The organism is Paraburkholderia bannensis NBRC 103871 (assembly GCF_000685015.1).
In the GTDB taxonomy this organism is placed as follows: domain Bacteria; phylum Pseudomonadota; class Gammaproteobacteria; order Burkholderiales; family Burkholderiaceae; genus Paraburkholderia; species Paraburkholderia bannensis.
In genome coordinates, this window is the sequence record NZ_BAYA01000011.1 from 1 (window position 1) to 53735 (window position 53735).

Below are 53735 nucleotides of genomic sequence, written 5' to 3' on the forward strand. Positions count from 1 at the left end.
GGCGGCGGCGGTGGCGGCGGCGGCGGCGGATCAAGCGGCGGCGGATCAAGCGGCGGCGGATCGAGCGGTTGCGGTTGCGGCGGCGGCGGATCGAGCGGCAGCGGCGCCGGCAGCAGCGGCGGTCACGGCGGCGGCTTCGGTGGAGGTTTCGGAGGCGGCTTCGGTAGTGGTGGTTTCGGAGGCGGCTTCGGCGGTGGTGGATTCGGCAAGGGTGGTCCGTCGGGCCCGGGCGGCGGGAGCGGTGGCGGCCACGGTGGCGGCAATGGCGGCAGTCATTGAACGCGCACGGCGGTGCGTAAGCGCCGCTGCTGCCACCCCGAATTGGCGTGACGACCGGTCACGCCACTCCAGGCAGCAACGGCGGCGGTTTTCCGGTCCCCCGGCCGGAAGCCGCCGCCGGTGGCCGGAGTCCGGTCAGCTTTAACCGGTTCGATACGATGACGACATGGCGCGCACTGGCGAATCCGCTCCGCTCTTCTTCCCTCGCCTCCCCTCGTGCGCGCTCCCCCCTTCCCCTACAGCATCTCCAGCGCCCGCTTGGCGCGCGGCGGCTTGAAATAAGCGTCGAGCGCCGCGTGATCCTGCGTGCTCAGCACGAGATCGAGCGCGGCGCGGTTGTCGCGCACATGCTCGATGCGCCCCGCCTTCGGAATCGCGCACACGCCTGCTTCGCGCAGCACCCACGCGAGCGCAACCTGATACACCGACACCCCATGCGCCGCCGCGATATCGTCAAGCGGCGAGCGCCTGGGCAGCCGCGCATGATCGACGGGGCTATAGGCCATCACCGGGACGCCCTGCTGCGCGCTCCACGGCAGCAGGTCGAACTCCGGCCCGCGCCGCGCCACGTTGTAGAGCACCTGGTTCATCGCGCAGGCGTCGCCGCCGGGAATCGCGAAGAGTTCTTCCATGTCCTCGGTGTCGAAGTTGCTGACGCCCCAGTAGCGGATCTTGCCCGCGCGCACGAGGGCCTCGAAACCCGCGACGGTCTCCTCCAGCGGCACGCCCCCGCGCCAGTGCAGCAAATACAGATCGAGCCGGTCGGTGCCCAGGCGCTTCAGGCTCGCTTCGCACGCGCGCTCGACGCCCCGCCGGCTCGCGTTGTGCGGATAAACCTTGCTGACGAGAAACACCTCCTCGCGCAAGCCGGCAAGCGCTTCACCCACGAGCGACTCGGTCGCGCCGTCGCCATACATTTCGGCGGTATCGATGAGCGTCATGCCGAGCGCTACGCCCTCGCGCAGCGCGGCGATTTCATCGGCGCGTCGAGCGGCGCGCTCGCCCATTTCCCACGTGCCCTGCCCGAGCTTCGCGATGCGCTCGCCGCCGGGCAATGCGATGCTGGCGATATCGGTCGTCATGGTGTCGTCCTTTGCGTGCATTGCCGCGCCTGTGTAAATGGCGAGTGTAGCGCCTCGGGCAACACGGCTTCATGCGCCGGACGATAAGCCGGTCATTCCCGCAGCGCCGCGCCTATGTCATAAAATTGCCGTTCGCCTCTCATGCCTGCCTCCCATGAACGAACCCACGGAAGACCGCTGGCACGGCCTGCGCCCCGACCCGGACAACGACACGCCGCTGTATCTGCAACTCGCGCGCAAGCTCAGCGATGCGATCCACGATAACCGCTGGGCCGCCGGCGAAGCGCTGCCCTCGGAACGCGTGCTCGCCGATGCGCTAGGCGTGTCGCGCATCACCGCGCGCAAGGCCATCGCGCTGCTGGTCGAGCAAGGCCTGATCCGCCGCACGCAAGGAGCCGGCAGCTTCATCACGCCGCGCTACGAAGACCCGCTCTCGCGTCTCACGAGCTTTTCGGAGATGCTGCGCCAGCGCGGCTTCACCCCCGCCTCGCGCTGGCTCTCGCGCGAAATCCAGCCCGCGAGCCGCGACGAGGTAATCCAGCTAGGCCTCTCGCCCGCCGCCGCCGTCACGCGCCTGAAGCGCCTGCGCCTCGCGGACGGCATCGTCATGGCCGTCGAGAATTCGACCTTCCCCGCCGCGCTGATCCCCGATCCGAACGCCATCGGCGATTCGCTTTACAGCTTCCTGGAGCAGCGCGGGCTGTCGATCGTGCGCGCGTTGCAGCACTTCCGCGCCGTGAACGCGAGCGAGGAAATCGCGAAGCAGATGAGCATCGCCCCCAACGAGGCGCTTCTGCTCATCACGCGCGTGGGCTATACCGCCGATCAACGCGCCATCGAGCTGACCGACACGTACTGCCGCAACGACTACTACGACTTCGTCGCGGAATTGCGCAAGTAAGCCACCGCGAGGTGGGCGCGCTTGCGATTACGCTTACGCGCCCCACTGCGGCCGATCCGTGCCGATCGGCACGCACCCACGCGCATAGAACGCGGGCGTGCGTTCCATCTGCTCGGCAGGCTTCACGGCGCGCACGCGGCCAAACGGCGTGAGCGTGTCTTCGAGACAATCAGCCACGTCCTGCGCCGTGACTTCGGCTCGCTGCTGGCCGTTCTCGATCATCCCCATCGTCTGCAACCAGCGGCCCGTTTGCGCGAGCGACACCCGCACGTGCCAGCTGCCGCCTTCGCGCGCACGCCGCGCCAACGCCACCATCGCACCGAACGCCGCGAGATAGCCCGTCGCATGATCGAGCGCCTGGCAAGGCAGCGGACGCGGCGCATCGAAACCCGGCTGCGTCCCCGCCGCCGTGCTTTCGCTCCACACGATGCCGCTTGCCGACTGCACGAGGCTGTCGAAACCGCGCCGCGCATGCCAGGGCCCGCGATGCGAATACGCGCAGATCGACACGCAGACGATGCCGGGACGCTCGCGCGCCAGCACTTCGGGCGCGAAGCCGTGCGCCGCGAGCGCGCCGGGACGGTAGCCTTGCAGGAATACATCGGCGTCGCGAATGAGCGCGTGCAGTTGCTCGCGGGCCGCCGCCTCGCGCAGGTCGAGCGTCGCCGAGCGCTTGCCGCGCCCGTTGTCGATCACGAGCGGCGCGATGTTCGGCAGATGCGGGCCGTTGATGAGCAGCACGTCGGCGCCATGATGCGCGAGGGTGCGCCCCGCCACCGGCCCCGCGATGATGCGCGTGAGATCGACCACGCGCACGCCTTCGAGCGGGCGCTCGCCGGGCTTGAGCGTGGGGGCGTCAGCGTCCCCGGTTCCGTCGATGCGCTCGATCTCGAAGAGCGGCAGGCTCGCCACCGCGTGCGCCTGTTCGTGCGCGGCCCATTCGCGCGGCGAGCGCACGAGCGCGGCGCACAGCCCGGCTTCAGCCAGCGCGGCGTCGAGCGCCGCGCCGTCCCAGTTCGAGCGGATCGCACGCGCGACGTCGTCATGGCTTTCGCCGCAGCCGAGCACGCGCAGAATGCCGTGCAGATGATGCGCAAAGTTGGCGTGCAGTTGAATCCACCGGCCATCGCGCGTCTGGAAGTAGCCCGTCACCGGATGACGCAGGTCGAACGGCGCACCGCCATCGACGCCCAGATAGCGCTCGCTGCGAAATGCCGCCAGCGCGCGGCGCACGTCGATCGACACGCGCTGATCGGGGCCGCCGCGAAGCGCATGAAAGCGCGCGGCCGCCAGCCCCGCCGCGCCAATCGACGCGGCCGCGAGTGTGCCGACGCGAAACACCGACGGCAAACCGGGATCGTCGCCCTGCACGTCGATCAGGTCGAGCGCAGCGCTTGCGGAAGTAACATCGTGGCCATCGCCGGGATGGGCCAGCATCCAGAGGTGTTCGAGTGCGTCGCGGGGCGTCATGGCAGCGTCCTGTAGTCCTGTGGGCCTGGGGAAAGTCCAGTCAGGTTACGGGCAGCGCCCTGCCGCGATCAATCTTGACGGGGATAATCAACCTCCCCGCCAACCGGCCCGTCGATGCGTCCGTCGATGCGTCCACCAATGCGTCCGTCACCCCGCCGCGGGCGTATCCCACGCGCCGCGACCCGAGCGCGAACGAAGCGCCAGCGCGACGCGGGCTGCGAAACCCAGCGCGCCGTGATGACGATGCAGCCCCGCCGCCGCGCGCGCCGTCGCACCACCGAGCGCCAGCACGAAACGCGCGCCGTCGTTGCCCGCGCTCACGCAGACCCGCGCGCCCGCCAGCAGGTCGATGGATTCGCCCGCGCGCAGCCAGTAGTCGTTCGCGTCGCCGCCGATCGTGAGCCAAAGTTCGCCCTCGCTGACGTGCAACTGCATCGCCTGGGCAAGCCGCCAGGTCTCGGCCGGTTCGCCGTGTTCCAGTTCGAAAATTCGGATTTCGCGCATTGCGGTGCTCCTCGCCATAGCGCTTCGACAGCGGCTGAAAATGCGCCTTGAAGCGTGTTCCGGATGGGAGCATTATTGCCGTCAGTGTCAGGCAACCCCATGCACAGTTCCGAACAGTTAACCCGGAACTGTCCAGTCAAAAAGCCGGACACTTTTGATCGACCCGCTTTCGAACCCTTGGCCGGCCATCGCGCCAGATCCGCATGAAACTCGAACTCGACCGCGCCAGCAGCGTCCCGCTCACCGAACAGATCGTCGCCGGCGTGCAGACGTGGATCCGCTCGCGCGCTGCGCATCCCGGCGCGCGCCTGCCGTCGATCCGCCAGTTCGCCGCCGATTACAGCATCAGCCGCTTCCCGGTGATCGAGGCTTACGACCGTCTGGTGTCGCTCGGCTGGCTCGACTCGCGCCAGGGGTCGGGCTTCTACGTGAGCGAGTACGCGCGCGCGGGCATGGCGGGCATGGGCACCTGCGACATCTCGAATGCCGCCGACGAATCGGGCCATCTGCTCGCACACCTGAACCGCCCCGGCGAGACCCTGCAACTGGACAGCGGGTCGGTGCCGCAGGCGTGGCGCGACGTCGACGCGATCGGCCAGGCGATCCGCCACGTCTCGCGCACCGATCCGTCGAGCCTGATCGATTACGGCTCGCCGCTGGGCGACGCGACGCTGCGCGAGCATCTGCGCAACCGTCTCGCGCCGCTTGGCATCGCCGCCGAGGCCTCGCAGATCCTCGTGACCGAAGGCGCGAGCGAAGGCCTCGACCTGCTGATCCGCTACATGCTCAAGCCGGGGGACACGGTGTTCGTCGAAGATCCCGGCTATTACAACCTCTACGGACTCCTGAAGCTGCACGGCCTGCGCCTCGTGGGCGTGCGGCGCACCGCGAGCGGCCCCGACATCGACCACCTGCACACGCTGCTCGCGCAGCATCGTCCGCGCGCGATGTTCGTCAACACGGTGTTCCACAACCCGACCGGCACGACGATCTCGCCGCCCGTGGCGTTCCGCCTGCTGCAGCTCGCGCGCGAGCACGGCTTCACCATCGTCGAGGACGATATCTACGCCGATTTCCAGACCGATCCGACCGACCGGCTGGCCGCGCTCGACCAGTTCGAACACGTGATCTACGTGAGCGGACTGTCGAAGACGCTGTCGTCGTCGCTGCGGGTGGGCTATGTGGTCGCGAGCCCCGCGATCGTGCGCGACCTCGCCGCGATCAAGGCGCTCACCACCATCAGCGGCTCGCGCTTCACGCAGGCCGTGGCGGCGACGCTGCTGGAGCGCGGCGCGTACCGCAAGTATCTGGATCGATTGCGCAGACGGATCACTGAGGCGCTCGGCACCGCCACGCGCACGCTCGAAGAACACGGCTGGGAGCTGTTCGGCGGCCCGGCCAGCTCAACGGGTCTGCACGGACTGAGCGGGCTGAGCGGCAGTGGCCGCGCCCATCAGCAGATGGGCGGCAAGTTCGTCTGGGCGCGCGTGCCGCACATCGAGGATTCGACGCAGCTCGTGGCCTGTGGCGAGCCGTTCGGCGTGAGCGCGTCGCCGGGCAGCCACTTCCGCCCGCACGGCGAGCCCAGCCCGTGGCTGCGCATCAACGCGGCGTTCGCGCTCGATCCGCGCGCGCAGGCGTTCTTCGCGGCGGCGGCGCGCTTGCCGGGCTGAACGCCAGGCTGAACCCCGGGCTTAACTCTGGGCTTAACCCCGGGCTTAACTCCGGGCTCAATGCAGCGGCCCAGCCTCTTGAGCACGCGGGCGCGCAGGGTTCTCTACAATGACGACTGCCCGCCCAGCTTGCCTTGCCCGCCGCCTGCCTGCCCTTATGTCCGATCCCAGCACCACGTCCAGCGTCTCGTCCAGCACCACACCCTCGCCCCGATCGCTTTCGGTGATGCTGTGGATCGTCGCGACGGGCTTCTTCATGCAGACGCTCGATTCGACCATCGTCAACACGGCCCTGCCTGCGATGGCGACGAGTCTCGGCGAATTGCCGTTGCGCATGCAATCAGTCGTGATCGCCTACTCGCTGACGATGGCGGTCATGATCCCCGTGTCGGGCTGGCTCGCCGACAAGCTCGGCACCCGGCGCGTATTTTTCGGCGCGATCCTCGTTTTCACGATCGGCTCGCTGCTGTGCGCCAGCGCCCATACGCTGAACCAGCTCGTGCTTTCGCGCATCGCGCAGGGCGTGGGCGGCGCGATGCTGCTACCGGTCGGGCGCCTGGCCGTGCTGCGCACCTTCCCCGCCGAACGCTACCTGCCCGCGCTTTCGTTCGTCGCGATACCGGGCCTGATCGGCCCGCTGATCGGCCCGACGCTCGGCGGCTGGCTCGTGCAGATCGCGTCGTGGCACTGGATCTTTCTGATCAACGTGCCGGTGGGGATCATCGGCTGCATCTTCACCTTCATCTTCATGCCCGACAGCCGCAATCCCGACACGGCGAAATTCGACGTGCCAGGCTACCTGCTGCTCGTGACCGGCATGGTGACGATCTCGTTCGCCCTCGATGGGCACTCGGAACTGGGTATTCCGCAGGCAGTCGTGCTGGTGCTGCTGGTGGTGTCGCTGGCCGCGTTCGTCGCCTACGGGCTGCACGCACAGCGCTCGCCCACGCCGATCTTCTCGCTCGAACTCTTCAAGATCCACACCTTCAGCGTGGGGCTGCTCGGCAACCTGTTCGCGCGTATCGGCAGCGGTGCGATGCCTTACCTGATTCCGCTGCTGCTGCAGGTGGCGCTGGGCTACACGCCATTCGAGGCCGGTCTCATGATGCTGCCGGTCGCGGCGGCGGGCATGGGATCCAAGCGCCTCGTCACGCACCTGATCACGCGCGTGGGTTACCGGCGCGTGCTGGTCGTCAACACGGTGCTGGTCGGCCTGATGATGGCGAGCTTCGCGCTCTCCACGCCCAACGAGCCGCTGTGGCTGCGCATTGTGCAGCTGGCCGTGTTCGGCGGCGTCAACTCGATGCAGTTCACGGCGATGAACACGCTCACGCTCAAGGATCTCGGCATGGGCGGCGCGAGCAGCGGCAACAGCCTGTTCTCGCTCGTGCAGATGCTGTCGATGAGCCTGGGCGTCACGGTCGCGGGCGCGATGCTGACCGCCTTCACCGGGTTCATCGGCCATATGACGGCGTCGAACGTGATCCCGGCGTTCCACGCGACCTTCGTGTGCGTGGGCGTCATCACGGCGGCCTCGTCGTGGATCTTCGCCCAGCTCTCCGACGACGTGCGGCGCGCAGCGAAGCGAACCGATCCTTCCGAGCGAACCTGAAGCTCGCCTGTACCCGCCTCTGCACGCACCGCGACGGTGCATGCAGCGCGCCGCGCGAGTGCCTTGCGGGCCGCGGCGAAGCACCGCACACTCTCTCGAAATCCTTTCTATCCAAGGCGGATCATCCGATCCGCCTTGTGCCTAAGCGCGCATACTTTTTGCACGCTTATCCAGTAATGTAAACTTGAGGATCGCGCGCACCGCGTGGGACGCCCTGGGACTGCCCGTCCAGGATCGCTCCCGCATCGCCCACAGCGCGCGCCATTCAGGCCTATGAACACCATGATCGACCTCGATCCCCCCGGCTACCAGTCGCGCCCCATCGCGGGCGAAGAAGGCGCCCGGCGCACCGTGCTCTACGGCGGATACACCGTTTTCAGCGTGTTCCAGCCGGTGTTTTCGGTCGCCCATCGCCGCGCGATCGGCTATCACGCGTCGCTGCGCGCGCACGACGAACAAGGCCAGCAGGTGCCGTCGCAGGAGGTCTTCACCCAGGCGGCGCGGCGCGGCGACCTGCTCGAACTCGGGCGGCTGGCCGAATCGCTGCATCTGGGCAATTTCAACGCCTTCGATTCGCACGACGAATGGCTGTTCCTGAGCCTGCATCCCGCCGCGCTGATGGACACGAGCTACGGCGACGCCCTGCTCGCCGGCATCAAGGCGCTCGGCCTGCCGCCGCAGCGTGTGGTGCTGGAAGTCTCCGAACAGGCGGGCGGCGAGAATTCGCGTTTCGCCGAGATCATCGATTCGCTGCGCAAGGCCGGTTTCGTGATCGCGCTGGACGGCTTCGGCGCGAAGCATTCGAATATCGACCGCGTGTGGCAGTTGCGTCCCGATATCGTCACGCTCGACCGCAGCCTGCTCGCGCAGGCCAGCCGCCACGCGCATATCGAGCGCGTGTTGCCCGGTCTCGTGTCGATGCTGCACGAGTCTGGCCAGTTGGTGCTGGTGGGCGGCCTGTCGACCGAGCGCGATGCGCTGATCGCACTGGAAAGCGGCGCCGATTTCGTGCAGGGCGCGCACTTCGCGCGTCCCGACGTGCAGCCGGTGCCGCCCGCTGTCGCGGCGCGTTTGATGGACGATCTGTCGGCACGTCTGCGCGAGCGCGTGAGCGAGCGTGAACGCGTCCAGTGTGCGCGCCTCGCGCCGTATGTGAGCGCGCTCGAAGCGGCGGCGGCACAACTGGCCGCCGGTGCGAGCATGACCGACGCCACCCTGCCGCTGCTCGGCCTCGCGGAGACGGCGCGCAGCTTCCTGCTGGACGCCTCGGGCCGCCAGATCGGCGACAACGTGCTGCCGGACGGCCGCACATCGCAGCGCGCCAAGCGCTTTCGCCCGCTGCTGCATTCGGAAGGCGCGAGCTGGGAGCGTCGCCCGTATTTCATCGGCGCGATGAAGGCGCCCGGCAGCGTGCAGTTCACGCCGCCTTATCTCTCGATCAACGAGGCGCACCTTTGCGTGACCGCTTCGATCGCCTCCCAGACGGCGCACGGCCTGCAGGTGCTGTGCGTCGACATCAACTGGGAAGCCGCTGCGCTGCGCGGCTAGGCGCAGACCGCAAAGGCGGTGCTGTTTTGTGCTGAATATTGCATCAGCAGCTCACGCACCGCCGCTTCACCGAATTGGCGATTCGCGTCTCGTGCGACGCCTGTTGCGGCCACGCAGACCACGGGCGTCGCGTTTTCGCCGTTGTCACCCTCGCAGTCTTCGCCCGTAATCGGCCACGCGACACGCTCGCCATCCTCTGCGATCGGCGCGACGCCCGGTTTGCCGTCGAGCGCCAGCATTGCGGCGCGCAGCGTACGCGGCAGACCTGTCGCCGAAGCCAGCGCCGTCGCCCTCACGCCCAATAGATCCAACAAGCCGCTCCGGTCTTGCGCATGCAGCACGTCGCGCAGGCGTTCGACCGTGCGCGCGTGCTGCGCCGCATCGGCGGGCGCGGCTTGCGGCGAGGGCTCGCGCGCGAGCCGCAGGCGCGCGCGATGCACGATCTGGCGGCAATGCGCGAGCGTGCAGCCGGTGAGCGCGGCGATTTCGGCGTAATCGCACTCGAAGGCCTCGCGCAGCACGAAAACCGCCTGCTCCAGCGGCCCGAGCCGATCCAGCAGCATCATCAGCGCCTGCGAAAGATGCGCGGCGCGCAGGCCCGTTTCCTCAGCCGATGGCACGCTGCCGTCGAGCCACGAAAGATCGCCCGCGAGGCCGGCTTCGGCGGCGCTGTCGCGGCGCAGCTTGCGCAGCCGGTCGATGGCGAGGCGCACAGTGACCGTCGCGAGCCACGCTTGCGGCGTATGAACCGCTGCCGCATCGGCGTCGCGCCAGCGAAACCAGGCGTCCTGCACGATGTCCTCGGCCTCGGCGCGGCTGCCTAGCACGCGCGCGGCCAGCGACAGCAGGCGCGAGCGCTCCTTGCCGAAAATAGCCGCGCGGCGCGTCTCGTCCCACGCACACGCTTGCTGCGCGTTCACTTCGTCGCGTATTTCGTCGCGCATTTCGTCGATCACCGTCATTCGCGTCGCTCCTTCGCCGGGTGCGCGCAACCGCGCCCTGTTTTTGCGGACAGCCCACGCCGTCCCTTGCCTCAAGACGTCCGCCGCGCCGCCGATGTGACAGCCTCGCGCAAAAATATTTCCGTCACGCGCGGGGGGCGCCAGGCGTCTTGGCATCAGTGGCGCAGACATCACGCGCCGCGGCATCGTCCAGTCATCTCCAGTCATCGACACCCACGCAGCGGAGACGCCTCAAATGCACGCCAACGTCCAGCATCATGCAGCAATCGCGCCGCAAGCGCTCAACCTCGTGCCGACCGTCATCGAGACCTCGGGGCGCGGCGAGCGCGCCTATGACATCTACTCGCGCCTGCTGCGCGAACGCATCGTGTTCCTGGTCGGCCCGGTAACGGAGCAGACGGCGAGCGTCGTGGTCGCGCAACTGCTGTTTCTCGAAGCCGAGAATCCCGAGAAAGACATCAGCCTCTACATCAACTCGCCGGGCGGATCGGTGTACGACGGCATGGCGATTCACGACACGATGCAGTTCGTGAAGCCCGATGTCTCGACGCTATGCACGGGCTTTGCCGCGAGCATGGGCTCGTTCCTGCTGGCGGCCGGCACGCGCGGCAAACGCTTCGCACTGCCGAACGCCCGCATCATGATCCACCAGCCTTCGGGCGGCAGCCAGGGCACGGCCGCCGATGTCGAAGTGCAGGCGCGCGAGGTGCTGTACCAGCGCGAGCGGCTGAACGCGATGCTCGCCGCACACACGGGCCGCGACATCGCGGACATCGTGCGCGACACCGATCGCGACCACTTCATGTCGTCCGAAGCGGCGGCGGAATACGGCCTGATCGACCGCGTGCTGCACACACGCGACGAGCCGTTGCCGCGCTAGTTCAGTGCGTCAGACGAGCCGCACCGCCAGCCATGCCGCCAGCACGCCCTTGTATTCAGCGACCAGCAGCTTGCGCTCCCTCGGTTTCGCGGCGGCATAGAGCGGGTTCAGGCTCTTGACGACCTGCAGCATGACTTCGGCGATACGGTAGGCGTCTTCGGCAGACAGCGCTTCGTTATAGCGGCGGAACAAGGTCGAGAAGCGCTGGCGCAGTTTGTTGCGCGCGGCGGCGTCGCGCCGGAAGTCGAGCGACGCGGACAGCAGCGGCAAGTACGCCGGATACGTGTCCATGAGATCGACCATCAGGTCGAACAGGCGCTCGGCGAGTTGCGCGGGCGGTATGGCGGGCTCGTCGGCTTGCGCCTCGATGAAGGTGCTCCAGCGCGCGTCCATGTCGTTGCCGTACTGCTGGCGCAATGCCAGCGCAAGCTCGTCCTTGTTGCGGAAATACTGATACGCCGCACCAATCGACACGCCCGCCTGCTGCGCGATCTGCGTCATGGTCGCGCCCTCGAAGCCGCGTTCGGCAAAGTCCTGCGCCGCGGCTTCGAGCAACGCCTCGACGGTGCGCGCGGCACGCTCCTGGCGCGGCACGCGGCGTCCGGCTTCCTTGCGAACCTCGTTCGCCGCTTCCTTCCCGGCACTGGACGCAGCGCCTGTGCGCAGCGGTGTTGCCGCCATATCTGAGTCCTCCCTCATATTCATGTATTATATGTGAGGCTATCCTCACATAATGGTGCACCATGACGCAAGCTCTCTCTTCCCTCTCGCTCGATCCGCGCAAGACCGCGCTCGTGATGATCGATCTGCAACACGGTATCGTGAGCCGTCCCATCGCGCCCCATAGCGGCGCGCAGGTCGTCGAAAAAGGTAAGGCACTCGCCGATGCGCTGCGCGCCAAGGGCGGCACCGTCGTCTGGGTGCACGTGCTGCTCAACGAGATTCTCGCGCTGCCCGCCGACGCGCCGACGCGCACGCCCGACGCGCCGCTCGCGCCCGCCATCGCTTCCGAGCTCGTGCCCGAAATCGGCGCGCAGGACGGCGACGTGATCGTCGCCAAGCGTCAATGGGGCGCGTTCTACGGCACGAATCTCGAACAGCAACTGCGCCGCCGCGGCATCGACACGATCGTGCTGGGCGGCATCGCCACGAACTTCGGCGTCGAATCGACCGCGCGCGCGGCCTTCGACTTCGGCTTCAAGCTCGTGTTCGTCGAAGACGCGACTTCCGCGCTCAACGAAGAGATGCACCACTTCACGTTCGAAAAGCTGTTCCGCCACATGGGCCACGTGCGCTCGACGGATGAGACGATCGCCGCGCTGGCGTAACTGGCGCCTGCGCGCGTAGCAAACGCCCGTAGCTAATCCTTGTAGCAAACAAAAAAGCCCTCGATGTTGAATCGAGGGCTTTTTTTCATGGCGCCGTGCATTGAGCACGGCGCGCGAACCGGCTGCGCTTAAGCGAAGTTCTTCGCTGCGAAGTCCCAGTTCACGATGTTCCAGAACGCTTCGACGAACTTCGGACGAGCGTTGCGGTAGTCGATGTAGTAAGCGTGTTCCCACACGTCGATCGTGATCAGCGCGGTTGCGTCGGTCGTGAGCGGCGTTGCGGCGTTGCTGGTCGACACGATGTCGAGCGAGCCGTCAGCCTTCTTCACGAGCCACGTCCAGCCCGAACCGAAGTTGCCGACTGCAGCCTTCGTGAAGGCTTCCTTGAATGCGTCGTAGGAGCCCCACTTCGCGTTGATCGCGTCGCCCAGCGCGCCCGTCGGTGCGCCGCCGCCTTGCGGGGAGAGGCTGTTCCAGAAGAACGTGTGGTTCCAGATCTGGGCTGCGTTGTTGAACACGCCACCCGACGACTTCTTGACGATCTCTTCGAGCGAGAGCTTTTCGAACTCGGTGCCCGGAATGAGGTTGTTCAGGTTCGTGACGTAAGCCTGGTGATGCTTGCCGTAGTGGTAATCAAGCGTCTCTTCCGACATGGTCGGTGCGAGGGCGTTCTTCGCGAACGGCAGCGGCGGGAGCGTAAATGACATGATGCGGTTCCTTCGTCGTGTTATGGGGAGTTCTGCGTGAAGTTCTACAAATTCGCCGGCATGGAGCACCCGATTGTAGGCGAGTTGGAATAACCCCGCAAACGCGCGGACATTATGCCGAACATCGGCTGGACAAGGCTTTCAAGCCTGTTTTCAGCGTCTTTCGCGTGCTGCGGGTGCCGCTTGCGAACACCGGCGCGCACAGGCGGCATTCGCGCTGTCCGGTTGGCGCGTGGCAATGTCCGGACGGCGCAAATGCTGTCGGTGCGTCATGTCATGCGCATGCAGCGCGCCTGCCGCTTTGCGCCCGGTGGTGCACTCGTGGTGCACGTCGAGCATCGCCTGCAAAGATTGCAAAGACATTGCAATCCGGCGTCGAGCCCGCTTTAGAAACCTTCGGAAAGACGCGGCTGCACATCGGCGAGCGCAACATCGGCGCTGCCTTGCGCGAGGTGCACGGTCAGACGTTTGCCGGGCTTGAGCGCACCGGGCGCGCGTACGGCCGCGCCGCTCTGCGCGTCGAGCAGCGCGGCGTAGCCACGCTCCAGGGTGCGCTGCGGACTGAGCACTTCAAGCCGCGCCGAAAGCTGCGACACACGCGCGGCGGCGCGCTCGCGTTCGCGCGAAAAAGCGGCGTCCAGACGCCGTCCCAGCGCTTCGACCTGCCCGCGCTGCGCCGCCGCGTCCGGGCGCGTGCGCTGCCAGCGCATCTGCACGATGTTGAAACTCGCGCGCGCCTGCGCCGTCGAGCGCGAGCCCGCCGACGCCAGCCGGATCGCCAGTTGACGCAGATGCGAGCGCTGCTGCGCAAGGCGCTCGGCGGGCGAGACCAGACGGCGCGCGAGCCAGTCGAGTTGCTGCGCGCGCCGCTCCATCGAGCGACCGAACCCCCGCGCGAGCGCCGCGTGACGCTGATCCAGTTCGCGCAGCAGCAGCACGCGCTGCGGGCTCACCAGTTCGGCGGCCCCGGTGGGCGTGGGCGCGCGCACGTCGGCGGCAAAATCGGCGATGGTGAAATCGGTTTCGTGGCCCACGCCGCTCACCACGGGAATCTCGCTCGCCGCAATCGCGCGCGCCAACGCCTCGTCGTTGAACGACCAGAGATCCTCGATCGAACCGCCGCCGCGGCACAGCACGATCACGTCGACCTCGTTGCGCGCGTTGGCGGCTTCGAGCATCGCCGTAAGCTTTTCCGCCGAGCCCGCGCCCTGCACCGGCGCCGGATACACGATTACGGGCACGTGCGGCGCGCGGCGGGACAGCGTCGTGAGCACGTCGCGCAGCGCGGCGGCCTGCATCGACGTAATCACGCCAATCGCGCGCGGGTGGGTGGGCAGTTCGCGCTTGCGGGCCTCGTCGAACAGCCCTTCGGCTTCGAGCTGGGCCTTCAGGCGCAGGAACGCTTCATAGAGACGTCCCTGGCCCGTGCGGCGCACCGCCTCGACGTTGAGTTGCAGTTCGCCGCGCGGCTCGTACATCGTCACGAGCGCGCGCACCTCGATGCGGTCGCCCTCGCGCGGCGTGAACTCGGCGTACTGGGCGCGGCCGCGGAACATCACGCAGCGGATCTGCGCCTGCGCATCCTTGATCGAAAAGTACCAATGGCCGCTCGCGGCGCGCGTGAAATTCGACACCTCGCCGGAAATCCAGGCGAGCGGAAAGCTGCGCTCAAGCATGGCGCCAATGGCGCGATTGAGTGCCGAAACCGGGACGACGACGTCGCCGCCAGGCGCGGAAGATAAGCGGTCGGAGAACATGGCAGAGGGGTGTGGATAAGCGGCGCTCGCGTGGCGGCCCGCCCAGACGATAGACCGTTCAGGGGGCCGCAGTCCAGCAGGAAACGCTCCCAGCGCGCGGCGGCAGCGATGTTTCCACATTGGCTACATGAACTGTCATATTTGCGGCAGATACCGCGCAAACGCTAAAATACGATCTATCTCATTGATTTAAATGAGATTTTTATTTTACAACTGGCGCCTTACACCGATGACAAGGCCCACGAACGGGCCTTTGCGGCTGCCCGGCACCGACTTCTCCACAAAGTTGTCCACAGGCGCGGATTTTTCGGAGGAAAGTGGCGAAAAGCGCTTGCGTGATATCCGGCGTCACTCCGCGGTTGCGGCCTGTTCGAGAACGCCTGCTGCCCACTGGTTCAGGCTCATGCCCAGAGCCGCCGCCGCAGTCGCCGCCGCTTCGTGTGCATGGGCCGACGTGCGCAGCACAAAGCGACCGGAATATTGCTTGTAGGGTTCGACGCCGCGCTGCTCACATTCGTCGAGGAACACTTTCAACGATTGCTCGCCCTCGCGATGCAGACCCGCGACGTCCGTTGCGTAGAAGTCGGCGCCACCGTTGAGCCCCACGAATTCGCCACGGAACATGTCGATGTCCGGATCGTAGGCAATGACGGCCTTCTGGCCAGCAATCTTCATGATGTTGTTCACGGCTTTACTCCATTGTCTTCGAACCACTTTCGCAGCGACGCAACCGCCCCTTTGTCCAGATCCGGCGAAGGATGGGGCCGATGCATCACCTTGATCTGGCCGAACAGGAAAATCGCGACGCGAGAGCCTTCGCGCTCCTCGATTGCCGCGCCCAGTTCGCGCATCAGCGCCATGGCATCGGCCCATCTGACGCCCGCCGGCATCGGGCGCGAGAAAATGTGCTCAAGCGTCTTTTTGTGCTCAAGCGTCTTTTCGTGTTTGGCTTTCATGCGAATGCGTACGAATAGATGATACTAAAATTTAGTATCATGCTCCACATTCACGGTCGTCCTTGCGGCTATCTGGCGCAAACCCCGACTAGCGCAAATCTTTCATCGCCTTAGCGTCGGCAGCCCACTTCGCTTGCCGCCTTTCGCCCACCCGCGCTAGAGTGCCGGGTTCAAGTCGGCCCTGCGGCCGCCCGATTCGTGCATGCGCGTTGCGCGCCGTCCGCCCCCACCGAACTGGAGAACAGCTCCGATGCCCGTTCCTTTCCACCGCTGCCTGCCCGTTCGCGGCGCCGTCCGATGAGCGGCCCGCTCGCCGATTTCAAGACGCGCGCCGAGAGCACGTTCGCGCGCGCCTGGCAGGAGCGCGGCGCGCTCGCGTGGGCGCTCTCGCCGCTTGCCGCCGTGTTCGCCGCCGTGAGCGGCGCGCGGCGTACGGCCTTCGCGGCGGGCTGGCTCAAGTCGGTGAACGTGGGCGTGCCGGTCGTGGTGGTCGGCAACGTGACGGTCGGCGGCACGGGCAAGACGCCGACGGTGATCGCGCTCGTCGAGGCGCTGCGCGCCGCCGGCTATACGCCCGGCGTGGTGTCGCGCGGTTATGGCGCAAAGATCGAGCGTCCGACGGCCGTGACCCCGGCGACATCGGCGAAGGCCTGTGGCGATGAACCGCTGCTGATCGCTCGTCGCACCGGCGTGCCCGTGTGGGTTTCGCCCGACCGCGTCGCGGCGGCCCAGGCACTGTGCGCGGCCAATCGCGACGTCGACGTGATCGTCAGCGACGACGGCTTGCAGCACTACCGCCTCGTGCGCGATTTCGAGCTCGTGGTCTTCGATCACCGGCTGGGCGGCAACGGCTTCCTGCTGCCCGCCGGGCCGCTGCGCGAGCCGCTTTCGCGCCATCGCGACGCCACCCTCATCAACAATCCGTTCGCGCGCGCCCTGCCCGACTGGCCCAATACCTTCGCGCTCAAGCTCGAACCGGGCGAGGCCTGGCACCTGGCGAATCCCGCGCTGCGCCGCCCGCTCGCGCAGTTCGGCGGCACGCCCGAGGCGCCGCAGCGCCTCGTGGCCGCCGCCGGCATCGGCTCGCCGGAGCGCTTTTTCGCGACCCTGCGCGCCGCCGGCCTTGCGCCGCAGACGCTGCCGCTGCCCGATCATTACGACTACGCAACGAACCCGTTCAGCGAAGTCGCTGCCGACGCCATCCTGGTCACAGAAAAGGATGCAGTAAAATTGGGGGCCTGGAACGACGCGCGCATCTGGGTTGTCCCTGTGCAAGCCGCGCTCGATCATCGCCTTATCACCCTGGTTGTGGAGAAACTCCGTGGACGCCCGTCTGCTTGAAATTTTGGTCTGCCCGATCTGCAAGGGCCCGCTCAGCTACGATCGCGCCGCGCAGGAACTGATCTGTAGCGCCGACAAGCTCGCCTATCCGATCCGCGACGGCATTCCCGTCATGCTCGTCGACGAAGCCCGTCAGACTGTCGAGGGCACGCCCGTCGACCCGAACGGCCCCGCTTCGGCCTGATCCGCCTGATCCACCGCATCGAAGCCACCTCAGCCTCACCTCGCCCGAACTGGTCATGACCGCTCCCGTGCAACCCTTCATCGCCGTCGTGCCGGCGCGTCTCGCCTCCACCCGGCTGCCGAACAAGCCGCTCGCCGATATCGGCGGCAAGCCGATGGTCGTGCGCGTGGCCGAGCGCGCCCGCGAATCGGGCGCCCAGCAGGTGCTGGTGGCCTCGGATGCGCAGAGCGTGCTGGACGCCGCGCGCGAGCATGGCTTCGAAGCCGTCCTCACGCGCGCCGACCATCCTTCGGGCACCGATCGCCTGGCCGAAGTCGCCGAGCATTTCGGCTGGAGCGACGATTTGATCGTGGTCAATGTTCAGGGCGACGAGCCGCTGATCGACCCCGCGCTGATCTGCGACGTGGCGTCGCACCTGGCCGCCCATCCCGAGTGCGCGATCGCCACCGCTGCCCACCCCATCACGGCCCCGGACGAGATCTTCAGCCCGAACGTCGTGAAGGTCGTACTCGATGCCAACGGCGTGGCGCTGTACTTCTCGCGCGCCCCCATTCCGTGGGCGCGCGACGCCTGGCAGCCGCACTGGTCGCCGGGCCGCCTCGATCTGGCCGCGATGCCCGCCCCGCCTGCCCCGGCGACGGTTTACCGGCATATCGGCCTGTATGCCTACCGGGCCAAATTCCTGCGCGGCTATCCCACCCTCGCGCAGTCGCCGATCGAGCAGGTCGAAGCGCTCGAACAGCTGCGCGCGATGTGGCACGGCGAGCGCATCGCGGTGCTCGTCACAGACGAGGCGCCGGCGCCCGGTGTGGACACGCCCGCCGACCTCGCCCGCGTGCAGGCGTTATTCCGACCTTAATAGCGCTGGTGGGCCTAAAAACCCATGGCATAATCAATTGTTTGCGCGAGCCGTCCAAGCCTTTGTGCATGGGGGTTTCCCCCAGCTTCGCCCGGTTTCGCTCGCAGCCCTCCAAGGCTTTTCGCCACCTGCGCGCCGCGCCGGATTTCATTTCCGGCGCTGCTGCATGCGCGGCTCTGGCATAGCGCCGCCGGTCTCGGGAAACACGATCCACGGGGCGCGACGGGCGCGAGCAAACGGGTAGGAGACGCACGACGCCGCAAGATGCCGCCCGATCCTGAAGACGGGCAGCCGCCGCGCCGCAAGAATTTACACAGATCGGAGAAAGTTGAAATGCGTTTGATCCTGTTGGGCGCCCCCGGCGCGGGCAAGGGAACCCAGGCAACCTTCATCAAAGAGAAGTTCGGCATTCCGCAGATCTCGACCGGCGACATGCTGCGCGCAGCGGTCAAGGCGGGCACGCCGCTCGGCCTCGAAGCCAAGCGCTTCATGGATGCGGGCGAACTGGTGACCGACGAACTCATCATCAACCTGGTGAAAGAGCGTCTGAAGGAAGACGACTGCAAGAACGGCTATCTGTTCGACGGCTTCCCGCGCACGCTGCCGCAAGCCGAAGCGATGAAGCAGGCTGGCGTCGCGATCGACTACGTGCTGGAGATCGACGTGCCGTTCGACGAGATCATCACGCGTATGAGCGGCCGCCGCATGCACCCGGCGTCGGGCCGCACGTACCACGTCAAGTTCAATCCGCCGAAGGAAGAAGGCAAGGACGACCTGACGGGCGAGGCGCTCGTGCAACGCGACGACGACAAGGAAGAGACCGTGCGCAAGCGTCTCGACGTGTACGTCGCACAAACCAAGCCGCTCATCAGCTACTACAGCGAGTGGGCCAAGCGCGGTGAAGAAAATGGCCTGCAGGCGCCGCAGTATCGCGCGATCTCGGGTCTGGGCAGCGTGGACGAAATCCGCAACCGCGCATTCGACGCTCTCAAGTAAGACTGTAAGACGTCTTCGCCGGCCAAAGCCGGGCGAGGCCCGGCGACAACGCCGGCCCTCGCCCGTTTTGCTTTCTGGCCGGCCTTCCCCTCTTCTGCTCTGTTTCGCCGATGATGGGCTCGCCGATGCATCAGGCTGGCCGCAAAGCATCCGGCGCAAAACAATCACAAACAATCACATCGAGCAGCAAGGAGGAAGACAGATGCAAATCCGCGACAACGTATTCTTGATTACCGGCGGCGCTTCGGGCCTCGGTGCGGCTTCGGCACGCCTGATCGCAGCCGAAGGCGGCAAGGTCGTGCTCGCCGACCTCAACGAGGAAGCCGGCCAGGCGCTCGCCAAAGAACTGGGCGGCGTGTTCGTGAAGTGCAACGTCGCCAGCGAAGAAGATGGCGCGAAAGCCGTGGCCGCCGCCACGGCGTTGGGCACGCTGCGCGGCCTCGTGAACTGCGCGGGGATTGCGCCCGCCGTGAAGACCGTCGGCAAGGACGGCCCTCACCCGCTCGACGCTTTCAGCAAGACCATCTCGGTCAACCTGATCGGCACCTTCAACATGATCCGCCTCGCGGCGGCCGCGATCGCGCAGACCACGCCCAACGAGGGCGGCGAGCGCGGCGTGATCGTCAATACGGCGTCGGTGGCGGCTTATGACGGCCAGATCGGCCAGGCGGCGTATGCCGCGTCCAAGGGCGGCGTGGTCGCGATGACGCTGCCAATCGCGCGCGACCTGTCGCGCAGCGGGATCCGCGTGATGACGATTGCGCCCGGCATCTTCGAAACGCCGATGCTGCTGGGCATGCCCAAGGAAGTGCAGGATGCGCTCGGCGCGATGGTGCCGTTCCCCTCGCGGCTGGGCAAGCCCGACGAATACGCGCTGCTGGTCAAGCAGATCTTCGAGAACCCGATGCTCAACGGCGAGGTGATCCGCCTCGACGGCGCGATCCGGATGCAGCCGAAGTAAAGCCGCACGTTGCAAAGCAAAAAAAGCCCGCAGGACTTTACGTTCTGCGGGCTTTTTCGTTTGAAGCGTGGCGCGTCAGTCGTTGTCGAGCATGCGCTGACGCAGTTCCTGCAACTGCGTTTCGACGACGGTGGCATCGTCGGCGTCCGGGCGCTCGTCGAGATACACTTCGAGATCCTCTAGCGCGGGCCGCACGTAGTCGAGCCGTGCGTAAGCGAAGCCGCGGTCGCGCACTTCCTCGATGCTCTCCGGCAGCAAGATCACGAGGCGCTGCTGGATACCGAGCAGACGCTCCCAGCGTTCGGTCTGAAGATAAACCGATTTCAGGTTGCGCAACATGCGCGCGACGATCTCGCGCCGCGTGGCCGGTTCGAGCAGCATGCGCAGCGCGCGGGCGACGGAATCGCCGGCGTTCGCCACGTAGGGCTCAAGCATTTCGACCATATCGGATTCGGTGAGCGCGCGGCCCGTGGTCGGGTCGAGCATCGCGTCGCCATCGGGCAGCGCGACGCGCAGCAGGAAATGCCCAGGGAACGACACACCCTGCACCGGCAGGCCCAGTTGGCTCGCGATCTCCAGATACAGCACGGCCAGCGAAATCGGGATGCCGCGCCGACGGCGCAGCACCACATGCAGATGGCTGTTATCGGGATCGAAGAAGTCGTTGAGATTGGCCGCGAAGCCCATCTCGCGAAAGAACACGCGGTTCAGAAACGCGATCTGCTGGCGCACGTCGGCGCCTTCGGGCAGGCGACGGCTCACGCGCAATGCGAGCTCGTCGATTTCGGCAAGCGTGCCCTGCAAATCGAGATCGGGGTAAGCATCCTGCGCGATCGACAGCGCCGCTTCGGTGAGCGGCAGGCTTTCGTCATCCGCGACGAGCGCGCTGAAATAATCCAAAACCCGCGAGTTCATCGTCGTCACTTCGTGCGCCTCTTGAAGTAGCCGTATTTGAAGCCCATCAACCAAAGCATACCGAAATATAGCGTCGCGAACAGCACGAGGCAGGAACCGAGCAGCAGGATGCGCGCGAGCGGCTCGTGGCGCAGGCCAATCCAGTCATAGCTGATCGCGCACCAGTGCATGGCGCCTGCCAGCACGAGGCATGCCCCGATCAGTTGCACGAAGAAGGTCGACCAGCCCGCCGACGGCATGTAGATGCCGCGGCGGCGCAGGCCGATGAAGAGCAGCAGCGCGTTCATGCAGGCACCCAGGCCCACCGACAGCGTGAGGCCCGCGTGCGAAAAAATCGGCACGAAAACGTAATTGCTGATCTGCGTGGCGATCAGCACGCCCACGCCGATCTTCACGGGCGTCTTGATGTCCTGGCGCGCGTAGAAACCCGGCGCGAGGATCTTGATGAGGATGAGGCCGATCAGGCCCACGCCGTAAGCCGCGAGTGCGCGGCCGGTCATGATGACCGAGGTCGCGTCGAACTTGCCGTAGTGGAACAGCGTCGCCGTGAGCGGCTCGGCGAAGAAGAACAGCGCAACCGCCGACGGCGCGGCCAGCAGGAAGGTCACGCGCAGGCCCCAGTCGAGCAGCGCTGAATACTCGTGCGGATCGGCGTCGACGTGCGCCTTCGACAGCGACGGCAGCAGGATCGTGCCCAGCGCCACGCCCAGCAGCGCCGTGGGGAACTCCATCAGGCGGTCGGCGTAGTTGATCCACGACACCGCGCCCGGCCCCAGGCGCGAGGCGATGTTCGTATTGATGATCAGGCTGATCTGCGCGACCGACACCGCGAACATCGCGGGCACCATTTTCGCGAGCACGCGCTTGACGCCGCGATGCGCGAGCGCCTTGAGCGGGTTCAGGTGGATGCGCGGCATCATGTCGATGCGCTTGAGGCCCGGCAGCTGCACGAGGAACTGCAACACCCCGCCGACGATCACGGCCCACGCGAGCGCATAGACCGGCTGCTGCATGCGCGGCGCGAAGGCCACCGCCGCAACGATGAACGAGACGTTGAGCAGCACCGGCGCGAACGCGGGCAGCGAGAACTGCTTGTACGTGTTGAGCACGCCCGACGCCAGCGACGTCAGCGAGATGAACACGATGTACGGGAACATGATGCGCGTCATCGTGACGGCGAGCTGGTAAGCCTGCCCGTCGTTCTTCAGGCCCGACGCCACCACGGTCACGACAAACGATGCACCGACAATGCCCAGCACCGAGAGGATCGCCAGCACCCAGGCGAGCACGGTCGAAGTCGCATCGACGAGCGCGCGCGTGGGATCGTGGCCCTGCTGGTTCTTGAACTCCGCGAGGATCGGGACGAAGGCCTGCGAAAACGCGCCTTCGGCGGAAATGCGGCGCAGCAGGTTGGGAATGCGAAACGCGACGTAAAAGGCGTCGGTGTACTGACTCGCGCCGAATGCTCGGGCGATCAGCGTCTCGCGGGCCAGTCCGGTCACGCGCGACAGCAGCGTGAAGCCGCTGACCGTCAGCAGGGCTCGGAATAGATTCATGGGGCGCTTATTATACGGGTGCCATTTGACCGATCGCCGATGTGAGGCGTATCGAAAAAATTAGCGTCGAGGCATTGAAGTGGAAAGCGGATCTGGCTCGCGTTGCGGGCCCGGTGCGCGAGCATTGTGACCGCATCGCGCAAAAGACGTTCTGTCCCTGGCTGTTGCTATAGCTTGAGGGGATTCGAAGCGCTCTAGATGGCCGCGATTGCCACGCCCATGATTTCGTTGCTATAATCGCCGATTCTCGGTCTGATTCAGGCCAAGAAAAATAGCAACATCGCGTTCCGGAAAGGAAGTGCGCAGCGATCCGTCAACGGCTCGCCGGTACTTTGGCACAAGGGATGCGGCCGGTAATTATTTATCGGCAAATACCGTTTTGCGCTTCTGGGCTATGGCCCGAGGCGCGAATCCAGGCAACGGGTGTCGGCAAGCACGCACCCTAAAAACTCAAGGATATGTAATGGCAAATACCGCACAAGCACGCAAGCGCGCACGTCAGGCCACCAAGGCTAACGCTCACAACTCGGCACTGCGTTCGAAGTTCCGTACGGCTATCAAGGCTGTCCGCAAGGCAATCGACGCAGGCGACAAGGCTGCTGCTGCTGAAATCCTGAAGGCTTCGGCAAAGACGCTGGACATCATCTCGGACAAGAAGATCGTCCACAAGAACAAGGCTGCTCGTCATAAGAGCCGTCTGGCTGCTGCTGTCAAGGCAATGGCCTAAGCGATCCAGGTTCAACCTGACGCTGCAAGAAAAACCCGCTTCGGCGGGTTTTTTTGTGCCCGCCAGCTTTGGTCAGACGTAAAAAAACCCGCTTGTGCGGGTCGTTTTTTTGATGCGGCCGGCGCAGGCGACGTGGAGTCGCCGTGGCGATATTAACGCCCACCACCCTGCTGCGTAGCGTGATCGTGCGGCAATTCACACGCTTCGGTCACGACCAGGTCGTTGTCCTTGGCGAAGTTCAGCACGAAGTTGAACGCCATCGGCTCGATGTCCTTCAGGCGCGAATCGAGCACCACGACCTTGAGATCGCCGATCATCGTCGGGCGCACATAGAGGGAGTAGCGCAGGTATGCGTTGGGCCCGCGCGCGTTCGCCGACGCCTTCGGCCCGAAGCTCGACATCACACCCGCCAGACGCTCCGACCAGTCGCTCGGACGAAACTTCTTCCCTTTGCTGGTGATGCCTTGAATGAAGTATTCGGTTGGGGCTTCTTCGGCCATGTAGGAGTACCTGTGTGACGTCGTGGCGCGCGGCTCGGCTTTTGGCCCGGCTTTTAGCTCGATTCTCGGCTCAACGAACAAGGGCCGGATCGTACCGCCCGCGCACGTCAACCGGCATGGGATCGCCTTGGCGCAAGCGCGAATCCACGACGTTTGCAACGTCAGGTGTCGCGTGCGCGGCGCTTAGCCGGCCAGCGCACAGGCCGCTCCAGCGGGCCTTGCGCGATGCGCGCCAAGCCTTGCGTCGTGCCTGAGAAATCTATCGGATTATAGCGCAGCGGGCCTTTTGACGCACCGCACACAAGACACTTGACGGCCAGAAACCGAGCCAACTTTAGCCCGTCGCGCCACTTCGTCGACGCGCGCAACGCAACCCGCGCCGCCTTTTAGCCAACTCGTCAAATTCCGCAAAATCCTTTATGCTGCTTTGACTTACCACCAACCGCAGCGGCGTCGTCGGCCCTCTTCTGCAGTTCGAGGCCGGATCGGGCGCCGTTTTCGCTTCATGACCTCCCGCACCATTCGCCATTACCTGCAGTTCTCGGATTTCTCTCTTGAAGAATATGACTATGTGCTGGAGCGCGCGCGCATCCTGAAGCGCAAATTCAAGAACTACGAGACCTACCATCCCCTGCACGACCGCACGCTCGCGATGATCTTCGAGAAGAACTCGACGCGCACGCGACTCTCGTTCGAAGCGGGCATCTTCCAGCTGGGCGGCCACGCCGTGTTCATGAACACGCGCGACACGCAGCTCGGCCGCGGCGAGCCGATCGAGGACTCCGCGCAGGTGATCTCGCGCATGGTCGACATCATCATGATCCGCACGTTCGGCCAGGACATCATTCGCCGCTTCGCGCAAAGCTCGCGCGTGCCGGTCATCAACGGCCTGACGAACGAGTACCACCCCTGCCAGGTGCTGGCTGACATCTTCACGTTCTACGAGCATCGCGGCCCGATCCGCGGCAAGACCGTAGCGTGGGTCGGCGACGCCAACAACATGCTCTATACGTGGATCGAAGCCGCTGAAATCCTCGACTTCAAGCTGCGCATCTCCACGCCGCCGGGCTATCCGATCGATCCGGCGCTGGTCGCCGACAGCAGCAAGCCGTTCATCACCGTGTGCGACGACCCGAACGAAGCCTGCGCGGGCGCCGACCTCGTCACCACCGACGTGTGGACGAGCATGGGCTTCGAAGCGGAAAACGAAGCACGCAAGCAGGCCTTTGCCGACTGGTGCGTGGACGCCGAAATGATGGCGCGCGCCAACGCCGACGCGCTCTTCATGCACTGCCTGCCCGCGCACCGCGGCGAAGAAGTGAGCGCCGAAGTGATCGACGGCCCGCAGAGCGTGGTGTGGGACGAGGCGGAGAACCGCCTGCACGTCCAGAAGGCGCTGATGGAATTCCTGCTGCTGGGCAAGCTCAATCACTGAGCCGCTTACGCAACAACGCAGGCCAATAAGCAAAAAAGCCGGGATCGATTCCCGGCTTTTTCATTTTCAGCTTCCGATGCCGTGGTCTAAACCCGCGGTTCAACCGTTTCGCCCAGTCGTCGCGCCAGCGACTTCAACAGCGGCGCGACACGCTCGCGGAACACGTCCGGCCCCATCGACGACGCCGGCCCGCTGCAACTGAGCACCAGCCAGCGCCGCTCTCGCGGTTCGCGAAACGGCACCGCGACGGCGTTGACGTCCTCATGCCAGTCGCGAAAGGAAAAACACGCGCCCTCTTTCGCGAAATTTTCGATCTCGCGCTTCGCCGCCTCTACCTGCGCCGGGCCGTCTTCGCCCGCCGCCTTTGCCAGTTCCGCGAACAGCGCCGCACGCACGTCGAGCGGCTGCACCGCGAGATACGCGCGCCCCATCGAACTCGTCAGCATCGATAGCCGCGACCCCGAGGCAAGCCCAAGCGTGAGCGCGGTCTCGCTGCGGATCGTCTCAAGATAAATCACGTCGAGCCCGTCGCGACAGCCCAGCGACACCGCCGCGCCCACCTCGCGCGCGAACGCGCGCAGGTGCGGGCGCGCCAGTTCCAGCGTGTCGGTGCCCGAGAGCAACGCAAAACCGAGCGACAGCACGCCAGCATCGAGCGCGTATTTGCCCAGCGACTCGTCAAAGCGCAGATAGCCCAGCGCAGTGAGCGTGTACGCCAGCCGGTTCACGGTTGCCTTCGGCAAGCCGGTGCGCTCGACGAAATCGCGATTGCCAAGCAGCGTCTCGCCGGGGCGGAACGCGCGCAGCAGTTCCAGCCCGCGTGCGAGTGCGACGACGAATTTGCGCTCGTCGATCGGCCCGGAGGCCAGCGCCGACGCGAACGACGAAGATGAATTCATTTCAGATGCAGACATGAGCGGGCTGGTGATACACTGAAGTCAATTTGCAAAACATTGTTCCGCTTAGCGGAACTCAAGTCAAGCGCAAATTGCCCCAGGCAAAGCCCGAATCGGGTGACGAGACTCAGGAGAGACACCATGGCCGCACACGCCCAGTTCCATTGGGAAGATCCGCTGTTGCTCGACCAGCAGCTCACCGACGACGAGCGCATGGTGCGCGACGCCGCCGCCGCTTACGCGCAGGACAAGCTTGCGCCGCGCGTGGTCGAAGCGTTCCGCCATGAAAAGACCGACGCCTCGATCTTTCGCGAGATGGGCGAGATCGGCCTGCTCGGCCCGACGATCCCTGAACAGTACGGCGGCCCCGGCCTGAACTACGTCGCCTACGGCCTGATCGCGCGCGAAGTCGAGCGCGTGGATTCGGGCTATCGCTCGATGATGTCGGTGCAGTCGTCGCTGGTGATGGTGCCGATCTTCGAATTCGGCTCGGACGCGCAAAAAGAAAAGTACCTGCCAAAGCTCGCGAGCGGCGAATGGATCGGCTGCTTCGGACTGACCGAGCCGAACCACGGCTCCGATCCGGGCAGCATGGTCACGCGCGCCAAGAAGGTGAACGGCGGCTACTCGCTCTCGGGTTCGAAAATGTGGATCACGAACTCGCCGATCGCCGACGTGTTCGTCGTCTGGGCCAAGCTAGAAGAAGACGGCAAGGACGATATTCGCGGCTTCATCCTGGAGAAAGGCTGGAAGGGCCTGTCCGCGCCGGCGATTCACGGCAAGGTCGGCCTGCGCGCGTCGATCACGGGCGAGATCGTGCTCGACGAAGTGTTCGTCCCCGAGGAAAACCTCATGCCGGGCGTGAAGGGCCTGCGCGGGCCGTTCACCTGCCTGAACTCGGCACGCTACGGCATCGCGTGGGGTGCACTGGGCGCGGCGGAATCGTGCTGGCATACGGCACGCCAGTATGTGCTCGACCGCAAGCAGTTCGGCCGCCCGCTCGCTGCGAACCAGCTGATCCAGAAAAAGCTCGCCGACATGCAGACGGAAATCACGCTGGGCCTGCAAGGCTGCCTGCGCCTGGGCCGCATGAAAGACGAAGGCACCGCCGCCGTCGAGATCACGTCGATCATGAAGCGCAACTCGTGCGGCAAGTCGCTCGACATCGCGCGTCTTGCGCGCGACATGCTGGGCGGCAACGGCATCTCGGACGAGTTCGGCGTGGCGCGTCACCTCGTGAACCTCGAAGTGGTGAACACGTACGAAGGCACGCACGACATCCACGCGCTGATCCTCGGCCGCGCGCAGACGGGCATCCAGGCGTTCTTCTAAGCGCCCTCGCCGCGCTTCGGCGTCTGATTCAGGAAGCAAAAAAGCGCCGCACGATCAAACGTGCGGCGCTTTGTTCTTTGTGCGCCAGGAAAGCGCGGTGAGCGCTTACTTGTTCGGCTGCGGCGTCAGGCGCAGGTACGGGCGCAGGGCCTTGTAGCCCTTCGGGAACTTCTGCTTGATGACTTCTTCGTCCTTGAGCGACGGCACGATCACGACATCGTCGCCCTGCTTCCAGTTGCCGGGCGTGGCCACCTGATAGTGGTCGGTCAGTTGCAGCGAATCGATCACGCGCAGGATTTCGTCGAAGTTGCGGCCCGTGCTCGCCGGGTAAGTGATGATGAGGCGCACCTTCTTGTTGGGATCGATCACGAACAGCGAGCGCACCGTCAGCGTCTCGTTCGCATTCGGATGGATCATGTCGTACAGCGTGGAAACCTTGCGGTCGCCGTCGGCGAGAATCGGGAAACCCACGCTTGCGGCCTGGGTCTCGTTGATGTCCTTGATCCACTCGTTATGCGACTCGGCGCTATCCACCGACAGCGCGATCGTCTTCACGTTGCGCTTCTCGAATTCGTCCTTGAGCTTGGCCGTCAGGCCCAGTTCGGTCGTGCAGACCGGCGTGAAGTCGGCCGGGTGCGAGAACAGCACGCCCCAGCTATTGCCAAGCCACTCGTGGAACTTGATGCGGCCAATGCTCGAATCCTGCTCGAAGTCGGGTGCGATATCGCCAAGACGTAGACTCATGGTGCGGCTTCCTTTGAACGAAGGGGGCGGCGCAGATCGGCCTGCCCGTGTTGATCCGATGTGACGCGATGCGTTGCCGTACGTTGCCATACGGCAGCCAGGCCGTGCGATGCGCCGGTGGACATTCACGACATTGAAGCATACAGGGCACCCCTATGCCCCGCGAACGAACATCGGCTCACACTGGTATGCGTTTTTGTAATTTTGAACAGCGGCGCGGAAACTTTACGTGCCGGATCAACTCCATGTCTGTCCTTGCGGATTTTTCGTACACGTTGCCGAGGATCGCGGTGGAGCGCAGTGAACACCCGCCATCCTTGATTCAACAGCGATAATCGCGCTTGCAGGAACGAATCGTGCGTCGGTTTATCGATGATCGGGCTGCGGCGGCGGCGCGCCACGCTTGCCAGCGTCCGTATCTTTGTTACGATTCACGCGTAATGTGACACGATCGGAGCCAGTCAATGTCAGAGGTCAATAAGGAGAGGCTGATGTCGGATATCAAAACCGTCCTCGCGGATGCAGAGGATCTGCTCAAGCAAGCGGCGAGCGCCACGGGCGAACGTGCTTCGGAGCTGCGCGAAACGGCCCTCTCGCGCCTGAAGCAGGCGAAAGAAAAGGCGGCGGACGTTCAAGTCGTCGTCGTCGAGAAGGGCAAGAAAGCCGCGCGTGCAACCGATGACTATGTACACGAACATCCGTGGACGTCGATCGGCATTGCCGCTGGCGTCGGCGTGCTCGTGGGCTTGCTGATCAACCGCAAGTAAGACTCGCCAGGGGTCTTCGCGAGACGGCCACCGCGCCGTCTCGCGACCCGGTTGCGCCGTGCATCGGCGCGAACCACTTTGGCCCAGCGCTCATGCAGCAGGCCGGTGCGCCGCACCGGCCTGTCTTTTCTGGGCGCTTTTTTCGCGCAGCTTCTGCGCGCGCCCGCCAACGTGCACGCGTTGGCGCAACCCTCACTCGCCATGACGACAGACACCCGCTCGCAGCATGAACATGGGCCGTTGCGCCGTCTCCTCGGCTCCGCGTTCTCGATCATCCAGACCCGGCTCGAGCTTATCGGCATCGAACTGGCCGAAGAAAAGGAACGCCTGCTGGGCGTGCTCTTCCTCGGACTTGCGGCGATGATGCTGGCGACCATGGCGCTGATCGCGCTGACCGCACTCGTTGCGATCGCGTTCTGGGACACGTGGCGCTGGCAGGCGCTCGCCGGGATCACGCTCGTCTACGCGCTGGCCGCCCTGGTCTGCGCACTGAAGGCACGTCAGGGACTGCGCAATGCGCCGCTGGTCTTCCAGGCGACGCTCGAAGAATTCGAGAAAGACCGCGAAATTCTTCGCAAACCCTAGCCTTCGCAAACCCTCGCACCGACGCCATGAGCCAACTTCGCCCGGATCAAGCCTTCCGCCCCACGCGGCCGCACAGTCGCGACCTCTCGACGCCGCAGATGCGCGCCTTGCGCAAGGAACTGCTGCTCGTACGCGCCAGCGTCGAGCGCGCCGAACTGGCCGCCTCGGTCATCGAACTGCGGGAAACCGTCACGCACTTCAGCTGGCTGCGCTTTCTCGTGCCTGGCTTCGGGCGCGTGGCCGCCAGCGCGTCGGGATCGACGAGCGCGTTCAGCAGCGGCCTGAGCAGCCTGCTCAAGCAATACCCGATCTTGAGCTCGCTCGTATCGTTCGTGGTAGCCAAGCCGCTGCGCGACGGCATTGCATCGGCTGCCAGGCCAGTCGTCAAATGGGGCGGCCTGGCGTTCACCGCCTATGAAGCATGGCGTGTGTGGCAGCAGATACGCGGCCAGCGCGATGGCGCCGATGTCCGCACGCGTCGCGCAGGCCGCGAAGAAGACGACCTCACCGGCTGAGTCAACGGTCTCTCCAGCAATCTCGCGGGGAGAGACTAGCGCCTGCGGGTTCGTTGCTGCGCATACCGTTGGCGTCGAGGACGAACGCGCCGCACGGATCGTCGCGCATCGGCCCAGTCTGCGTGGGCGACGCCGCGATCGCGTAGCCGCCATTCGACTCATCCCCTGCTCGCAGCTTCAGCCGGTACACGGCATTGCCCGACGGTGGCGCCTGATCGATGCCCGCTGGCAGCGACGCCGCCGTGGCGCCCTGCGCATCCACGTACTGTGCCGCGCGATAAAGCGCGGTGACGGCATCGATGCGATGGCCGCGTGCAATCTGCCCGCTCCAGCCCGGCAGCGCGAAAGCGGCGACGATCGCCGCCGCGGCTAACGCGATCATCAGCTCCAGCAGCGTAAAGGCGTGGGTGCCGCGTCGCATCGCTCGATCTCCTCTGCATTTTAAAAAGGCCGCGCAACGACACGGCGCCAATGGCGCTCGACATGCGTGCCGTCGATCACCAGTTGCATTTGCAGCCAGCTTTGCGCGTCCTGCGTCGCGCCGAAACCCCGCGCTGTGATGAGCCACGCTCGCACGGCAGGCCGCGCTTCTATACGCCACGCCTGCACAAGGCATTGAGGCGGGCGCACCGAACCCGGCCACGCCGAACGAGGCGTCGTCGCCAATGCGTCGAACGTGTCCTGCCTGCGCCATTGCTGCGGCTCGCCAACTTGCGCGGGCGCAGAATACGCCGATGCCGCACCGTCGATCAACGCTCGCGCGCAAAGCGTCAGCGCGCCATCTGCAGCGCGAAAGGACTGCAGCTGATCGATCACCGAGGCCGCGTTGCGCGCCTCGAAAAGCGACGCCTCGAACCACGCCGCCGATGTCACCAGCATCATCGACGCGATCAGCACTACGATCGGCAACGCGACGCCGCGCTCACGATTCATCGCCCGCCTCATGGCTGCGCCCAGAGCACATTGCGCAGCGCCACATGCCGCCAGAACGCCTGGCGGGCACGCCCATCGCTTGCCGTAAGCGAAGCGCCATCGCAATCGACATAGCGCGCGCGGCGACCCAGTGACGCGCCACGCACGAGCACGCAGAGATCGACCGCCACAACCGAGTCCCAACGCTCGCGCGTCAGCGCGGCGGCGTCGGCGGCCTGCGCTGCGCCCGCTACCCAGTAGCGCACACGCAGGCGCTCGACGCCTTCTACAAGCGGCTGCGCGGTGCCGGTCTTGCCGTTGCCCTCGCAATAGAGTTCGGGCTCGCCGGTCGACGTGCTCGTCTTCGCGTGAAAGCGATTGAGCACTTCGCCCTGCGACACGCCAATGGCCTGACCAAGGCAGTCGGTGGCCTGCCCGTTAGCCGCGAGCCACGTGGATTCGGCGTCCCCGCGATAGCGCACCGCGACGCCGTCCGATCGGCTCGACAGCGCCTCGCACGTAAGGCTCGCGGCTGCCCCCGTGGGACGCCCTGCGGTGCAGCCGAAGATGGGCGGCCCGGACAGCGCGGTTGCATCGTCGGCGGAAAGAAAACCGGCCATCTGGATCTGCTCGCCGATGAGCGTCACGGCGTTCACGCCCGCTTCGTGAATGCGTGCGGCGTCGATCGCATACGCGAATGCCTGGCGCTGCGAACGATACGCAGCAACAGCGCCGCCGATCACGACGAGCCCAAGCGCCACAGCGATTGTGAATTCGAGCAACGTATGGCCTGCGCTAGCATGCAAGCGCGGCAAGAGACGCCTCATTGCGCAAATGCGAGCGCTACGCATGCCTTGTCCCCCCGCCCCGCTGTTGCGCCCGCACACTCGGGCTCGGGCTCAGGCCCAGCTTCGTCACGCGGCGCTGTCCACATCAGCACGAACAGCGAACCCGTTACGCTGAGCTGCCCGTTCGGCACCAGCGCGACCGCACGCGCGCTCCATTGATCGCGCGCAGCCGCGCTACGGCCGAGCGTCGCTTCCGCCATCGCATCGACGGCGAAGGCCGCGCGCGCCCGTGTCGCGCTCGCCGATGCGTGCCGCGCCAACCCTAGCTGCGCGCTCAGCACGCCCAGGCCGCACGTCGCCATCAAGGCCATCGCCAGCGCGACTTCAAGCAGCGCCAATCCTGCCTGTGCACGCCTCGTCATGTCCCGGCTCCGCAAGCGCCATCGCTGATACGCGCGCGCCCGCCTGCGGCGACGCGTATGCAGCGCCGCCAGGACGCTTCGCGCGTCGAAGCCGATGTCACACGCGGCGCGATCTCGAAATTGCGCAGCGTGCCGATCGCCTGTCCGGCAGGCGGCGTGAATGTCAGCGCCGTGAGCGTCGACGCCACGCTGATCTCGTCGATAGACGGTTGCACGCGCAACAGAACAGACGCGCCCGCACGCTCGGCCATCACTGCCCAGCCACACGACCAGTCGGCCATCCCCGATGGGCAACGCTTGCCTGCCGCAAGGCATAGCCGCGCCGCGTCGATCCGGCACACCGACACGCGCGCCTTGCGCCGGATCGATTCGCTGCGCGCATAGGACAGCGTGCCGAGCAGCGCATTGGCGCGCGCGTCAACCTGGTCGCGCACGCGCCACGCGACAAACACGGGCGCACTCGCGCTCGCGCAAATCGCGATCAGCACGATTACCGCCATGGTTTCCAGCAAGGTGAAGCCGCACTGCCTGCGCCATTTCATCTGCAATCCTTATCGTTAAGGTATTGCCATCAATCTATCGATCAACGAGAAACGGAACAATTAGCCGAACGGCTAGCTATCGCGCGCGCAGTCCACTCGCGAGAATGCGAGGGTCACGGGCAACAGCGGGAAGAAGGGAGAAGAGAGATGCGAAAGAAAGCAGTGCGCCAGCCAGGGCGCTGGCGTTTAGCGCTTCCTGGGCGGCTTGGCTGCGTCGCTCGCACGGCGGAATTCCTCGATTACGTCCTCGAATTCGGAAACGTCCTCGAAGCGCCGGTACACGGACGCAAAACGCACAAAGGCCACTTTGTCGAGTTCGCGCAGCTCGCCCATCACGAGTTCGCCCAGGCGCTCGCTGCGCACTTCGCGCTCGCCGCTACCGAGCAGTTGATACTCGATGCGGGCAACCGCCGCGTCGATCGCGTCGGCAGCAACGGGCCGCTTGCGCAGCGCCAGTTGCATGCTCGCCATGATCTTGCGGCGGTCGAATTCGGTGCGGCTGCCATCCTTCTTGACGATGGCCGGCATCGCCAGCTCGACCCGCTCGTACGTCGTGAAACGTTTGTCGCAGGCCGGGCAGCGACGGCGGCGCCGGATCGCGGCGCCGTCCTCGGACACGCGCGAGTCCACCACTTGCGTGTCTTCATGCCGGCAGAAGGGGCAGCGCATACGGGCTCGGCGCCTGGCTTAGCCGTAGACCGGGAAACGCTTGGTCAGCTCGGACACTTGCGCCTTCACGCGCTCGATCGTTGCTGCGTCTTCCGGATTGTCGAGCACGTCGGCGATCAGGTTGCCCACCTGCTCGGCTTCCTTCACGCCAAAGCCGCGCGTCGTCATCGCCGGCGAACCCAGGCGGATGCCGCTCGTCACGAATGGCTTTTCCGGGTCGTTCGGGATCGCGTTCTTGTTCACGGTGATATGCGCGCTGCCCAGCACGGCTTCTGCCGCCTTGCCCGTGATGTTCTTCGCGCGCAGGTCGACCAGCATGACGTGGCTTTCCGTGCGGCCCGAAACGATGCGCAGGCCGCGCTTGACCAGCGTTTCAGCCAGCACGCGTGCGTTCTCGACCACTTGCTGCTGGTAGGTCTTGAACTCCGGCGATGCGGCTTCCTTGAACGCCACCGCCTTGCCGGCGATCACGTGCATCAGCGGGCCGCCCTGGATACCGGGGAAAATCGCCGAATTGATGGCCTTTTCGTGCTCGGCCTTCATCAGGATCACGCCGCCGCGCGGGCCGCGCAGGCTCTTATGCGTGGTGGTCGTAACGAAGTCGGCGAACGGCACCGGGTTCGGGTAGACGCCCGCTGCGATCAGGCCGGCGTAGTGCGCCATGTCGACCATGAAGTACGCGCCAACGGCCTTCGCGACTTTGGAAATACGCTCGAAGTCGATGCGCAGCGCGAATGCCGACGCACCCGCGATGATGAGCTTCGGCTTGGTTTCGTGCGCGCGCTTCTCCAGCGCTTCGTAATCAATGTCTTCGTTCGCGTCGAGGCCATAGCTCACGACGTTGAACCACTTGCCGCTCATGTTGAGCGCCATGCCGTGCGTGAGGTGGCCGCCTTCGGCGAGGCTCATGCCCATGATGGTGTCGCCCGGCTTGAGCACGGCGAAGAACACGCCCTGGTTGGCCTGCGAACCCGAATTCGGCTGCACGTTGGCGGCTTCGGCGCCAAACAGCGCCTTGATGCGGTCGATCGCGAGCTGCTCGACGACGTCGACGTTTTCGCAGCCGCCGTAGTAACGCTTGCCCGGATAGCCTTCGGCGTACTTGTTGGTGAGCTGCGAACCCTGCGCGGCCATGACGGCGGGCGAGGTGTAGTTCTCCGACGCGATCAGTTCGATGTGATCTTCCTGGCGGCGATTTTCGGCTTCGATCGCGGCGAAGAGTTCGGGATCGACGTTGGCGATGGTGCTTTCGGCTCTGTCAAACATACGGGTTCCGTTAAGTGTGTTCAGGTTGACCGGGTCTCGCGCGGAACGCGTAGCGGGTACGCGGCGCTGCTGGCGAAGAGGCCAGCCTTGACGTGGCGGAAGAAGGTACCGCTCACGCGAGGCAGGACAGCCCGTGCAGCGCTATTGAAAGCGCGCGGATCTCGGCTGCCCAGGCGAACGGCAAAACGGCACCCTGCGCTTCACGGTGGGTCGTTCCACCTTGAGCTCCCGATTGTGCTGCGCGAAGCACAGCTTGCCAGGCAATTGTTACATCTGTTGCCCTTCGAGAACCCTATCGCCAGTCACGCAGGGATTGAGCGCGTTAGTGTATTGGAACCGTCCATATTAGGCAACCAGACCGCCTTCGCGCCCCACGAGGCGAGGCTTGCGCGGGTCTTGCCGCTTCCTTGCCGCAGCGCGGCATTGGAAGTAGGCTTTCCCCTTTCCTCGCCTTCTACCGACCAGGGAGCAAACATGATTGTCTTCGTCACCGGCGCATCAGCAGGATTCGGCGCCGCCATCGCCCGAGCCTTTGTGAAGGGCGGCCATCGCGTCGTCGCCACCGCGCGCCGCAAGGACCGTCTCGACGCCCTCGCCGCGGAGCTGGGTGACGCGTTGCTGCCGTTCGAGCTGGATGTGCGCGACCGCGCCGCAGTCGAAGCCGCACCTGCCGCCCTGCCCCCCGAATTCGCCGACATCGACGTGCTCGTCAACAACGCCGGCCTCGCGCTTGGCGTCGAACCGGCCCAGAAGGCCGATCTCGACGAGTGGGAAACCATGATCGACACCAATTGCACCGGTCTGGTGCAGGTCACGCACGCGTTCCTGCCGGGCATGGTCGCGCGCAACCGCGGCCACATCTTCAACCTGGGTTCGGTGGCGGGCCGCTGGCCGTATGCGGGCGGCAATGTCTACGGCGCAACCAAGGCCTTCGTGCGCCAGTTCAGCCTGAATCTGCGCGCCGACCTCGCGGGCACGGCGCTGCGCGTGACCGACATCGAACCGGGCCTGTGCGGCGGCACCGAATTCTCGAACGTGCGCTACCGCGGCGACGACTCCAAAGCGGCCAACGTCTATAAGGATGTCGAGCCGCTCACGGCCGAGGACATCGCCGATTCCATCTACTGGATCGCCACGCGTCCGGCCCACGTGAACATCAATACGATCGAGCTGATGCCGGTCGCGCAGAGCTTCGCAGGGCTCACCATCCATCGCGGCTAAAAGCTTTCAGAATACTTTCTTAGCTCAGTCGTCCGAACGGCGTGGCGGCCGCGCGTTCCGGTAGAATGCGCGGCATGGAAAGATCCACCAGCAAGCCGGATACGGCCCCAACTCAGGCCGCAGACGGTTTTATTTGGCCAGTCCGCGTCTACTACGAAGACACTGACGCCGGCGGCATCGTGTTTTACGCGAACTACCTGAAGTTCTTCGAGCGCGCGCGCACCGAATGGCTGCGCGCGTGCGGCGTCGATCAGCGCAGGCTCGCTGAGGAATCGGGCACGCTCTTCGTCGTGCGCAGCACGGCGCTCGACTACCGGTCGCCCGCCCGTCTCGATGACGTCGTGACGGTCGTCAGCCGCCTCGACAAGCTCGGCCGCGCCTCTGTGGACTTCATGCAGGAAGCGTGGCGCGGCGACACGCTGCTGGCGACGGGCAAGATCCGCGTTGCCTGCGTCGACGGCGCCGCGATGCGCCCCGCCGCCATTCCAGGTCACGTTTTTGAGGCTCTGGAACGTGGCATGAAGAAAGTCTTGCCGGTTGTGTCAACGACAACTTAACTATTGCCGTTGATTACACCGCCAGTGAACTCGCGCCGGTCATTGCAGGACCAAGCTGGGGTCGGCCGCAGCCTTGCCCAGGCTTGCCGTTTGCCTTCGGGAAGCTTCGCTTTGTCTTGCAGCCGCTCGCCCCTCCCGGGACGTCACAACGAATCTTTATGAACACTACACAAGATCTGTCGATCATTTCACTCGTTCTTAATGCGAGCATACTGGCACAGGCGGTAATGGGACTTCTCCTGTTGCTTTCCCTGATTTCCTGGACCTTCATCTTCCGCAAGTGGTTTGCGATCCGCCGCGCGCGCAGACAGACCGAGCGCTTCGAGCGCGACTTCTGGTCGGGCGGCGACCTTCAGGCTCTGTATCAAAGCGCCGCCAACAACCGTCACACGATCGGCGCGCTCGAGCGTATCTTCGAGTCGGGCATGCGCGAATTTCTCAAGGCCAAAGAGAAACGTCTGAACGATCCGAGCCTCGTGCTCGACGGCGCACGCCGCGCGATGCGCGCAGCGTTCCAGCGCGAGATGGATGCGCTTGAAGCGAACCTCTCGTTCCTGGCTTCGGTCGGCTCGGTCAGCCCGTACATCGGTCTGTTCGGCACGGTGTGGGGGATCATGAACGCGTTCCGCGGTCTCGCGAACGTGCAGCAGGCCACGCTCGCGAACGTCGCGCCCGGCATCGCCGAAGCGCTGACGGCCACCGCGATCGGCCTGTTCGCCGCGATTCCGGCTGTCGTTGCTTACAACAGCTACGCGCACGACATCGACCGTCTGGCGATCCGCTTCGAAACCTTCATCGAAGAGTTTTCGAACATCCTGCAGCGTCAGGCCCACTAATCTTCAAAGGAGTCGAAGATGGCAGGCTCAATGCGTTCGAGCATGCGAGGCAACCGCTCACGCCGTGCGATGGCCGACATCAATGTCGTGCCTTACATCGACGTGATGCTGGTGCTGCTGGTGATCTTCATGGTGACCGCGCCGCTCGTGGCGCCGTCCATTGTCAATCTGCCGACTGTCGGCGGCGCGTCGCAGCAGCAGCAAGTGCCGCCCGTGGTGGTGAACATTCGCCCCGACGGCAATCTGAGCGTACGCTACAAGGATGATTCGGGCGCCACGCAGCAGGAAACCATGTCGCGCGCCGATCTCAATGGCTTTGTCGCCGACCGCGAGCAGAGCCATCCCGACCAGCCGGTCGTGATCGCCGCCGACAAGGCCGTCAAGTACGAGACGGTGATGAACGTGATGTCCGATCTGAAGGCGCACGGCGTCAAACGTGTCGGACTGCTCGTTAAATCGCAATGACCCGGAAGAACGAAACGTATCCACTGCAACCGCCTCGCGAGCGCGGCACGGGACGTGCTATAGCGCTCGCCGTGGTCATGCACGTGCTGCTCGGGTTCTTCCTCTACCACGGCATTCACTGGCAGAACAGCACGCCGGCAGGCGAGGAAGCGGAACTGTGGACGGAAGTCCCGGATCTCTCCACGCCAAAGCCGTTGCCGCCGCCCGTGCCGGTGCAGCCCGCCCCGCCGCCGCCGAAGACAGAAGACGCCGACATCGCGTTGCAACAGCAAAAGCGTAAGCAGCAGGAAGCGGCGCGCGAGGCGCAACTGGCCGAACAGCAGCGCGTCAAGCAACAGCAGGAAGCCGAAGCGAAGCGTCAGCAGCAGCTGGCTGCCCAGCAGGCTGCGCAACTGGCCGCCCAGCAGAAGCAGGCGAAGCTCAAGCAACAGCAGCAGCAAGAGCAGCAACAGGCCGCCGAGAAGCTCAAACAGCAGCAACAGCAGCAAGACGCGCTCAAGAAGCAGCAGCAGGAAGAACAGGAACAGAAGCAGGCGAAGCTCGACGCCCAGAAGAAGGCCGACGCCGAGAAAGCCGCCAAGGCCAAGGCGCAGGCCCAGGCTGACGCCCAGGCGAAGAAGATGGACGCCGAGCGGCGCGCGCGCATCGCGCAGATGCAAGGTGCGATGGGCGGCGGCGAAGGCTCCAGCGGCAACGGTCTCGCGAAGAGCGGCACTGGCAGCGGTTCCGGCGGCAACGCGGCTTCGGCAGGTTACTCGGACAAGGTGCAGCGGCGCGTACGTCCGAACATCGTCTGGGCCGGCGACACGTCGGGTCTGGAAACGGTGGTCTCGGTGCATTGCGCGCCTAGCGGCACGTTGCTTTCCGCGACGATCAAGCGCAGCAGCGGCAACTCGTCATGGGACGACGCAGCACTGCGCGCCGTGCAGCGCTCGGATCCGATGCCGCAAGACACCGACGGCAAGACACCGTCGAGTTTCTTGATTACCTTGCGCCCGGCAGGTTGACGGCGCAAGTCAGGGCACAGAAAGCTGGCGCGCGGCAGCAGACAAGGAACGATTCGATGCATTTCGGGTCTGTCTGCTGTCCCGCGATGTGACAAATATCGCTTTTTCAGGAAACAGCACAGCATGAAGTTGATGACGAAGCTTGGCCTGCGTACCCTCGTAGCGTCCTGCCTGCTCGCAGCCGGCGGCGCCGCGAACGCACAACTCAACGTCCTCGTCACCGGCGTGGGCTCCACCCAGTTCCCGATCGCCACGGCGACTTTCGCCGGCGAGGCGAACTCTCCGCAGCAAGTCGCCGCCATCGTGCGCTCCGACCTCGCGCGCAGCGGCAAATTCACGAACGTCGATGCGGGCAGCACGCCCGTGTCGGAAAACGACTCGGTCGACCTCGGCGGCTGGAAAGCCAAGGGCGCCAACGCGTTCGTCGCGGGCAGCGTGAACAAGCTGCCGAACGGCCAGTACGAAGTGCGCTTCAAGCTGTACGACACCGTCAAGGGCGAAAGCCTCGGCGGCCTCGTGCTGCAAAGCCCGCCTGCCGGCCTGCGCATGAGCGCGCACAAGGTCGCGGACTACATCTACGCGAAGCTGATGGGCGACCGCGGCGTGTTCGCCACGCGTCTGTCGTACGTCATCAAGACGGGCGGCCGCTATCAGTTGCAGATTTCGGACTCCGACGGACAGGACGCACACATCGCGCTGTCGAGCCCCGAACCGATCATCTCGCCGGCCTGGTCGCCTGACGGCACCAAGGTCGCCTACGTTTCTTTCGAAAAGAAGAAGCCCATCGTCTACGTGCATGACCTGCCCACGGGGCGGCGCGTCATCATCTCGGATCAGAAGGGCAACAATTCGGCGCCGGCGTGGTCGCCTGATGGGCGCACGCTTGCCGTCGCCCTCTCGCGCACGGGCAATACGCAGATCTTCGCCGTCAATGCCGACGGCTCCGGCCTGCATCGCCTGACGCAAGGTACGACGATCGACACGGAACCCACCTACTCTCCTGACGGACGCTCGATTTACTTCACGAGCGATCGCGGTGGCCAGCCGCAGATTTACAAGATGTCAGCCCAGGGCGAAAGCGCCGGTTCGGCACAACGCGTGACGTTTACCGGCGGCTATAACACGAGCCCGCGAGTCAGCCCGGACGGCAAGCAACTGGCGTACATCTCGCGCACGGGTGGCGGATTTAAGCTGTACATTCAGGATCTGCAGTCCGGCGTAGCGACCGCCCTGACCGACACGACACATGACGAATCGCCCAGCTTCGCGGCGAACGGTCAGTACATTCTTTACGCCACACAGGTGAACGGCCGTGGCGTGCTGGCTGCTGTTTCGACCGACGGTCGTACGCGGCAAATCCTGTCCGTTCAGGGCGGCAGCGTACGCGAGCCGTCCTGGGGTCCTTTTATGCAATAACACTTCAGGAGAGCAACAATGATGTCGAACAAAGTCCGCCTGGGCCTGGCCGTCTTGATGATCGGTGCGCTGGCAGCGTGTAAGTCGGCTCCGAAGACCGACGAAAACGCGAACGCCGGCTCGATGAGCACGCAGCCGAACCCGAACGCAGTCGCACAGGTCAACGTCGATCCGCTGAACGATCCGAACAGCCCGCTCGCCAAGCGCAGCGTGTACTTCGACTTCGACAGCTACGCAGTCAAGGATGACTACCAGGGCGTCGTGCAAGCACACGCACAGTACCTGAAGACGCATCCGGAACGTCACGTCCTGATCCAGGGCAACACCGACGAGCGCGGCACGAGCGAGTACAACCTGGCGCTGGGTCAAAAGCGTGCTGAAGCCGTCCGCAAGGCTCTGTCGCTGATGGGCGTGCCTGACTCGCAGATGGAAGCCGTCAGCCTCGGCAAGGAAAAGCCGACGGCAACTGGCCACGACGAAGCATCGTGGGCGCAGAACCGCCGCGCTGACCTCGTGTACCAACAGTAATCTGAGCATTGGATGAAGGGGCGTATGTCGCACCGTTTCTCCCCGCTGCGCTTTGCCGCAGCCGCCTGCGTGGCTGGCGTCGCCTTTTCGGCGCTGCCGGCCCACGCGGGTCTCTTCGACGACGATCAAGCACGCCAGGCGATTCTCGACCTGCGTGCGAAGACGGATAACCTGAACAGCCAGTTGTCGGCTGCCCAGCGCACGATCCTCGATCAGTCCAACCGTATCGACCAGCTCAACCAGCAGGTCGCGACGCTGCGCGGACAGAACGAGGATCTCGGCAATGAGCTGACGACGCTCGCGAAGCAGCAGAAGGACTACTACACGGACCTGGACACGCGTCTCAAGAAGTTCGAGCCGCAACAGGAAACCGTGGACGGCGTGCAAGGCACGGTTCAGCCGGGTGAGATGGACGCGTTCAACTCCGCCTCCACGCAGTTTCGCAACGGCGACTTCAAGCAGGCCGCCGCGTCGTTCCGCAGCTTCATCTCGAAGTTCCCGCAGAGCCCGTATCAGCCGACCGCGCAGTACTGGCTCGGCAACGCGCTCTACGCGCTGAAGGACTACAAAGGGTCGACCGCGACCTGGCAGAACGTCGTCAGCAAGTATCCGCAGCATCCGCGCGCGCCTGAGGCGCTCATGGCGATTGCGAACAATCAGATCGAGCAGGGGCAAAAGGCTGCGGCCAAGCGCACGCTCGAGCAGATCGTTTCGCAGTACGGCAGCTCGGATGTAGCGCAGGCGGCGCAGAGCAAGCTCTCGCAGCTGAAGTGATGCGCCGCGGGCGCTAGCGATTGCGTCTGCACCTGTATTGCACTTGCATGTGTATCGAAGGGCCCGGAAAACGTCGGCAGGTTTGGCGTGTTTCGGGCCTTTTCTTTTTTCGCCTGTCCTGTTTCAGACGCGTTTTTTTAGGCAAATAACAGGGAATCCGGCTGAGTCAGTTGACAGCCTCCTGATGCCTCGCTATAATCCCGCTTCTCTTTTGGGTCGTTAGCTCAGCTGGTAGAGCAGCGGACTTTTAATCCGTTGGTCACAGGTTCGAATCCCGTACGGCCTACCAAAGATACTGCGAGAAGCCCGGTCATTGCGACCGGGCTTTTTGCTTTTCAGCGACCGGTTTGAAGCCGCTGTGAAGCCGTTGCCGCGGCGCGAAACGCGCGCGCAAACCTGCCGGAGCCCTGGCGTGCCCAGCGTGTATACTCACGCCCTCCTTTCTGTTCCACTCCTCCGCTGCACAGGCCACGTCACATGAAGTTCCCGACTCTCGCCTGCGCTCTCGTCGCGCTGCTCTGGGTCAGTCTGCGCGTACAGGCGCAGGTTCAAGCCCCTCCCGAAGATTACGAGTATCTGCGTGGTATCCACGTGCCCGACGCGGTCGTGAACTGCGTCGCCGCCCTCGACGAATGGGTGCACAAGGCGCAGCGCTACGATTCGCTGCTCGTGCCCGACCGCCGCGCGCTCACCGCGAAGGTCGAAAGCCCCGTGCCCGCCAGCGCGATCGCATCCGTGGCGGCGTCGAGTCCGGCACCGCAGGCCTCGCCCATCGATACGCTCATCCACTTGCGCGCGTTCGCGAAAGTGCGCGGCAAGTACGCCTGGGTGCCCGTGAAGGCGACCTGCGGAATCTGGCACGCGCACGTGGTCGACGTGGCGCTCGCGCCGCGCGCGATGCACGAAAGCTCGCCGATACACTGAGTTCGCAGGGCCGCGCAAAACCACCTGGCGCTCCTCACGATTGGACACAAGCTCAGGCGCGACACGCCCACGTCTTCTCCGCAAAAACAAAAAGCCCGTGCGCTTTCACGCACGGGCTTTTTTACGCACTCAACGCGCGGCCGTTGAGCCTGAAGCTCAGTCGGCCTTGATGCCTTCGACCTGGATCTGCAGCGTCGTGAGCATCTTGAAGCCATAAGCCTGGCCGTAGTTCACGCCGAAGTCCGAGCGGTCGAACTGGGCGGTCGCGTCAGCGCCGCACACTTCGCGCTTGAGCATCGGGTTCTGGAAGCACTTGAACGAATCGATCTTCAGGTTCAGCGGCTTCGTGACGCCGTGCAGCGTGAACGTGCCGATCACTTCGACGGGCTTGTCGCCGTCGAACTTGATCGACGTGCCCTTGTACTCGGCCGTCGGGTACTTGGCTGCGTCGAGCATCTCTGCCGAGCTGACGTGCTTGTCGAGCGCCTTGTTGCCCGTGTCGATCGACGATGCGTCGATGGTCACGTCGACCGTGCCGGTCTTCGCCGCGGGGTCGAGCACGACGGTGCCCGAGCTCTTCGTGAACTTGCCGCGCCAGACCGAGACGCCGCCGAAGTGGTCGGTCTCGAAGCTCGGGTACGTGTGCGTCGGGTCGAGGTTGTAGGTCGTCGCAGCAGCGAACGCGGGCGTAGCGATGGCGGCGGCCAGTGCGGCTGCGGCGAAAATCGTGGTCTTCATGAAAGCGTGTGTCCTGTTACGGAAAAAACGGATGAACAAAAAGGCACGCGCGCGTCAGTGCGCAGCGGCCACGATGTGAAACTTGATCTGCACGTCGTCGGCAACGACCGAGGTGTCTTTCCACTCGCCCGTGCCGATGTTGTAGGCGAGGCGCTTGATGGGCAGCGCGCCGTCGAACACCTGGTTCGCGCCGTCCTTGTGGTACGTCACGGGCACGACGACGTCGGTCGTCTTGCCCTTGATCGTGAGCTTGCCCGCGACGCTGTAGGCGCCGTTCGCGCCCGGCTTGATCTGCGTGGACACGAAGGTCGCGTGCGGGAACTTGCCCGCGTCGAACCATTCGTCGCCCGCGACTTCCTTGTTGTAGTCCGGCGAGCCGAGATCGAAGCTCGCGACATCGACGTCGAGCTTCGCGCTCGATGCGGCGGCGTTGGCCGGATCGAAGTGCACGTCGGCGCTGAACTTGTTGAACTTGCCTTCGACCGGCACGTTCATCTGCTTGAAGACGGCCGAGACCGTGCTCTTCGCGTTGTCGGCGGCGTCCGCGTTCAGCGCGAAGGAAGCCGTGAAGGCCGCGCCAGCGGCAAGCGCCGCGCCAAGCGCGACGACGGAGACTTTGGAGGCGAGACGTTGGATCATGTTCGTTCGGTTCGCGTTGATCAACAAGTGCGGTGAAGAAAGTTCGACAGCGGAATCAGTCGCGCGGCGTGCCGAACGGCAGCATGCGCGCGAGAACGTTCTGACGGTCGAGCAACTGGTGCTTGACGACGGCGAGCACGTGCACCACCACCACGGCGAGCAACGCGTAGTCGAGCGTCACGTGCACGGTGCGCAGCACGCCCTTGAGCGCGGTGTCGGGGCCAATCAGGGTGGGCAGCGGCCAGATGCCGAGATACACCACCTGAATGCCGGCCGCCGAGCTATACAGATAGCCGCTCACGGGAATCGCGATCATCAGCAGATAAAGCGCGAAGTGGCCCAGATGCGCGGCGCCCTTCTCCCAGCCGTGCATCGTGCGCGGCAGCGCGGGCGCGGCGTGGGTCGCGCGCCAGAGAATGCGCACGAGCACCAGCGCAAGCACGGTCACGCCGATCCACTTGTGCCACGAGAAGTAGCGCAGCTTGGTGGGCGTGAATCCGGGGATATCGGTCATCACCCAGCCAAGCGCGAAGCCCCACACGATCAGCGCGGCGACCAGCCAGTGCAGCAGCATGGCGACACCGCTGTAGCGGCCAGTGGGCTTGACGGAACGATTCATCGGCATGGACATCCTCGATAGGGAACGCGCACTTTAACCCGACGTCAGCTATACAAACAATCGTCTAAAATGGATCATTACCATCCATTTTTTCGATAGATCGCTCATGGACCGCTCGCCCAGCCTGGAGCAACTGCGTGCGCTGATCGCCGTGGCCGAAACCGGCAGCTTTTCGGCGGCGGCGCGCCAGCTCGACCGTGCGCAGTCGGTGGTGAGCTATACGATCGCCAATCTGGAAGCGCTGCTCGGCGTGGCGTTGTTCGAGCGCGGCAAGCGCAAGCCCGAATTGACCGCAGCAGGCCGCGCGATTCTCGCCGATGCGCGCCGCCTCGATCTGCTCATGGGCCAGCTTAACGCCAAGGCAGCGGGCCTGCAGCGCGGCCTGGAAGGCGAGGTTTCCGTGGCCGTCGACGTGATGTTTCCGTCACAGCGGCTCGTGGAGGCGTTGCAGGCTTTCGCGCTGGCGTTTCCCACCGTCGCGCTCAATCTCACCATGGAAGCGCTCGGCGGCGTGCTCAAGCTGGTGCTGGACGGCGATTGCGCCATCGGCATCAGCGGGCCGAACCAGAACTGGCCGCATGTGATCGAGGCGCAGTCGATCGGCATCGTCGAGCTCGTGCTGGTGGCCGCGCCCTGCCACCCCCTCGCGCAGGCGCAGCAGCCAGTGCGGATCTCGGACGCGCGCGAGCACACCCAGCTCGTGCTGACCGACCGCAGCCGCCTCACCGTTGGGCAGACCTTCGGCGTCTATAGCAACCGCGCGTGGAAACTGGGCGACCTGGGCGCCAAGCACCGCCTGCTGCTCGCGGGGCTCGGCTGGGGGTCGATGCCGCATCATCTCGTCGAAGTCGATCTCGCCGCAGGCCGGCTCGCGCGCATCGTGCTCGCCGACCGGGGTTCGGTGAACTACAACTTCTCGCTGATCCACCGCACCGACGCTGCCACGGGCCCAGCCTGCCAGTGGCTCTGCCACTTCCTGACGAACGGCACGCCCCCCGGCGCACCGCTGCCCGACGCACGCTAGGCTCCTCAGGTTGTACGGATACAACCATCGCGCTCTCGCCTGACAAAGCTTCACAAAGCCGCCGCAGCCACGTCCCACGGCGCGCTGCCGTTTCAAGACGCCCTGGAGGCCGCGGCAATGCCTCAATCAGCGATTTTTCGAGATGTACTGACGTGCCATGATCGCGCCGCGTCCGGCTTCCCGCCCGCGACGCAGCCGACATCGACCCGTCTCATGTACAACTTCGCCTGTTGCCTGCTCTCGAACCTCGCGCTGCTCGCCGCCGTGCATCTGGTCTGCTGGTTCGTCCACGCGATGCGCCCAGACCTGAGCATCCCCGCCGAGCGCGTGTTCGTCGGCATGATCGCCATTGCATTCGTGTTCGATGCGGCGCTCACCTTTCTCGTGTTCGCCGAAGCCACGGGGCCGTGGCAGCGGTATCACCCGGTCAGTGCATTCTTCGCGCGTGCCGTCGCCTATGCGCTCGCGGTGACGGTGGCGCTGGTTCACGCGCGCCGCGCCGCCGCAAAACGCGCAGCGCGCGAGCACGGCAAGAGCGGCAAGGACGGCGCGCTCGTGATCGAAACGTCGCCGTACAGCAAATCCACGCTGCCGATGTAAGCGCGCTTACTTCTCTGACTTCTTCTTCGCCTTGCTCTTGTCCTTCGTCGCGGCATCGCTAGCCGCAGCGGCCTGGGCGACGGCGCCGCCCGATCCGTTCGCCACCGCCGCCTGCGGCACCACGCCCGACCAGCCCGGCAGATAGCGCGCATCGGTGTCGTGTGCGTGCGTGAGCGCATCGGCCAGCGCCTTGTCGAAGTCCTTCGACACGCGCGCCGCGCTCACCTTCTGGCGCAAATAGTCGGCCCAGAGGAATTCGCTGAAGGGCGTCGTGTCCTTGGCGTAGCCGCCCGCCACGCGCAGCTCGCCCGCGAGACTGCGATACGGATCGTCGGCAAGACCGGAAAGCTGCTTGGGCAGTGCGTCGTAGTCGCAGCGCTCGCCCGCCGCATCGAACGGATGCACCCACTGGTTGTGCTCCATCATGCGCCAGAAGATCGTCGGCTCCAGCCACGAGAGATCCTTGATGACGGTGACGCGCACGTTCGGCACGCCTTCGTGCAGCCACGCGAGACCCAGGTGGTGATGATCGACCACGTAGTAGCGTTGCTTCGGGCCCAGCACGGCGGGGAACCAGTGATTGTCGATGGCCGCCGCGCGGCCCTTCTTGTCGAGCGTCTTCCAGTGCGCGCGCTTGAGCTCCACCTCGCGATAACCGACCGTGAGTTGCGTCGGCCGCAGCGTGGCGAGATCGACCGTGATGAGATGCAGGTCGGAATTCGACAGGTTCATGAAGCCTCCTTGTAGGTGTACTGATAGATGCCTTGAGCGCCGAACGCGTCAAAGCGTGTGATCCGCGCAACCCGCAACGATACCGCCGAATCCGCGCCAGATGCATACCCAAGGAGCATCATCTGAAGGCGCAAGGCGTCGTCGCCCACTGCACCTTGCCTGGGGTCAACCCCGAACGCCCTGGGCACGCAGGATGCACGCGATCGCCGCTTCGCCTATAAATGCACAAGCGAAGCGGATACGGGCCGCGCTCAACGCCCGTCGGAACACCCAGGCCTCGCCCCCACGGTTGCACAGTCGTCGTTTCAGTCGCTTCAACATGCAGTCACTGCGGTTCAATGCGTCTTTCCGGCTCAATCACCGAATCAAGCGAGGGCATCTTGGATCTCGAAACTATCCGCGTATTCATCATGACCCGGGGCATCGACTTCGGGACGAAGGTTCTGGCGGCTATCGTCCTGTGGATCGTCGGCCGTTGGGCAATCAACCTGGTCGCGGGCTTCCTGCGCAAGATGCTCGGGCGCAACGAACGCGTCGATCCCACGCTCGCCCATTACCTGAGCTCGATCCTCGCGGCGGTGCTCAACCTGATCCTGGTACTGGCGATATTGCAGGTCTTTGGCGTGCAGACGACCTCGTTCGCGGCGCTGCTCGCGGGCCTGGGTCTGGCGATCGGCACGGCCTGGGGCGGCCTGCTCGCGCACTTCGCGGCGGGCGTGTTCATGCAGGTGCTGCGCCCGTTCAAGGTGGGCGACTTCGTGACGGCGGGCGGCGTGACCGGCACGGTCAAGGAACTGGGGATCTTCGGCACGACCATCATCTCGCCCGATAACGTCGTCAACATCATCGGCAACAACAAGATCTTTTCGGACACGATCTCGAACTACAGCGCCACGCCCGTGCGCCGCGTCGAGTTGACCGCGAAAATCGCCAACGGCGTCGATCCCGTCGACGCGGCCAACCGGCTGCGCGCGGCCATCGCAAAGATTCCGAACGTCGCCACAGACCCGGCGCCCGACGTTGAGATCCTCTCGTTCACGCCCGAGGGGCCGCTGCTCGCCGTGCGTCCGTTCACGAACAACGAAACGTACTGGCAGGTGTATTTCGACACCAACCGGGCGATTGTCGAAACCTTCAGGGATGCGGGTTATCCGACGCCGGAAACGCCTTCGATCATTCGACGCATCGGCGCGCAGGGTACGCAAGGCGCGTGACGCGCGCAAAAGCCGCCGGTCGCGCAAACAAAAACGGCATCGTCCTTGCGGGCGATGCCGTTTTTTATGCAACTTGATGAAGCGCGCTTAATTCACGCTCGTTTCACGCTGATTTCCCGCTCAGTTTCCGTTCGGCCCACGCACAGCGTTGGCACCGCTGTTCTTGCGCACCATCTTCCAGAGGCCGCCCAGCACGACCGGCACGATCGCCGCGCCGATACCCACCAGCACGATGATGTTGAGGTACTGGCGAATGAACGGAATGTTGCCGAAGAAGTAGCCGAGCAGCACAAGCAGCAGCACCCAGAACAGCGCACCGGCGATGTTGAAGAGCTGGAAGCGCTGCATGCTCATCTGCGAGACGCCCGCGACGAACGGCGCGAACGTGCGCACGACCGGAATGAAGCGCGCGAGCACGATGGTCTTGCCGCCGTGGCGCTCGTAGAAGTCATGGGTCTTTTGCAGCGCTGCACGATCCAGGAACCGTTCGAGACCAGGAATGCTGGTGTTGAACACCTTCGGCCCGATGGCGCGGCCGATCATATAGTTGAGCGTATTGCCCGTGACCGCCGCGACGATCAGCAGCGTGAGCAGCGCGCCCAGGTTCATCTCTTGGGTGGCCGCGAATGCGCCGCCGATAAAGAGCAGCGAATCGCCCGGCAGGAACGGCAGCACGACAAGGCCGGTCTCGCAGAACACGATCAGGAACAGCACCGCATAAACCCAGGCACCGTACTGGTGGATGAAGACTCCGAGAAACTTGTCGATGTGCAAGACAAGGTTGACGAACTGTAGCAGCGTATCCAAAACTGTCCCTTATTGGTCATGGCTCCGACGCCCTTGTTTCGCACCGATGGGCGACGATTCGAGGCGCTCGAAACCGCTGTTGCGCGAGAAGCAAAATTGACCGCGCCATGATACCGAAAGTGCCCGGCGTCACGAAAAATTCCCACGAAAAACCGCAAAAATACGCCGATTACACAGCCAAAACACGGCCAAAGCACGGCAATCCTGATCAACGCGTGGATTCGGCGCGGATAAAACCAGGGCAGCAAGGCCAGCGGGCCGACTCGTTATAATTGCGCGCATGTCCGAGAATCTTGATCCCAGCGTTGATCCCAGCCACGACGCCGCGCCCGACGCGGCCTCGCCTGCGAGCGCCGCTTCCGTCACCGCCACCGACTCCGCCGCAGAAACCGCGTCGCACGAACTGCGCGCCGCGCGGCCCGCGCGCGCGATCCAGGCCTTGCCCGATCAGCTCATCAGCCAGATCGCGGCGGGCGAAGTGGTCGAGCGTCCCGCCTCGGTGGTCAAAGAGCTGCTAGAAAACGCGCTCGACGCGGGCGCGAGCACGCTGCGCATCCTGCTCGACGAAGGCGGCGTGAAACGCATCTCGATCGCCGACGACGGCTGCGGCATTCCCGAAGGCGAACTGCCGCTCGCGCTGATGCGCCACGCCACCAGCAAGATCCGCTCGCTTGCCGAACTCGAAAGCGTCGCGACGCTCGGGTTTCGCGGCGAAGCACTGGCCTCGATCGCCTCGGTCGCCGAAATGTCGATCACGAGCCGCCCCGCCAGCGCCGCGCATGCGGTGAAGATCGACGCCAATACCGGCGCGCTCTCGCCCGCCGCGGGCGGCCAGGGCACGACCATCGAAGTGCGCGAGCTGTACTTCAACACGCCCGCGCGCCGCAAGTTCCTCAAGAGCGAGCAGACCGAACTCGGCCATTGCCTGGAGATGATCCGCCGCAGCGCGCTTGCGCGCCCCGACGTGGCGATCTCGGTGCTGCACAACGGCCGCGCGGTCGAGCACTGGAACGCGAGCGATCCGTCCACGCGCGTCTCGAAAATTCTCGGCGAGGTGTTCGCCACCGCTCACCTGCCGCTCGACGAGCGCGCGGGGCCGCTCGCCGTTTATGGCTGCGCGGGCCTGCCCACGGCGAGCCGCAATCGCGCCGACCAGCAGTACTTCTTCGTCAACGGCCGCTTCGTGCGCGACAAGCTGCTCACGCATGCCGTGCGCGCCGCCTACGAAGACGTGCTGCATGGCGACCGTTACCCGTCTTACGTGCTGTTCCTCGACCTGCCGCCCGAGGCCGTCGACGTGAACGTGCATCCGTCGAAGATCGAGGTGCGCTTCCGCGATTCGCGCTCGATTCACCAGTTCGTGTTCCATGCCGTGCAGCGCGCGCTTGCGCGGCACGCGGGCGCGTCGCCCGAAACGACCTCGGGCGGCCATTCGGCGATGATCGAGCCGCGCCCGGCGCCCGGCGCGGGCGTGCTGGGTGGATCGGTTGGTTTGAGTTCGGGTGCGTCGGGCAACGCAGGCACCACAGGCACGGTAGGCGGCTTGCCTTCCGGCCGATTCGGCACGGCCAGCGTGGCGAGCAGCTTTGGTGGCTCGGGCAGCGGCTTTGGCTCGGGAGGATCGGGCGGCTCGGGAGGATCAGGCGCGCGTCCGTCTGGTTTTAGCTCAGGCGGCTCAGGCGGTGGCGGCGGTTCCTCCAGCGGCAACACCTGGCTGCGCCAGTCGCGCATGCAGCAAGGCTCGCTGCCGGTTGCACAGCCGCTCGCGCTCTACGACGCGCTCTTTGGCCGCAAGGACGTCGGCGCAGGCACCGCCGATGGCACGACCGTCCCGCAAGCAGCAGAAGCCGGCGCGCTGTTCGACTCGCCAGCGCCCGCCGCCGACACTTCGTTCGACGCCCGCGACGATCACCCGCTCGGTTTCGCGCTCGGTCAGGTGCACGGCATCTACGTGCTGGCGCAGAACGCGCGCGGCCTCGTGATCGTCGATATGCACGCCGCGCATGAACGGATTCTCTACGAGCAGTTCAAGCACGCGCTCGCCGAGCGCTCGCTCGCCGTGCAGCCGCTGCTGATCCCGATTTCGATGACGGCGGATCCGATCGAAACCGGCACCGTCGAAGAAGAAAAGGCCACGCTCGAAGCGCTGGGCTTCGATCTCGCCGTGCTCTCGCCGACCTCCATCGCGATCCGCGCCGTGCCCGCGCTGCTCAAGGACGCCGATCTCCAGGCGCTCGCGCGCGCGGTGCTCGCCGATCTGCACGCCTACGGCGGCTCGCGCGTGCTGACCGAGCGCCAGCACGAAATGCTCGGCACCCTCGCCTGCCACCACGCGGTGCGCGCGAACCGGCGTCTCACGCTCGACGAAATGAACGCGCTGCTGCGCCAGATGGAAGCCACCGAACGCGCCGATCAATGCAATCACGGCCGGCCCACGTGGTATCAGCTCACGCTCGCCGATCTCGACCGTCTTTTCATGCGCGGTCAATGAGCATGACGCAGACGTTCAATCGCATCACGCCGGTCGCGTGCCTGCTGGGCCCGACCGCTTCGGGCAAGACGGCCGCCGCGCTGGAATTCGCCGCGCAATCGAAGGCGCGCGGGCGCGAGGTGGAAATCGTCAGCGTCGATTCGGCGCTGGTCTATCGCGGCATGGACATCGGCACGGCAAAACCCAATGCGCAGGAGCGCGCGGCGGCCGTGCACCACCTCATCGACATTGTCGATCCCGCCGATGCCTACTCCGCCGCCAACTTCCGCGCCGACGCGCTGCGCGTGACCGGCGAGATCGTCGCGCGCGGCAACGTGCCCTTGCTGGTGGGCGGCACGATGCTCTACTACAAGGCGCTCACGCAGGGCCTGAACGACCTGCCGACCGCCGACGCCGCGGTGCGTGCGCAACTCGACGCCGACGCGGCCCGCGACGGCTGGCCCGCGCTGCACGCGCGCCTCGCCGAAGTCGACCCGCCCACGGCCGCGCGTCTTGCGCCCAACGACTCGCAGCGCATCCAGCGCGCGCTCGAAATCTTCATGCTGACCGGCCAGCCGATGTCGACGCTGCTGGCCGCGCCGCGCCAGGACGCCACCGACGACGCTGCGCGTTACCGCTTCGTGCCGATCGCGCTCGAACCGTCGGATCGCAGCGTGCTGCACAAGCGCATCGAGCAACGCTTCGACGCGATGCTGGCCAATGGCCTGCTCGACGAAGTAAAGGCGCTGCGCGAGCGCGGCGATCTCGACGCCGACCTGCCGTCGATGCGCTGCGTGGGGTATCGGCAGGCGTGGGAGTATCTCGACGGCTCGATCGACTACGCGACCATGCGCGACAAGGGCGTGTTCGCGACGCGCCAGCTCTGCAAGCGCCAGCTCACCTGGCTGCGCGCGATGCCGGAGCGCGTCGTCGTCGATTGCTGCGCCGCCGATGTGACGGCGCAGGCGGTGGCGGCGGTCGCCGCCGTGGTAGCAACTTCAAGCTGATATCTCACGCACGGCGCATCGCGCGCCGTGCGAGTCCTCCCTCCACGCCTTCCCTGCGTTGTGCATCACAACACCCGCGCCGCGCCGCCCATCGGCGCGCGCGGTCGCGCCCTTTGGCGCCTCTTTGTGCCCACTTTGCGCCGCCCTCCCCGCACCGCATCACCAAAATCGCGCCGCTCCCGTCTTGACTTTCGCTCGACCGAATACGATCATTCGTTCATCAATAGAGCAAATGCTCACACCGAAAGCCGACGCGCATGGCCAATGGCGCACGCCCAAAATGGCGCACGCAAAATGCGCGCAGCGCCTGACGGTCATCACAAGGCGAAAATCAGGAGACATTTATGGACAGCGCACGCAGCGACGCGAACGTGATCCTGCACATCGGCGCCGGGTCGTTCCACCGGGCTCATCAGGCGTGGTACCTGCATCGCGTGAACCTCACGCGCGAGCCCGACGAGCCTGCATGGTCGCTCTGCGTGGGCAATATCCGCGCGGACATGAATCCCGTGATGGATGCCCTCGCCGCTCAAAAAGGCGTGTACACGCTCGAAACCGTCACGCCGCAGGGCGAGCGCCACTACGAATCGATCCACTCGATCACGCGCGTGCTGCCGTGGTCGGCTGACCTGTCGAGCCTGATCGAAGCGGGCGCCGATCCGGCCTGCAAGATCATCGCCTTCACGGTCACCGAGGGCGGCTATTACCTCGACGAGCACGACCGCCTCGACACCGCCAATCCCGATCTGGCTGCCGACCTGAACGGTGCGCGCTCCACCATCTACGGCGCACTCGCCGCGATCCTCGAAGCGCGCATGGCGCGCGGCGGCGGCCCCGTCACGCTGCAGACCTGCGACAACCTGCGCAGCAACGGCAAGCGCTTTCACGCAGGCATGCGCGAATTCCTGAGCCTGCGCGGCGCGCTCGCGTTGCGCGAGTGGTTCGACGCCAACACGGCCTGCCCCGATTCGATGGTCGATCGCATCACGCCGCGCCCCACGCCGGACGTGCGCGAGCGCGTGAAGGCCGCGACCGGCGTGGACGACGCCTGCCCCGTGATGGGCGAAGCGTTCATCCAGTGGGTGATCGAGGATCACTTCTGCGCGGGCCGTCCCGCCTGGGAACGCGCGGGCGCGGAAATGGTGGAATCGGTGATGCCCTACGAGGAAGCCAAGATCCGCATTCTCAATGCCACGCATAGCTGCATCGCCTGGGCGGGCACGCTGGTGGGACTCGACTTCATCCATCAGGGCACCCACGACAGCGACATCCAGGCGTTTGCGCGCGCCTACGTGACCGAGGACGTGATCCCCTGCCTCACGCCCAGCCCGCTCGATCTCGCGAAGTATCGCGACGTGGTGCTCGAACGCTTCGGCAATCCGTATATCCAGGACACCAACCAGCGTGTGGCCGCCGATGGCTTTTCGAAGATCCCCGGCTTCATCGCGCCGACCATCGCACAGCGTATCGCCGCCGGTGCGACGCCTGCCGCCACCGCTGTCCTGCCCGCGCTGTTCCTGCGCTTCCTGAAACGCTGGAACGCGGGCACGCTGCCCTACAAGTATCAGGACGGCGTGATGGACGGC

At 65.2% G+C, this 53735-nt stretch carries 58 protein-coding genes, 1 tRNA gene, 1 pseudogene and 1 riboswitch (1 of these 61 running past the window's edge); of the genes and pseudogenes, 34 read left to right on the forward strand and 26 right to left on the reverse strand.

The annotated features are described in order from the left end of the window. Window positions 1-279 (forward strand): hypothetical protein (locus BBA01S_RS47870; RefSeq protein WP_218004251.1); only part of this gene is annotated, 279 nt, incomplete at its 5' end. 236 nt (window positions 280-515) lie between these two features. On the opposite strand, the gene BBA01S_RS18565 is transcribed toward BBA01S_RS47870, so the two are convergent. Beyond that, window positions 516-1361 (reverse strand): aldo/keto reductase, encoded by an 846-nt coding sequence (locus BBA01S_RS18565; RefSeq protein ID WP_027817766.1) that lies wholly within the window; start codon window positions 1359-1361, stop codon window positions 516-518. A gap of 154 nt (window positions 1362-1515) precedes the next feature. Between BBA01S_RS18565 and BBA01S_RS18570 the strand changes: the two genes are divergently transcribed. Then, entirely contained in the window at window positions 1516-2262 is a 747-nt protein-coding gene (locus BBA01S_RS18570) for a GntR family transcriptional regulator (protein ID WP_027817767.1), read from the forward strand. Window positions 2263-2295: 33 nt separating this feature from the next. On the opposite strand, the gene BBA01S_RS18575 is transcribed toward BBA01S_RS18570, so the two are convergent. Beyond that, window positions 2296-3732, reverse strand: a complete 1437-nt coding sequence (locus tag BBA01S_RS18575; protein WP_027817768.1) for a CoA transferase — start codon at window positions 3730-3732, stop codon at window positions 2296-2298. A 147-nt stretch (window positions 3733-3879) separates the two neighbouring features. Next, the gene (locus tag BBA01S_RS48115) at window positions 3880-4236 is read right to left on the reverse strand and encodes a DUF2917 domain-containing protein (protein ID WP_063750552.1); all 357 of its coding nucleotides are present in this window, start codon (window positions 4234-4236) and stop codon (window positions 3880-3882) included. 197 nt (window positions 4237-4433) lie between these two features. Between BBA01S_RS48115 and BBA01S_RS18585 the strand changes: the two genes are divergently transcribed. The 3 genes from BBA01S_RS18585 (at window position 4434) to BBA01S_RS18595 (ending at window position 9069) form a co-directional block, all read left to right on the forward strand. Continuing rightward, window positions 4434-5909: an aminotransferase-like domain-containing protein gene (locus tag BBA01S_RS18585; RefSeq protein ID WP_027817769.1), complete on the forward strand. Its 1476-nt coding sequence runs from the start codon at window positions 4434-4436 to the stop codon at window positions 5907-5909. Between the two features lie 157 nt (window positions 5910-6066). Continuing rightward, complete coding sequence (mdtD, locus tag BBA01S_RS18590; RefSeq protein ID WP_027817770.1) at window positions 6067-7521, forward strand: multidrug transporter subunit MdtD; 1455 nt, start codon at window positions 6067-6069, stop codon at window positions 7519-7521. A gap of 273 nt (window positions 7522-7794) precedes the next feature. Beyond that, a complete protein-coding gene (locus BBA01S_RS18595; protein ID WP_027817771.1) occupies window positions 7795-9069 on the forward strand; it encodes an EAL domain-containing protein in 1275 nt (424 codons plus the stop codon). Here the strand turns inward: BBA01S_RS18595 and BBA01S_RS18600 are convergent. Further along, window positions 9066-10031, reverse strand: a complete 966-nt coding sequence (locus tag BBA01S_RS18600) for a sigma-70 family RNA polymerase sigma factor (RefSeq protein ID WP_052391797.1) — start codon at window positions 10029-10031, stop codon at window positions 9066-9068. The genes BBA01S_RS18595 and BBA01S_RS18600 overlap by 4 nt on opposite strands. A 235-nt stretch (window positions 10032-10266) precedes the next feature. Here BBA01S_RS18600 and clpP point away from each other — a divergent pair, with 235 nt between their 5' ends. Continuing rightward, window positions 10267-10911: an ATP-dependent Clp endopeptidase proteolytic subunit ClpP gene (clpP, locus tag BBA01S_RS18605; protein ID WP_042297522.1), complete on the forward strand. Its 645-nt coding sequence runs from the start codon at window positions 10267-10269 to the stop codon at window positions 10909-10911. Between the two features lie 9 nt (window positions 10912-10920). Here the strand turns inward: clpP and BBA01S_RS41760 are convergent, their stop codons facing one another. Then, the gene (locus BBA01S_RS41760; RefSeq protein ID WP_084162297.1) at window positions 10921-11592 is read right to left on the reverse strand and encodes a TetR/AcrR family transcriptional regulator; all 672 of its coding nucleotides are present in this window, start codon (window positions 11590-11592) and stop codon (window positions 10921-10923) included. Between the two features lie 62 nt (window positions 11593-11654). Here BBA01S_RS41760 and BBA01S_RS18615 point away from each other — a divergent pair, with 62 nt between their 5' ends. Further along, window positions 11655-12239, forward strand: coding sequence for an isochorismatase family protein (locus BBA01S_RS18615; RefSeq protein ID WP_027817774.1), 585 nt, complete (start codon window positions 11655-11657; stop codon window positions 12237-12239). A gap of 128 nt (window positions 12240-12367) precedes the next feature. Here BBA01S_RS18615 and sodB read toward each other — a convergent pair whose 3' ends face one another. The 4 genes from sodB to BBA01S_RS18640 form a co-directional block, all read right to left on the reverse strand. Next, on the reverse strand, window positions 12368-12946 hold the full coding sequence (gene sodB, locus BBA01S_RS18620) for a superoxide dismutase [Fe] (RefSeq protein WP_027817775.1): 579 nt from the start codon (window positions 12944-12946) through the stop codon (window positions 12368-12370). Between the two features lie 386 nt (window positions 12947-13332). Beyond that, window positions 13333-14703: an exodeoxyribonuclease VII large subunit gene (gene xseA, locus BBA01S_RS18630; protein WP_027817777.1), complete on the reverse strand. Its 1371-nt coding sequence runs from the start codon at window positions 14701-14703 to the stop codon at window positions 13333-13335. Window positions 14704-15051: 348 nt separating this feature from the next. Beyond that, window positions 15052-15390, reverse strand: a complete 339-nt coding sequence (locus tag BBA01S_RS18635) for a type II toxin-antitoxin system HicB family antitoxin (protein ID WP_027817778.1) — start codon at window positions 15388-15390, stop codon at window positions 15052-15054. After that, window positions 15387-15659: a type II toxin-antitoxin system HicA family toxin gene (locus tag BBA01S_RS18640; protein WP_027817779.1), complete on the reverse strand. Its 273-nt coding sequence runs from the start codon at window positions 15657-15659 to the stop codon at window positions 15387-15389. Before BBA01S_RS18640 ends, BBA01S_RS18635 begins: the two co-directional genes overlap by 4 nt. A 297-nt stretch (window positions 15660-15956) precedes the next feature. On the opposite strand from BBA01S_RS18640, the gene lpxK reads away from it, so the two are divergent. The 5 genes from lpxK (at window position 15957) to BBA01S_RS18665 (ending at window position 20000) form a co-directional block, all read left to right on the forward strand. Next, the gene (lpxK, locus tag BBA01S_RS18645; RefSeq protein WP_027817780.1) at window positions 15957-17000 is read left to right on the forward strand and encodes a tetraacyldisaccharide 4'-kinase; all 1044 of its coding nucleotides are present in this window, start codon (window positions 15957-15959) and stop codon (window positions 16998-17000) included. Continuing rightward, on the forward strand, window positions 16981-17184 hold the full coding sequence (locus tag BBA01S_RS18650) for a Trm112 family protein (RefSeq protein ID WP_027817781.1): 204 nt from the start codon (window positions 16981-16983) through the stop codon (window positions 17182-17184). The genes lpxK and BBA01S_RS18650 overlap by 20 nt, the downstream gene beginning before the upstream one ends. 55 nt (window positions 17185-17239) lie before the next feature. Continuing rightward, on the forward strand, window positions 17240-18043 hold the full coding sequence (gene kdsB / locus BBA01S_RS18655) for a 3-deoxy-manno-octulosonate cytidylyltransferase (RefSeq protein ID WP_027817782.1): 804 nt from the start codon (window positions 17240-17242) through the stop codon (window positions 18041-18043). Window positions 18044-18376: 333 nt separating this feature from the next. After that, window positions 18377-19039 carry an adenylate kinase gene (gene adk / locus BBA01S_RS18660; protein WP_027817783.1) on the forward strand — a complete coding sequence of 221 codons (663 nt, stop codon included), beginning with the start codon at window positions 18377-18379 and terminating at the stop codon, window positions 19037-19039. 202 nt (window positions 19040-19241) lie between these two features. Further along, window positions 19242-20000 (forward strand): 3-hydroxyacyl-CoA dehydrogenase, encoded by a 759-nt coding sequence (locus BBA01S_RS18665; RefSeq protein WP_027817784.1) that lies wholly within the window; start codon window positions 19242-19244, stop codon window positions 19998-20000. A 75-nt stretch (window positions 20001-20075) separates the two neighbouring features. Here the strand turns inward: BBA01S_RS18665 and BBA01S_RS18670 are convergent, their stop codons facing one another. Next, complete coding sequence (locus BBA01S_RS18670; protein ID WP_042297523.1) at window positions 20076-20915, reverse strand: SirB1 family protein; 840 nt, start codon at window positions 20913-20915, stop codon at window positions 20076-20078. A gap of 5 nt (window positions 20916-20920) precedes the next feature. Further along, complete coding sequence (gene murJ / locus BBA01S_RS18675) at window positions 20921-22471, reverse strand: murein biosynthesis integral membrane protein MurJ (protein WP_027817786.1); 1551 nt, start codon at window positions 22469-22471, stop codon at window positions 20921-20923. A 463-nt stretch (window positions 22472-22934) separates the two neighbouring features. Here murJ and rpsT point away from each other — a divergent pair, with 463 nt between their 5' ends. After that, complete coding sequence (rpsT, locus tag BBA01S_RS18680) at window positions 22935-23198, forward strand: 30S ribosomal protein S20 (protein WP_027817787.1); 264 nt, start codon at window positions 22935-22937, stop codon at window positions 23196-23198. A 152-nt stretch (window positions 23199-23350) separates the two neighbouring features. Here the strand turns inward: rpsT and BBA01S_RS18685 are convergent, their stop codons facing one another. After that, window positions 23351-23698, reverse strand: coding sequence for a DUF3579 domain-containing protein (locus BBA01S_RS18685; RefSeq protein WP_027817788.1), 348 nt, complete (start codon window positions 23696-23698; stop codon window positions 23351-23353). 505 nt (window positions 23699-24203) lie between these two features. Between BBA01S_RS18685 and argF the strand changes: the two genes are divergently transcribed. Further along, window positions 24204-25133 carry an ornithine carbamoyltransferase gene (gene argF, locus BBA01S_RS18690; protein ID WP_027817789.1) on the forward strand — a complete coding sequence of 310 codons (930 nt, stop codon included), beginning with the start codon at window positions 24204-24206 and terminating at the stop codon, window positions 25131-25133. Between the two features lie 86 nt (window positions 25134-25219). Here argF and BBA01S_RS18695 read toward each other — a convergent pair whose 3' ends face one another. Next, window positions 25220-26032, reverse strand: a complete 813-nt coding sequence (locus BBA01S_RS18695) for an IclR family transcriptional regulator (RefSeq protein ID WP_027817790.1) — start codon at window positions 26030-26032, stop codon at window positions 25220-25222. Window positions 26033-26170: 138 nt separating this feature from the next. Between BBA01S_RS18695 and BBA01S_RS18700 the strand changes: the two genes are divergently transcribed. Further along, window positions 26171-27361, forward strand: a complete 1191-nt coding sequence (locus tag BBA01S_RS18700; protein ID WP_027817791.1) for an acyl-CoA dehydrogenase — start codon at window positions 26171-26173, stop codon at window positions 27359-27361. A gap of 105 nt (window positions 27362-27466) precedes the next feature. Here BBA01S_RS18700 and BBA01S_RS18705 read toward each other — a convergent pair whose 3' ends face one another. Next, complete coding sequence (locus tag BBA01S_RS18705; protein WP_027817792.1) at window positions 27467-28105, reverse strand: peroxiredoxin; 639 nt, start codon at window positions 28103-28105, stop codon at window positions 27467-27469. 464 nt (window positions 28106-28569) lie between these two features. On the opposite strand from BBA01S_RS18705, the gene BBA01S_RS18710 reads away from it, so the two are divergent. From BBA01S_RS18710 to BBA01S_RS18720, 3 genes are all read left to right on the forward strand, one after another. Then, window positions 28570-28872 carry a DUF883 family protein gene (locus BBA01S_RS18710; protein ID WP_027817793.1) on the forward strand — a complete coding sequence of 101 codons (303 nt, stop codon included), beginning with the start codon at window positions 28570-28572 and terminating at the stop codon, window positions 28870-28872. 201 nt (window positions 28873-29073) lie between these two features. Continuing rightward, window positions 29074-29457 (forward strand): phage holin family protein, encoded by a 384-nt coding sequence (locus BBA01S_RS18715; protein WP_027817794.1) that lies wholly within the window; start codon window positions 29074-29076, stop codon window positions 29455-29457. A gap of 26 nt (window positions 29458-29483) precedes the next feature. Next, entirely contained in the window at window positions 29484-29972 is a 489-nt protein-coding gene (locus BBA01S_RS18720; RefSeq protein WP_027817795.1) for a DUF3318 domain-containing protein, read from the forward strand. A 1-nt stretch (window position 29973) separates the two neighbouring features. Here the strand turns inward: BBA01S_RS18720 and BBA01S_RS18725 are convergent, their stop codons facing one another. The 7 genes from BBA01S_RS18725 to glyA form a co-directional block, all read right to left on the reverse strand. Next, complete coding sequence (locus BBA01S_RS18725; protein ID WP_027817796.1) at window positions 29974-30393, reverse strand: type IV pilin protein; 420 nt, start codon at window positions 30391-30393, stop codon at window positions 29974-29976. Window positions 30394-30413: 20 nt separating this feature from the next. Beyond that, window positions 30414-30905 carry a pilus assembly PilX family protein gene (locus tag BBA01S_RS18730; protein WP_084162299.1) on the reverse strand — a complete coding sequence of 164 codons (492 nt, stop codon included), beginning with the start codon at window positions 30903-30905 and terminating at the stop codon, window positions 30414-30416. Window positions 30906-30913: 8 nt separating this feature from the next. Beyond that, on the reverse strand, window positions 30914-31711 hold the full coding sequence (locus BBA01S_RS18735) for a PilW family protein (RefSeq protein ID WP_042297525.1): 798 nt from the start codon (window positions 31709-31711) through the stop codon (window positions 30914-30916). Next, on the reverse strand, window positions 31708-32094 hold the full coding sequence (locus BBA01S_RS18740; protein WP_027817799.1) for a hypothetical protein: 387 nt from the start codon (window positions 32092-32094) through the stop codon (window positions 31708-31710). The genes BBA01S_RS18735 and BBA01S_RS18740 overlap by 4 nt, the downstream gene beginning before the upstream one ends. Then, window positions 32091-32636 (reverse strand): GspH/FimT family pseudopilin, encoded by a 546-nt coding sequence (locus BBA01S_RS18745; protein WP_084162301.1) that lies wholly within the window; start codon window positions 32634-32636, stop codon window positions 32091-32093. The genes BBA01S_RS18740 and BBA01S_RS18745 overlap by 4 nt, the downstream gene beginning before the upstream one ends. Before the next feature lie 186 nt (window positions 32637-32822). Beyond that, on the reverse strand, window positions 32823-33305 hold the full coding sequence (gene nrdR, locus BBA01S_RS18750; protein ID WP_027817801.1) for a transcriptional regulator NrdR: 483 nt from the start codon (window positions 33303-33305) through the stop codon (window positions 32823-32825). A gap of 18 nt (window positions 33306-33323) precedes the next feature. Beyond that, the gene (gene glyA, locus BBA01S_RS18755; protein ID WP_027817802.1) at window positions 33324-34571 is read right to left on the reverse strand and encodes a serine hydroxymethyltransferase; all 1248 of its coding nucleotides are present in this window, start codon (window positions 34569-34571) and stop codon (window positions 33324-33326) included. A 160-nt stretch (window positions 34572-34731) separates the two neighbouring features. After that, window positions 34732-34887: riboswitch (ZMP/ZTP riboswitch) on the reverse strand. Between the two features lie 158 nt (window positions 34888-35045). Here glyA and ydfG point away from each other — a divergent pair. The 10 genes from ydfG to BBA01S_RS18805 all read left to right on the forward strand — a co-directional run bounded on the left by ydfG (window position 35046) and on the right by BBA01S_RS18805 (window position 42299). Next, window positions 35046-35792, forward strand: coding sequence for a bifunctional NADP-dependent 3-hydroxy acid dehydrogenase/3-hydroxypropionate dehydrogenase YdfG (gene ydfG, locus BBA01S_RS18760; protein WP_027817803.1), 747 nt, complete (start codon window positions 35046-35048; stop codon window positions 35790-35792). Window positions 35793-35857: 65 nt separating this feature from the next. Further along, the gene (ybgC, locus tag BBA01S_RS18765) at window positions 35858-36349 is read left to right on the forward strand and encodes a tol-pal system-associated acyl-CoA thioesterase (RefSeq protein WP_027817804.1); all 492 of its coding nucleotides are present in this window, start codon (window positions 35858-35860) and stop codon (window positions 36347-36349) included. A 158-nt stretch (window positions 36350-36507) separates the two neighbouring features. Next, window positions 36508-37185 carry a protein TolQ gene (gene tolQ / locus BBA01S_RS18770; protein WP_027817805.1) on the forward strand — a complete coding sequence of 226 codons (678 nt, stop codon included), beginning with the start codon at window positions 36508-36510 and terminating at the stop codon, window positions 37183-37185. Window positions 37186-37203: 18 nt separating this feature from the next. Continuing rightward, the gene (gene tolR / locus BBA01S_RS18775; protein ID WP_027817806.1) at window positions 37204-37650 is read left to right on the forward strand and encodes a protein TolR; all 447 of its coding nucleotides are present in this window, start codon (window positions 37204-37206) and stop codon (window positions 37648-37650) included. Then, window positions 37647-38657, forward strand: coding sequence for a cell envelope integrity protein TolA (tolA, locus tag BBA01S_RS18780; protein ID WP_027817807.1), 1011 nt, complete (start codon window positions 37647-37649; stop codon window positions 38655-38657). The genes tolR and tolA overlap by 4 nt, the downstream gene beginning before the upstream one ends. Window positions 38658-38780: 123 nt before the next feature. Then, window positions 38781-40073 carry a Tol-Pal system beta propeller repeat protein TolB gene (tolB, locus tag BBA01S_RS18785; RefSeq protein WP_027817808.1) on the forward strand — a complete coding sequence of 431 codons (1293 nt, stop codon included), beginning with the start codon at window positions 38781-38783 and terminating at the stop codon, window positions 40071-40073. An 18-nt stretch (window positions 40074-40091) separates the two neighbouring features. Next, the gene (gene pal, locus BBA01S_RS18790) at window positions 40092-40601 is read left to right on the forward strand and encodes a peptidoglycan-associated lipoprotein Pal (protein WP_027817809.1); all 510 of its coding nucleotides are present in this window, start codon (window positions 40092-40094) and stop codon (window positions 40599-40601) included. Between the two features lie 24 nt (window positions 40602-40625). Then, window positions 40626-41375, forward strand: a complete 750-nt coding sequence (gene ybgF, locus BBA01S_RS18795) for a tol-pal system protein YbgF (RefSeq protein ID WP_027817810.1) — start codon at window positions 40626-40628, stop codon at window positions 41373-41375. Between the two features lie 213 nt (window positions 41376-41588). Then, window positions 41589-41664: transfer RNA gene (locus BBA01S_RS18800), tRNA-Lys, on the forward strand. Between the two features lie 188 nt (window positions 41665-41852). Further along, the gene (locus tag BBA01S_RS18805; RefSeq protein WP_052391799.1) at window positions 41853-42299 is read left to right on the forward strand and encodes a BspC domain-containing protein; all 447 of its coding nucleotides are present in this window, start codon (window positions 41853-41855) and stop codon (window positions 42297-42299) included. 156 nt (window positions 42300-42455) lie between these two features. On the opposite strand, the gene BBA01S_RS18810 is transcribed toward BBA01S_RS18805, so the two are convergent. From BBA01S_RS18810 to BBA01S_RS18820, 3 genes are read right to left on the reverse strand one after another with little or no spacing between them, the layout of a single operon-like run. Further along, window positions 42456-43037 (reverse strand): YceI family protein, encoded by a 582-nt coding sequence (locus tag BBA01S_RS18810; protein ID WP_027817812.1) that lies wholly within the window; start codon window positions 43035-43037, stop codon window positions 42456-42458. 54 nt (window positions 43038-43091) lie between these two features. Further along, window positions 43092-43676, reverse strand: a complete 585-nt coding sequence (locus BBA01S_RS18815; protein ID WP_027817813.1) for a YceI family protein — start codon at window positions 43674-43676, stop codon at window positions 43092-43094. Between the two features lie 55 nt (window positions 43677-43731). Further along, window positions 43732-44301, reverse strand: a complete 570-nt coding sequence (locus BBA01S_RS18820; protein WP_042297526.1) for a cytochrome b — start codon at window positions 44299-44301, stop codon at window positions 43732-43734. A gap of 100 nt (window positions 44302-44401) precedes the next feature. Between BBA01S_RS18820 and BBA01S_RS18825 the strand changes: the two genes are divergently transcribed. Both BBA01S_RS18825 and BBA01S_RS18830 read left to right on the forward strand, forming a co-directional pair. Further along, a complete protein-coding gene (locus tag BBA01S_RS18825; RefSeq protein WP_027817815.1) occupies window positions 44402-45319 on the forward strand; it encodes a LysR family transcriptional regulator in 918 nt (305 codons plus the stop codon). A gap of 213 nt (window positions 45320-45532) precedes the next feature. Continuing rightward, entirely contained in the window at window positions 45533-45919 is a 387-nt protein-coding gene (locus BBA01S_RS18830) for a hypothetical protein (RefSeq protein ID WP_027817816.1), read from the forward strand. Between the two features lie 117 nt (window positions 45920-46036). On the opposite strand, the pseudogene BBA01S_RS41765 reads toward BBA01S_RS18830, so the two are convergent. Next, window positions 46037-46651, reverse strand: a pseudogene (locus tag BBA01S_RS41765) (ParB-like protein); the annotation flags it as partial. 380 nt (window positions 46652-47031) lie between these two features. Here BBA01S_RS41765 and BBA01S_RS18845 point away from each other — a divergent pair. After that, entirely contained in the window at window positions 47032-47865 is an 834-nt protein-coding gene (locus BBA01S_RS18845) for a mechanosensitive ion channel family protein (protein WP_027817818.1), read from the forward strand. 120 nt (window positions 47866-47985) lie between these two features. On the opposite strand, the gene BBA01S_RS18855 is transcribed toward BBA01S_RS18845, so the two are convergent. Further along, on the reverse strand, window positions 47986-48672 hold the full coding sequence (locus tag BBA01S_RS18855) for a DedA family protein (protein ID WP_027817819.1): 687 nt from the start codon (window positions 48670-48672) through the stop codon (window positions 47986-47988). Between the two features lie 280 nt (window positions 48673-48952). Between BBA01S_RS18855 and mutL the strand changes: the two genes are divergently transcribed. The 3 genes from mutL to dalD form a co-directional block, all read left to right on the forward strand. Continuing rightward, window positions 48953-51163 (forward strand): DNA mismatch repair endonuclease MutL, encoded by a 2211-nt coding sequence (mutL, locus tag BBA01S_RS18860; protein ID WP_084162305.1) that lies wholly within the window; start codon window positions 48953-48955, stop codon window positions 51161-51163. A 2-nt stretch (window positions 51164-51165) separates the two neighbouring features. After that, window positions 51166-52149, forward strand: a complete 984-nt coding sequence (miaA, locus tag BBA01S_RS18865) for a tRNA (adenosine(37)-N6)-dimethylallyltransferase MiaA (protein ID WP_027817821.1) — start codon at window positions 51166-51168, stop codon at window positions 52147-52149. Window positions 52150-52493: 344 nt separating this feature from the next. Further along, window positions 52494-53735, forward strand: partial view of a D-arabinitol 4-dehydrogenase gene (dalD, locus tag BBA01S_RS18870; protein ID WP_027817822.1) — the 5' portion only. Its footprint extends 174 nt past the window's final position; 1242 of the gene's 1416 nt are visible here — the first part of the coding sequence; the start codon lies at window positions 52494-52496; its stop codon lies beyond the right edge, outside the window.

Excerpts from the sequence above, each read along its gene's own strand:
- BBA01S_RS18565 (WP_027817766.1), bottom strand. The coding sequence starts at position 1,361 with ATGACGACCGATATCGCCAGCATCGCATTGCCCGGCGGCGAGCGCATC.
- BBA01S_RS18570 (WP_027817767.1), top strand. The coding sequence starts at position 1,516 with ATGAACGAACCCACGGAAGACCGCTGGCACGGCCTGCGCCCCGACCCG.
- BBA01S_RS18575 (WP_027817768.1), bottom strand. The coding sequence starts at position 3,732 with ATGACGCCCCGCGACGCACTCGAACACCTCTGGATGCTGGCCCATCCC.
- BBA01S_RS48115 (WP_063750552.1), bottom strand. The coding sequence starts at position 4,236 with ATGCGCGAAATCCGAATTTTCGAACTGGAACACGGCGAACCGGCCGAG.
- mdtD (WP_027817770.1), top strand. The coding sequence starts at position 6,067 with ATGTCCGATCCCAGCACCACGTCCAGCGTCTCGTCCAGCACCACACCC.
- BBA01S_RS18595 (WP_027817771.1), top strand. The coding sequence starts at position 7,795 with ATGAACACCATGATCGACCTCGATCCCCCCGGCTACCAGTCGCGCCCC.
- BBA01S_RS18600 (WP_052391797.1), bottom strand. The coding sequence starts at position 10,031 with ATGACGGTGATCGACGAAATGCGCGACGAAATACGCGACGAAGTGAAC.
- clpP (WP_042297522.1), top strand. The coding sequence starts at position 10,267 with ATGCACGCCAACGTCCAGCATCATGCAGCAATCGCGCCGCAAGCGCTC.
- BBA01S_RS41760 (WP_084162297.1), bottom strand. The coding sequence starts at position 11,592 with ATGGCGGCAACACCGCTGCGCACAGGCGCTGCGTCCAGTGCCGGGAAG.
- BBA01S_RS18615 (WP_027817774.1), top strand. The coding sequence starts at position 11,655 with ATGACGCAAGCTCTCTCTTCCCTCTCGCTCGATCCGCGCAAGACCGCG.
- sodB (WP_027817775.1), bottom strand. The coding sequence starts at position 12,946 with ATGTCATTTACGCTCCCGCCGCTGCCGTTCGCGAAGAACGCCCTCGCA.
- xseA (WP_027817777.1), bottom strand. The coding sequence starts at position 14,703 with ATGTTCTCCGACCGCTTATCTTCCGCGCCTGGCGGCGACGTCGTCGTC.
- BBA01S_RS18640 (WP_027817779.1), bottom strand. The coding sequence starts at position 15,659 with ATGAAAGCCAAACACGAAAAGACGCTTGAGCACAAAAAGACGCTTGAG.
- lpxK (WP_027817780.1), top strand. The coding sequence starts at position 15,957 with ATGAGCGGCCCGCTCGCCGATTTCAAGACGCGCGCCGAGAGCACGTTC.
- kdsB (WP_027817782.1), top strand. The coding sequence starts at position 17,240 with ATGACCGCTCCCGTGCAACCCTTCATCGCCGTCGTGCCGGCGCGTCTC.
- adk (WP_027817783.1), top strand. The coding sequence starts at position 18,377 with ATGCGTTTGATCCTGTTGGGCGCCCCCGGCGCGGGCAAGGGAACCCAG.
- BBA01S_RS18665 (WP_027817784.1), top strand. The coding sequence starts at position 19,242 with ATGCAAATCCGCGACAACGTATTCTTGATTACCGGCGGCGCTTCGGGC.
- BBA01S_RS18670 (WP_042297523.1), bottom strand. The coding sequence starts at position 20,915 with ATGAACTCGCGGGTTTTGGATTATTTCAGCGCGCTCGTCGCGGATGAC.
- murJ (WP_027817786.1), bottom strand. The coding sequence starts at position 22,471 with ATGAATCTATTCCGAGCCCTGCTGACGGTCAGCGGCTTCACGCTGCTG.
- rpsT (WP_027817787.1), top strand. The coding sequence starts at position 22,935 with ATGGCAAATACCGCACAAGCACGCAAGCGCGCACGTCAGGCCACCAAG.
- BBA01S_RS18685 (WP_027817788.1), bottom strand. The coding sequence starts at position 23,698 with ATGGCCGAAGAAGCCCCAACCGAATACTTCATTCAAGGCATCACCAGC.
- argF (WP_027817789.1), top strand. The coding sequence starts at position 24,204 with ATGACCTCCCGCACCATTCGCCATTACCTGCAGTTCTCGGATTTCTCT.
- BBA01S_RS18695 (WP_027817790.1), bottom strand. The coding sequence starts at position 26,032 with ATGAATTCATCTTCGTCGTTCGCGTCGGCGCTGGCCTCCGGGCCGATC.
- BBA01S_RS18700 (WP_027817791.1), top strand. The coding sequence starts at position 26,171 with ATGGCCGCACACGCCCAGTTCCATTGGGAAGATCCGCTGTTGCTCGAC.
- BBA01S_RS18705 (WP_027817792.1), bottom strand. The coding sequence starts at position 28,105 with ATGAGTCTACGTCTTGGCGATATCGCACCCGACTTCGAGCAGGATTCG.
- BBA01S_RS18710 (WP_027817793.1), top strand. The coding sequence starts at position 28,570 with ATGTCAGAGGTCAATAAGGAGAGGCTGATGTCGGATATCAAAACCGTC.
- BBA01S_RS18715 (WP_027817794.1), top strand. The coding sequence starts at position 29,074 with ATGACGACAGACACCCGCTCGCAGCATGAACATGGGCCGTTGCGCCGT.
- BBA01S_RS18720 (WP_027817795.1), top strand. The coding sequence starts at position 29,484 with ATGAGCCAACTTCGCCCGGATCAAGCCTTCCGCCCCACGCGGCCGCAC.
- BBA01S_RS18725 (WP_027817796.1), bottom strand. The coding sequence starts at position 30,393 with ATGCGACGCGGCACCCACGCCTTTACGCTGCTGGAGCTGATGATCGCG.
- BBA01S_RS18730 (WP_084162299.1), bottom strand. The coding sequence starts at position 30,905 with ATGAATCGTGAGCGCGGCGTCGCGTTGCCGATCGTAGTGCTGATCGCG.
- BBA01S_RS18735 (WP_042297525.1), bottom strand. The coding sequence starts at position 31,711 with ATGAGGCGTCTCTTGCCGCGCTTGCATGCTAGCGCAGGCCATACGTTG.
- BBA01S_RS18740 (WP_027817799.1), bottom strand. The coding sequence starts at position 32,094 with ATGACGAGGCGTGCACAGGCAGGATTGGCGCTGCTTGAAGTCGCGCTG.
- BBA01S_RS18745 (WP_084162301.1), bottom strand. The coding sequence starts at position 32,636 with ATGAAATGGCGCAGGCAGTGCGGCTTCACCTTGCTGGAAACCATGGCG.
- nrdR (WP_027817801.1), bottom strand. The coding sequence starts at position 33,305 with ATGCGCTGCCCCTTCTGCCGGCATGAAGACACGCAAGTGGTGGACTCG.
- glyA (WP_027817802.1), bottom strand. The coding sequence starts at position 34,571 with ATGTTTGACAGAGCCGAAAGCACCATCGCCAACGTCGATCCCGAACTC.
- ydfG (WP_027817803.1), top strand. The coding sequence starts at position 35,046 with ATGATTGTCTTCGTCACCGGCGCATCAGCAGGATTCGGCGCCGCCATC.
- ybgC (WP_027817804.1), top strand. The coding sequence starts at position 35,858 with ATGCGCGGCATGGAAAGATCCACCAGCAAGCCGGATACGGCCCCAACT.
- tolQ (WP_027817805.1), top strand. The coding sequence starts at position 36,508 with ATGAACACTACACAAGATCTGTCGATCATTTCACTCGTTCTTAATGCG.
- tolR (WP_027817806.1), top strand. The coding sequence starts at position 37,204 with ATGGCAGGCTCAATGCGTTCGAGCATGCGAGGCAACCGCTCACGCCGT.
- tolA (WP_027817807.1), top strand. The coding sequence starts at position 37,647 with ATGACCCGGAAGAACGAAACGTATCCACTGCAACCGCCTCGCGAGCGC.
- tolB (WP_027817808.1), top strand. The coding sequence starts at position 38,781 with ATGAAGTTGATGACGAAGCTTGGCCTGCGTACCCTCGTAGCGTCCTGC.
- pal (WP_027817809.1), top strand. The coding sequence starts at position 40,092 with ATGATGTCGAACAAAGTCCGCCTGGGCCTGGCCGTCTTGATGATCGGT.
- ybgF (WP_027817810.1), top strand. The coding sequence starts at position 40,626 with ATGTCGCACCGTTTCTCCCCGCTGCGCTTTGCCGCAGCCGCCTGCGTG.
- BBA01S_RS18805 (WP_052391799.1), top strand. The coding sequence starts at position 41,853 with ATGAAGTTCCCGACTCTCGCCTGCGCTCTCGTCGCGCTGCTCTGGGTC.
- BBA01S_RS18810 (WP_027817812.1), bottom strand. The coding sequence starts at position 43,037 with ATGAAGACCACGATTTTCGCCGCAGCCGCACTGGCCGCCGCCATCGCT.
- BBA01S_RS18815 (WP_027817813.1), bottom strand. The coding sequence starts at position 43,676 with ATGATCCAACGTCTCGCCTCCAAAGTCTCCGTCGTCGCGCTTGGCGCG.
- BBA01S_RS18820 (WP_042297526.1), bottom strand. The coding sequence starts at position 44,301 with ATGCCGATGAATCGTTCCGTCAAGCCCACTGGCCGCTACAGCGGTGTC.
- BBA01S_RS18825 (WP_027817815.1), top strand. The coding sequence starts at position 44,402 with ATGGACCGCTCGCCCAGCCTGGAGCAACTGCGTGCGCTGATCGCCGTG.
- BBA01S_RS18830 (WP_027817816.1), top strand. The coding sequence starts at position 45,533 with ATGTACAACTTCGCCTGTTGCCTGCTCTCGAACCTCGCGCTGCTCGCC.
- mutL (WP_084162305.1), top strand. The coding sequence starts at position 48,953 with ATGTCCGAGAATCTTGATCCCAGCGTTGATCCCAGCCACGACGCCGCG.
- miaA (WP_027817821.1), top strand. The coding sequence starts at position 51,166 with ATGACGCAGACGTTCAATCGCATCACGCCGGTCGCGTGCCTGCTGGGC.